Annotated in this window: 55 protein-coding genes (1 of these 55 running past the window's edge); 30 read left to right on the top strand and 25 right to left on the bottom strand. The window is 73.5% G+C overall.

Going from position 1 to position 54,458, the window contains the following annotated elements; translation table 11 throughout:
- Together ACFYVJ_RS15200 and ACFYVJ_RS15195 are read right to left on the bottom strand one after the other, a co-directional pair.
- Window positions 1–430, bottom strand: partial view of a hypothetical protein gene (locus ACFYVJ_RS15200; RefSeq protein ID WP_388891034.1) — the 5' portion only. 35 nt of this gene lie to the left of the window's left edge; the window shows 430 of its 465 coding nt (coding positions 1–430); the start codon lies at window positions 428–430; its stop codon lies off the left edge, out of view.
- Between the two features lie 112 nt (window positions 431–542).
- Window positions 543–1,286 carry a Crp/Fnr family transcriptional regulator gene (locus tag ACFYVJ_RS15195; protein WP_388891031.1) on the bottom strand — a complete coding sequence of 248 codons (744 nt, stop codon included), beginning with the start codon at window positions 1,284–1,286 and terminating at the stop codon, window positions 543–545.
- Window positions 1,287–2,615: 1,329 nt separating this feature from the next.
- On the opposite strand from ACFYVJ_RS15195, the gene ACFYVJ_RS15190 reads away from it, so the two are divergent.
- The 3 genes from ACFYVJ_RS15190 to ACFYVJ_RS15180 are packed head-to-tail and all read left to right on the top strand — an operon-like array spanning window position 2,616 to window position 4,275.
- A complete protein-coding gene (locus ACFYVJ_RS15190) occupies window positions 2,616–2,951 on the top strand; it encodes an ArsR/SmtB family transcription factor (RefSeq protein WP_388891028.1) in 336 nt (111 codons plus the stop codon).
- Between the two features lie 2 nt (window positions 2,952–2,953).
- Window positions 2,954–3,673, top strand: a complete 720-nt coding sequence (locus ACFYVJ_RS15185; RefSeq protein WP_388891024.1) for a cation transporter — start codon at window positions 2,954–2,956, stop codon at window positions 3,671–3,673.
- Window positions 3,670–4,275: a methyltransferase family protein gene (locus ACFYVJ_RS15180; RefSeq protein ID WP_388891021.1), complete on the top strand. Its 606-nt coding sequence runs from the start codon at window positions 3,670–3,672 to the stop codon at window positions 4,273–4,275. Before ACFYVJ_RS15185 ends, ACFYVJ_RS15180 begins: the two co-directional genes overlap by 4 nt.
- A 12-nt stretch (window positions 4,276–4,287) precedes the next feature.
- Here the strand turns inward: ACFYVJ_RS15180 and ACFYVJ_RS15175 are convergent, their stop codons facing one another.
- From ACFYVJ_RS15175 to ACFYVJ_RS15160, 4 genes are all read right to left on the bottom strand, one after another.
- Window positions 4,288–5,316 carry an NlpC/P60 family protein gene (locus ACFYVJ_RS15175; RefSeq protein WP_388891018.1) on the bottom strand — a complete coding sequence of 343 codons (1,029 nt, stop codon included), beginning with the start codon at window positions 5,314–5,316 and terminating at the stop codon, window positions 4,288–4,290.
- A gap of 106 nt (window positions 5,317–5,422) precedes the next feature.
- On the bottom strand, window positions 5,423–6,358 hold the full coding sequence (locus ACFYVJ_RS15170; RefSeq protein WP_388891015.1) for a M56 family metallopeptidase: 936 nt from the start codon (window positions 6,356–6,358) through the stop codon (window positions 5,423–5,425).
- Window positions 6,355–6,741, bottom strand: a complete 387-nt coding sequence (locus tag ACFYVJ_RS15165) for a BlaI/MecI/CopY family transcriptional regulator (protein ID WP_388891012.1) — start codon at window positions 6,739–6,741, stop codon at window positions 6,355–6,357. Before ACFYVJ_RS15165 ends, ACFYVJ_RS15170 begins: the two co-directional genes overlap by 4 nt.
- A gap of 88 nt (window positions 6,742–6,829) precedes the next feature.
- Window positions 6,830–7,510, bottom strand: a complete 681-nt coding sequence (locus tag ACFYVJ_RS15160) for a ricin-type beta-trefoil lectin domain protein (protein ID WP_388891009.1) — start codon at window positions 7,508–7,510, stop codon at window positions 6,830–6,832.
- Between the two features lie 229 nt (window positions 7,511–7,739).
- Between ACFYVJ_RS15160 and ACFYVJ_RS15155 the strand changes: the two genes are divergently transcribed.
- The 3 genes from ACFYVJ_RS15155 to ACFYVJ_RS15145 all read left to right on the top strand — a co-directional run bounded on the left by ACFYVJ_RS15155 (window position 7,740) and on the right by ACFYVJ_RS15145 (window position 10,345).
- Entirely contained in the window at window positions 7,740–8,315 is a 576-nt protein-coding gene (locus tag ACFYVJ_RS15155) for a hypothetical protein (RefSeq protein WP_388891006.1), read from the top strand.
- Window positions 8,316–8,396: 81 nt separating this feature from the next.
- Window positions 8,397–9,089 carry a DsbA family protein gene (locus ACFYVJ_RS15150; RefSeq protein WP_388891004.1) on the top strand — a complete coding sequence of 231 codons (693 nt, stop codon included), beginning with the start codon at window positions 8,397–8,399 and terminating at the stop codon, window positions 9,087–9,089.
- Window positions 9,090–9,145: 56 nt separating this feature from the next.
- The gene (locus ACFYVJ_RS15145; RefSeq protein WP_388891002.1) at window positions 9,146–10,345 is read left to right on the top strand and encodes a hypothetical protein; all 1,200 of its coding nucleotides are present in this window, start codon (window positions 9,146–9,148) and stop codon (window positions 10,343–10,345) included.
- A 39-nt stretch (window positions 10,346–10,384) separates the two neighbouring features.
- Here the strand turns inward: ACFYVJ_RS15145 and ACFYVJ_RS15140 are convergent, their stop codons facing one another.
- From ACFYVJ_RS15140 to ACFYVJ_RS15130, 3 genes are all read right to left on the bottom strand, one after another.
- Window positions 10,385–11,047: a DUF305 domain-containing protein gene (locus ACFYVJ_RS15140; protein WP_388891362.1), complete on the bottom strand. Its 663-nt coding sequence runs from the start codon at window positions 11,045–11,047 to the stop codon at window positions 10,385–10,387.
- On the bottom strand, window positions 11,023–11,652 hold the full coding sequence (locus ACFYVJ_RS15135; protein WP_388890999.1) for a DUF3105 domain-containing protein: 630 nt from the start codon (window positions 11,650–11,652) through the stop codon (window positions 11,023–11,025). The genes ACFYVJ_RS15140 and ACFYVJ_RS15135 overlap by 25 nt, the downstream gene beginning before the upstream one ends.
- Window positions 11,653–11,803: 151 nt before the next feature.
- Window positions 11,804–12,418 carry a hypothetical protein gene (locus tag ACFYVJ_RS15130; RefSeq protein ID WP_388890996.1) on the bottom strand — a complete coding sequence of 205 codons (615 nt, stop codon included), beginning with the start codon at window positions 12,416–12,418 and terminating at the stop codon, window positions 11,804–11,806.
- A 177-nt stretch (window positions 12,419–12,595) separates the two neighbouring features.
- Between ACFYVJ_RS15130 and ACFYVJ_RS15125 the strand changes: the two genes are divergently transcribed.
- The 3 genes from ACFYVJ_RS15125 to ACFYVJ_RS15115 all read left to right on the top strand — a co-directional run bounded on the left by ACFYVJ_RS15125 (window position 12,596) and on the right by ACFYVJ_RS15115 (window position 15,348).
- Window positions 12,596–13,552 carry an arsenic resistance protein gene (locus ACFYVJ_RS15125; protein ID WP_388891359.1) on the top strand — a complete coding sequence of 319 codons (957 nt, stop codon included), beginning with the start codon at window positions 12,596–12,598 and terminating at the stop codon, window positions 13,550–13,552.
- A 131-nt stretch (window positions 13,553–13,683) separates the two neighbouring features.
- Window positions 13,684–14,121, top strand: coding sequence for an NfeD family protein (locus ACFYVJ_RS15120; protein WP_388890994.1), 438 nt, complete (start codon window positions 13,684–13,686; stop codon window positions 14,119–14,121).
- A gap of 81 nt (window positions 14,122–14,202) precedes the next feature.
- Window positions 14,203–15,348 carry an SPFH domain-containing protein gene (locus tag ACFYVJ_RS15115; protein WP_388890992.1) on the top strand — a complete coding sequence of 382 codons (1,146 nt, stop codon included), beginning with the start codon at window positions 14,203–14,205 and terminating at the stop codon, window positions 15,346–15,348.
- A 93-nt stretch (window positions 15,349–15,441) separates the two neighbouring features.
- Here ACFYVJ_RS15115 and ACFYVJ_RS15110 read toward each other — a convergent pair whose 3' ends face one another.
- Genes ACFYVJ_RS15110 through ACFYVJ_RS15095 form a run of 4 tightly spaced genes read right to left on the bottom strand, consistent with a single transcriptional unit; the run spans window position 15,442 to window position 18,742 of the window.
- Window positions 15,442–16,572, bottom strand: a complete 1,131-nt coding sequence (locus tag ACFYVJ_RS15110) for an ABC transporter ATP-binding protein (protein ID WP_388890989.1) — start codon at window positions 16,570–16,572, stop codon at window positions 15,442–15,444.
- A complete protein-coding gene (locus ACFYVJ_RS15105) occupies window positions 16,569–17,492 on the bottom strand; it encodes an ABC transporter permease (RefSeq protein WP_388890986.1) in 924 nt (307 codons plus the stop codon). Before ACFYVJ_RS15105 ends, ACFYVJ_RS15110 begins: the two co-directional genes overlap by 4 nt.
- Window positions 17,489–18,334: a molybdate ABC transporter substrate-binding protein gene (gene modA / locus ACFYVJ_RS15100; protein ID WP_388890984.1), complete on the bottom strand. Its 846-nt coding sequence runs from the start codon at window positions 18,332–18,334 to the stop codon at window positions 17,489–17,491. Before modA ends, ACFYVJ_RS15105 begins: the two co-directional genes overlap by 4 nt.
- A 21-nt stretch (window positions 18,335–18,355) precedes the next feature.
- Entirely contained in the window at window positions 18,356–18,742 is a 387-nt protein-coding gene (locus ACFYVJ_RS15095) for a molybdopterin-binding protein (RefSeq protein ID WP_388890982.1), read from the bottom strand.
- Window positions 18,743–18,882: 140 nt separating this feature from the next.
- On the opposite strand from ACFYVJ_RS15095, the gene ACFYVJ_RS15090 reads away from it, so the two are divergent.
- Window positions 18,883–19,365, top strand: coding sequence for a molybdopterin-dependent oxidoreductase (locus ACFYVJ_RS15090; protein WP_388890979.1), 483 nt, complete (start codon window positions 18,883–18,885; stop codon window positions 19,363–19,365).
- Window positions 19,366–19,386: 21 nt separating this feature from the next.
- On the opposite strand, the gene ACFYVJ_RS15085 is transcribed toward ACFYVJ_RS15090, so the two are convergent.
- The 3 genes from ACFYVJ_RS15085 to ACFYVJ_RS15075 all read right to left on the bottom strand — a co-directional run bounded on the left by ACFYVJ_RS15085 (window position 19,387) and on the right by ACFYVJ_RS15075 (window position 22,717).
- Window positions 19,387–21,030, bottom strand: a complete 1,644-nt coding sequence (locus ACFYVJ_RS15085) for a substrate-binding domain-containing protein (protein ID WP_388890976.1) — start codon at window positions 21,028–21,030, stop codon at window positions 19,387–19,389.
- A 141-nt stretch (window positions 21,031–21,171) separates the two neighbouring features.
- Window positions 21,172–21,891, bottom strand: coding sequence for an SDR family oxidoreductase (locus tag ACFYVJ_RS15080; RefSeq protein ID WP_388890973.1), 720 nt, complete (start codon window positions 21,889–21,891; stop codon window positions 21,172–21,174).
- Between the two features lie 10 nt (window positions 21,892–21,901).
- Window positions 21,902–22,717, bottom strand: coding sequence for a helix-turn-helix transcriptional regulator (locus tag ACFYVJ_RS15075; RefSeq protein ID WP_388890970.1), 816 nt, complete (start codon window positions 22,715–22,717; stop codon window positions 21,902–21,904).
- 264 nt (window positions 22,718–22,981) lie between these two features.
- Here ACFYVJ_RS15075 and ACFYVJ_RS15070 point away from each other — a divergent pair, with 264 nt between their 5' ends.
- The 12 genes from ACFYVJ_RS15070 to ACFYVJ_RS15015 all read left to right on the top strand — a co-directional run bounded on the left by ACFYVJ_RS15070 (window position 22,982) and on the right by ACFYVJ_RS15015 (window position 37,369).
- A complete protein-coding gene (locus ACFYVJ_RS15070; protein WP_388890967.1) occupies window positions 22,982–24,925 on the top strand; it encodes a serine/threonine-protein kinase in 1,944 nt (647 codons plus the stop codon).
- 188 nt (window positions 24,926–25,113) lie between these two features.
- Window positions 25,114–25,356, top strand: a complete 243-nt coding sequence (locus ACFYVJ_RS15065; protein WP_388890964.1) for a type II toxin-antitoxin system Phd/YefM family antitoxin — start codon at window positions 25,114–25,116, stop codon at window positions 25,354–25,356.
- Window positions 25,344–25,757 carry a PIN domain-containing protein gene (locus tag ACFYVJ_RS15060; protein ID WP_388890962.1) on the top strand — a complete coding sequence of 138 codons (414 nt, stop codon included), beginning with the start codon at window positions 25,344–25,346 and terminating at the stop codon, window positions 25,755–25,757. The genes ACFYVJ_RS15065 and ACFYVJ_RS15060 overlap by 13 nt, the downstream gene beginning before the upstream one ends.
- A 219-nt stretch (window positions 25,758–25,976) precedes the next feature.
- Window positions 25,977–28,508: a discoidin domain-containing protein gene (locus tag ACFYVJ_RS15055; protein ID WP_388890959.1), complete on the top strand. Its 2,532-nt coding sequence runs from the start codon at window positions 25,977–25,979 to the stop codon at window positions 28,506–28,508.
- Window positions 28,509–28,596: 88 nt separating this feature from the next.
- Entirely contained in the window at window positions 28,597–29,196 is a 600-nt protein-coding gene (locus ACFYVJ_RS15050; RefSeq protein WP_388890956.1) for a hypothetical protein, read from the top strand.
- Window positions 29,197–29,253: 57 nt separating this feature from the next.
- Window positions 29,254–29,697, top strand: coding sequence for a GNAT family N-acetyltransferase (locus ACFYVJ_RS15045; RefSeq protein ID WP_388890953.1), 444 nt, complete (start codon window positions 29,254–29,256; stop codon window positions 29,695–29,697).
- A 255-nt stretch (window positions 29,698–29,952) separates the two neighbouring features.
- The gene (locus ACFYVJ_RS15040; protein WP_388890950.1) at window positions 29,953–31,059 is read left to right on the top strand and encodes a hypothetical protein; all 1,107 of its coding nucleotides are present in this window, start codon (window positions 29,953–29,955) and stop codon (window positions 31,057–31,059) included.
- 201 nt (window positions 31,060–31,260) lie between these two features.
- Window positions 31,261–32,850 (top strand): ABC transporter substrate-binding protein, encoded by a 1,590-nt coding sequence (locus ACFYVJ_RS15035; protein ID WP_388890948.1) that lies wholly within the window; start codon window positions 31,261–31,263, stop codon window positions 32,848–32,850.
- Window positions 32,847–33,791: an ABC transporter permease gene (locus tag ACFYVJ_RS15030; RefSeq protein WP_388890946.1), complete on the top strand. Its 945-nt coding sequence runs from the start codon at window positions 32,847–32,849 to the stop codon at window positions 33,789–33,791. The genes ACFYVJ_RS15035 and ACFYVJ_RS15030 overlap by 4 nt, the downstream gene beginning before the upstream one ends.
- A gap of 1 nt (window position 33,792) precedes the next feature.
- Window positions 33,793–34,686, top strand: coding sequence for an ABC transporter permease (locus ACFYVJ_RS15025; protein ID WP_388890943.1), 894 nt, complete (start codon window positions 33,793–33,795; stop codon window positions 34,684–34,686).
- A 62-nt stretch (window positions 34,687–34,748) separates the two neighbouring features.
- A complete protein-coding gene (locus tag ACFYVJ_RS15020) occupies window positions 34,749–35,582 on the top strand; it encodes a creatininase family protein (RefSeq protein ID WP_388890940.1) in 834 nt (277 codons plus the stop codon).
- Window positions 35,579–37,369: an ABC transporter ATP-binding protein gene (locus tag ACFYVJ_RS15015; protein WP_388890937.1), complete on the top strand. Its 1,791-nt coding sequence runs from the start codon at window positions 35,579–35,581 to the stop codon at window positions 37,367–37,369. The genes ACFYVJ_RS15020 and ACFYVJ_RS15015 overlap by 4 nt, the downstream gene beginning before the upstream one ends.
- A gap of 23 nt (window positions 37,370–37,392) precedes the next feature.
- Here the strand turns inward: ACFYVJ_RS15015 and ACFYVJ_RS15010 are convergent, their stop codons facing one another.
- Window positions 37,393–38,070, bottom strand: coding sequence for a GntR family transcriptional regulator (locus tag ACFYVJ_RS15010; protein ID WP_388890934.1), 678 nt, complete (start codon window positions 38,068–38,070; stop codon window positions 37,393–37,395).
- Window positions 38,071–38,129: 59 nt separating this feature from the next.
- Between ACFYVJ_RS15010 and ACFYVJ_RS15005 the strand changes: the two genes are divergently transcribed.
- From ACFYVJ_RS15005 to ACFYVJ_RS14995, 3 genes are all read left to right on the top strand, one after another.
- Complete coding sequence (locus tag ACFYVJ_RS15005; protein WP_388890931.1) at window positions 38,130–38,888, top strand: HpcH/HpaI aldolase/citrate lyase family protein; 759 nt, start codon at window positions 38,130–38,132, stop codon at window positions 38,886–38,888.
- 49 nt (window positions 38,889–38,937) lie between these two features.
- Window positions 38,938–39,729, top strand: a complete 792-nt coding sequence (locus ACFYVJ_RS15000) for a carbon-nitrogen hydrolase family protein (RefSeq protein ID WP_388890928.1) — start codon at window positions 38,938–38,940, stop codon at window positions 39,727–39,729.
- Between the two features lie 326 nt (window positions 39,730–40,055).
- A complete protein-coding gene (locus ACFYVJ_RS14995) occupies window positions 40,056–41,246 on the top strand; it encodes an acyl-CoA dehydrogenase family protein (RefSeq protein WP_388890925.1) in 1,191 nt (396 codons plus the stop codon).
- 64 nt (window positions 41,247–41,310) lie between these two features.
- Here the strand turns inward: ACFYVJ_RS14995 and ACFYVJ_RS14990 are convergent, their stop codons facing one another.
- The 6 genes from ACFYVJ_RS14990 to ACFYVJ_RS14965 all read right to left on the bottom strand — a co-directional run bounded on the left by ACFYVJ_RS14990 (window position 41,311) and on the right by ACFYVJ_RS14965 (window position 47,405).
- Window positions 41,311–41,928 carry a GAF domain-containing protein gene (locus ACFYVJ_RS14990; protein WP_347578093.1) on the bottom strand — a complete coding sequence of 206 codons (618 nt, stop codon included), beginning with the start codon at window positions 41,926–41,928 and terminating at the stop codon, window positions 41,311–41,313.
- Window positions 41,925–42,602 (bottom strand): ATP/GTP-binding protein, encoded by a 678-nt coding sequence (locus tag ACFYVJ_RS14985; RefSeq protein WP_388890921.1) that lies wholly within the window; start codon window positions 42,600–42,602, stop codon window positions 41,925–41,927. Before ACFYVJ_RS14985 ends, ACFYVJ_RS14990 begins: the two co-directional genes overlap by 4 nt.
- Entirely contained in the window at window positions 42,580–42,948 is a 369-nt protein-coding gene (locus ACFYVJ_RS14980; protein WP_388890919.1) for a DUF742 domain-containing protein, read from the bottom strand. Before ACFYVJ_RS14980 ends, ACFYVJ_RS14985 begins: the two co-directional genes overlap by 23 nt.
- A 1-nt stretch (window position 42,949) precedes the next feature.
- Window positions 42,950–43,354: a roadblock/LC7 domain-containing protein gene (locus ACFYVJ_RS14975; protein WP_388890916.1), complete on the bottom strand. Its 405-nt coding sequence runs from the start codon at window positions 43,352–43,354 to the stop codon at window positions 42,950–42,952.
- Window positions 43,351–45,417 carry a sensor histidine kinase gene (locus ACFYVJ_RS14970; protein ID WP_388890913.1) on the bottom strand — a complete coding sequence of 689 codons (2,067 nt, stop codon included), beginning with the start codon at window positions 45,415–45,417 and terminating at the stop codon, window positions 43,351–43,353. The genes ACFYVJ_RS14975 and ACFYVJ_RS14970 overlap by 4 nt, the downstream gene beginning before the upstream one ends.
- Before the next feature lie 239 nt (window positions 45,418–45,656).
- The gene (locus ACFYVJ_RS14965; protein WP_388890910.1) at window positions 45,657–47,405 is read right to left on the bottom strand and encodes a hypothetical protein; all 1,749 of its coding nucleotides are present in this window, start codon (window positions 47,403–47,405) and stop codon (window positions 45,657–45,659) included.
- Window positions 47,406–47,645: 240 nt separating this feature from the next.
- On the opposite strand from ACFYVJ_RS14965, the gene ACFYVJ_RS14960 reads away from it, so the two are divergent.
- Window positions 47,646–49,832 carry a helix-turn-helix domain-containing protein gene (locus tag ACFYVJ_RS14960; protein WP_388890907.1) on the top strand — a complete coding sequence of 729 codons (2,187 nt, stop codon included), beginning with the start codon at window positions 47,646–47,648 and terminating at the stop codon, window positions 49,830–49,832.
- A 37-nt stretch (window positions 49,833–49,869) separates the two neighbouring features.
- Here the strand turns inward: ACFYVJ_RS14960 and ACFYVJ_RS14955 are convergent, their stop codons facing one another.
- Window positions 49,870–51,132, bottom strand: coding sequence for an NAD(P)/FAD-dependent oxidoreductase (locus ACFYVJ_RS14955; RefSeq protein WP_388890904.1), 1,263 nt, complete (start codon window positions 51,130–51,132; stop codon window positions 49,870–49,872).
- A gap of 213 nt (window positions 51,133–51,345) precedes the next feature.
- Between ACFYVJ_RS14955 and ACFYVJ_RS14950 the strand changes: the two genes are divergently transcribed.
- From ACFYVJ_RS14950 to ACFYVJ_RS14940, 3 genes are all read left to right on the top strand, one after another.
- Window positions 51,346–51,735 carry a RidA family protein gene (locus tag ACFYVJ_RS14950; RefSeq protein WP_047016926.1) on the top strand — a complete coding sequence of 130 codons (390 nt, stop codon included), beginning with the start codon at window positions 51,346–51,348 and terminating at the stop codon, window positions 51,733–51,735.
- Window positions 51,736–51,823: 88 nt separating this feature from the next.
- Complete coding sequence (locus tag ACFYVJ_RS14945; protein ID WP_388890901.1) at window positions 51,824–52,399, top strand: RNA polymerase sigma factor; 576 nt, start codon at window positions 51,824–51,826, stop codon at window positions 52,397–52,399.
- Window position 52,400: 1 nt separating this feature from the next.
- Window positions 52,401–53,138: a hypothetical protein gene (locus ACFYVJ_RS14940; RefSeq protein ID WP_388890898.1), complete on the top strand. Its 738-nt coding sequence runs from the start codon at window positions 52,401–52,403 to the stop codon at window positions 53,136–53,138.
- A 10-nt stretch (window positions 53,139–53,148) separates the two neighbouring features.
- Here the strand turns inward: ACFYVJ_RS14940 and ACFYVJ_RS14935 are convergent, their stop codons facing one another.
- Complete coding sequence (locus tag ACFYVJ_RS14935) at window positions 53,149–53,598, bottom strand: nuclear transport factor 2 family protein (protein WP_388890895.1); 450 nt, start codon at window positions 53,596–53,598, stop codon at window positions 53,149–53,151.
- A 96-nt stretch (window positions 53,599–53,694) separates the two neighbouring features.
- Here ACFYVJ_RS14935 and ACFYVJ_RS14930 point away from each other — a divergent pair, with 96 nt between their 5' ends.
- Complete coding sequence (locus ACFYVJ_RS14930; RefSeq protein ID WP_388890893.1) at window positions 53,695–54,168, top strand: SAM-dependent methyltransferase; 474 nt, start codon at window positions 53,695–53,697, stop codon at window positions 54,166–54,168.
- Window positions 54,169–54,458: the final 290 nt, after the last annotated feature.

Below are 54,458 nucleotides of genomic sequence, written 5' to 3'. Positions count from 1 at the left end.
CGCTGCTCACGGACACCGCGAGCCGGGTGCGGGCCTGCTCCTGCTCCATGGCGGCCACCATCAGGTACGTCCTGGACCCGGACACGGGCGACTTGAGCGCGGTGCCGAGATAGGCGTCGCAGCGGTCCACGATGTCCTGCAGCTCGGTGCGCAGCACGCCGGGCCGGCCGGCGTAGTCTTCGATCACGTGACGCAGTGTGCGCAGGGAGTCCAGATCGGCGGCCGTGCTGGGCTTCTGGGCGAACTTGCACAGCAGTTCGTGGATGTCCTTGAGGTATCGGTCGACATCGTCCAGTTCCTTGGCGGCGTCGTCCGTGATGCGGTTCCTCCTGTTCCAGGCGAAGACCCGGCGGTTGTGGCGCACGGTGACGACGGCGGCGGCGAAGAGGCCGCTGCTGCTGCAGATCGCCACGGTGGTGGGGAGGTTCATCGAGCTTCCGTTCGTCGATGCGCGCGGCCCGGCTCCGGTGGCACCGGAACCGCACGAGTGGGGGTGGAGAGCAGTCACCCGCGGGGCGGTCGGCGGGTCGGTACAGGTGGAGCTACGTCGTGACGGCGAGACGCTCCAGGACGTTCAGGTCGGCCACCACCAGCTCCCGGTACCCGCTGTCGACCGCCTGCTCGGCGGTCCGCAGGTGGCGCAGCGCGTTCTCGACGGTGGACCTGCTGAGTGCGAGGGCATCGGAGATGTCGCTCTGCCGCAGCCCCTTGATCGTGATCCGGTCGGGATCGAGGGGATCCCTGGTCCCGGCGGTGTGGGCCAGGTGCACCAGCAGCGTGGTCACACGGGCGAGAGGGCACCTCCGGGTCATGGAATAGACCTTCTCGTCCGCGCGGTTGCGGTCCTCCAGGCTGCGCAGGAGCGCGAGCTGCATCACCGGGTGCTGCTTGAGCAGGACGTTCACCCGCTGCGCGGAGCAGGGCATCACCCACGTGGTGCCGAGGCAGATCGTCGTCACCTGCGACCAGGGCTCGATGAGCTTGGCCTCGCCCAGGAACTGGCCGACACCGCGGAACCGGGAGATCAGGTCCCGGCTTCGGCCCATCGGGTGGCGCTTCTGGACGACGCAGCCGTCCAGCACGATGAAGCAGTCGCGGTCGTCCTGGCCGAGCGGCAGCTTCTCGCCGGCCTGGAAGTCACAGACGTCCGGGCCCCACGCCTGCACCAGCAACGGCCAGATGGCGCGCGGGAGGTGGAACAGGAAGCTGCCCGTGGGCATGGGCTGCCGGCCTGCGAGCACCTCGGCGGGGTGGAAGCCGTCGCCATGCGACGGAAGCGAACCCATCTCTACCCCTGGCCCCCCGGTCGGGCGGGCGCGCCGACGCGATCGCCGGCCGCGGCGGGGTGAGGCGGGGGGTGGGGCGGCAGCGCAGCACGACAGCGCGCCCGCGGAACACGGGTGGCCTGCGCTGCGACGCCGTCGGGGACGGCGCGGTCCAAGGTCCGAGCCTCCTTCTGTACGGAACGGGAAATCGGTGGGTCCAGCACCTCTCCCCGCACCTGTCCGGATGGTGAGTCCGGCTGCGGCACGGCGACAAGCGAGGCACTTACTTTACCCCCACGGCATGGCAGATCCCAGCTATGCCCGATCGTTTCCGCAGCCTCCCCCAGGAATCCCCACCGGTGGGGATTGAAATTCCACTCAGAGGGGCCTGCACCGGGTGCCACCAGGCACGGAACTCGACGGCCTTTCCCGCGAAACGAGGTTTCCTCAATTGCCTGGAGTGGACTCACGGGATTTCCGGCAGGTAAACGCGGCGGGAGAATACGCAGGGGGTTCGCGCAACGCACCGGAGGCTCCAGGGAACCACCCTGGAGCCTCCGGGAAGAGGTCTGGACCCACCAAGGCTCAGACCGACTCCCTATTTAACACCACCGCATGCAAGTACAGCACCACCGGCGCCTGCACAGAGGCAACATTCCCCGCAGCCGGGGCTTTTGACATCCGGATCGGGGCGCCGCCAAGCGCACTGAGAGTGACCGATGCCGTACGGCACCACCCGTCCGCTTTAGTGCAGTATGCCGGGATTCACCTCTGTGAAAGGCTGCGAGGGCGAACCGCTCGACGCCGGAGCGTACAAGTGCGCACACTCAGCAGACTCGGTGCACTTGTGCAAAGGAGGGCCCGCTCCCACCCTGCGGGCGCACGGCCTGCGGACACGGACATCGCTTCCCGCACCCCCGACTGCGTTACGACCGGTGAAAGCCCGCCGGCCGGGATACGGCCCGAAAAGGGGAGCCGGAATTATCCATCCGGGACAGGCACGCAATGCCCAAGGAGTTTTGTCGACTCACGGTGAGCCAATGGCCCACACCCGTCCGCCCAGGGCGCATCTGATGGTTCGTCAGCACGCGCACCCGGAGCCCGCGGACACTCCATGCCGCACCAAGAGCGACACCCAACTCCCGTGCCCCATACGGCCCGAAGCCGCCGCGCGAGGGGTCGCGGGGCCCGGCCGGCGGACGCCGGCCGGGCCGGGAGGCGCGCGACGCGGGTCCGGTCACGCCGGGCGTCGCGCCGGGCGCGGCCGGCGACGAGGGAGGCGGGACGGGGCGAGGCGGGGCAGTCGATTCACTCTTTCCTGAATTCAGGGATCTGTGTATCGTTTCCGGGGTGCTGACCACCACCGCTGACATCGACGTGCTGGCCCGCTTCGGGCGGGCGCTTGCCGACCCCATCCGGTGCCGGGTCCTGCTCGCCCTGCGCGAAGGGCCCGGTTATCCCGCCGAGCTGGCCGAGGCGCTCGGCGTCTCCAGGCCCCGGCTCTCCAACCACCTCGCCTGCCTGCGCGACTGCGGGCTCGTCGTCGCCGTGCCCGACGGGCGGCGGGTGCGGTACGAACTCGCCGACGCCCGGCTCGGCCACGCCCTGGACGACCTGCGCGCCGCCGTCGTCGCCGTGGCGACGGACCCGACCTGCCCGGACGCCGACGCCGAAGGGTGCTGCTGACCATGGCCGCGGGCCTCAGCATCGGTCCCGGCCCGAGCCGGGCGGCCCTGCTCACCCGCCGGATACGGCTGCTGGTCGCGGCGACGATCGCGTACAACGTCGTCGAGGCCGCCGCCGCGCTCACCGCCGGGGCCCTCGCCTCCTCCACCGCGCTGATCGGCTTCGGGCTGGACTCCGTCGTCGAGGTCTCCTCCGCCGCCGCCCTCGCCTGGCAGTTCTCCGCCGCCGACCCCGCCGCCCGGCAGGCCCGGGAGGGGCCGACGCTGCGGATCATCGCGGTGTCGTTCTTCGCCCTCGCCGCGTACGTCGCCGTCGACGCCGTACGGGCGCTGGCCGGCGGCGCCGAGGCGGAGCCGTCCGTGCCCGGCATCGTGCTGGCCGCGCTGTCGCTGGCGATCATGCCGTTCCTGTCCGCCGCCCAGCGCCGCGCCGGCCGCGAACTCGGCTCCGCCAGCGCCGTGGCCGACTCCAAGCAGACCCTGCTGTGCACGTACCTGTCGGCCGTCCTGCTGCTCGGGCTCGTCCTCAACGCGACCGTCGGCTGGGCCTTCGCCGACCCGGTCGCGGCCCTGGTCATCGCCGTCATCGCCGTACGCGAGGGCCGTAACGCCTGGCGGGGCGAAGCCTGCTGCGCCGTCCCGGGGGCCGTCGGCGCCGCCGGCAGCCCCGACACCACCGCCGCATGCGACTGCTGCGGCGCCGATCGAGGAGGACCTTCATGAGCGGGTGGGCTTGGGCGGCGCTCGGACTGTATGTGGCCTGGGGTGTCGCCGCGTTCGGGGTGCGGGGGGCCGTGCAGCGGCGGCGGACCGGGGATGCCGGGTTCCGGGGAATCTCCGGGCGGCCCGGTGAGGCCGCCTGGTGGGCCGGGGTGCTCTTCGTCCTCGCGCTGCTCGGCGGCGCCGCCGCGCCGGTCGCGACGCTCGCCGGGCTGCCGACCGCAGAGCATCCCGCGCTGCAGTGGGGCGGGCTCGCCGTCACGCTCGCCGCGATGGGCGCCACCTTCGTCGCGCAGACGCACATGGGCGCCTCCTGGCGCGTGGGCGTCGCCGCCGGTGAGCGCACCGAGTTGGTCACCGCGGGACTCTTCGCCCACGTACGCAACCCCGTCTTCACCGCCATGACCGCCGCCGCCACCGGCCTCGCGCTCGTCCTCCCGCAGGCGGTCTCCCTCGCGGCCCTCGCCGCGCTGGTCGTCGCGATCCAGTTGCAGGTACGGGTCGTGGAGGAGCCGTACCTGACGACGGTCCACGGCGACGCCTACGCCGCGTACACCGCCCGCGCCGGCCGCTTCCTCCCCGGCATCGGCCGGCTGGCGGCCTGACGCGGCGGTCGGTCAGGGGCGGCTGGCGGCGTAGAAGGGCATGCTGTCGACCGGGACGATCTCGACGTTCTTGCCGGTGCGGGGCGCGTGGATCGCCTTGCCGTCGCCGACGTACATGCCGTTGTGCTGCGTGTCGTTGTACCAGTAGATGATGTCGCCGGGCTGCATGTCCGCCCGGCTGACCTTCCGGCCCGCGTCGTACTGCTGCTTGACCGTACGGGGCAGCGAGACCCCCGCCGCGCTCCACGCCGAGCCCGTCAGGCCGGAGCAGTCGAAGGAGTCGGGGCCGGTGGAGCCCCACTCGTAGGGCTTGCCGAGCTGGGCGTACGCGAAGTCCAGGGCCGCCTTCGCGCGGCCGCTCGCTGGGCCGTCGTAGCTGTCCGCCGCGTCGCTCGTGCCGGCCTCGGCCGCGTCGCGCTCCTCGGCGGCGTCGAGGCGGGCGCGTTCCTCGGCGGTCAGGGAGTTGAGGAGTTGGCGCGCCTCCGTCAGCTTCGCCTGGACCTCGTTCTTCTTCTCCGCCGCCGCCGTACGGAACTCCTCCGCCTCGCGCAGCTTCGCCGACGTCTCCTTGCGCTGCTGCGCCAGCTCCCGCTGCTTGTCCTGGAGCACGCTGAGGGCCGACGCCTGCCGGTGGCCGACGCGGTCGACCAGCTCGGCTTCCCGAAGGTATTCGTCCGGGTCGGCGGAGAGGGCGAGTTGCACGCCGGGGTCGATGCCGCCGTTGCGGTACTGCTCGGCGGCGAGCGGGCCTATCCGGTCCCGTAGCTCGTTGATCTCCTGCTGCTGGCGGGCCGCCTCGTCCTGCGCCTTGTCGGCCTCCTCCTGGAGCCCGCGCTGGCGCTCGCGGGCGGCGTTGTACTCCTCGGTGGGCCCCGTGGCCTCCTCGTACAGCTCGTCCACCTCCGCGCGCACTTCCTCGACGGTGGGCTTCGGCTCGGCCTGGCCGCTCTGCGTCGAGAGCAGGGTGAAGGCCCCGGCGGCGAAGGAGAGGGTCGTGATCCGGGCGCGGCCGGGGGACTTCGGGCGGCGGTGCGCTCCCATGGCGGAGTTGCTCCTCATCCTCGGCGGCGACAGGAAACGAAAGGCAACTTAGTAGATTAGTAGAAGCGCGGGCAAGCGACCCCGGGCAAGCCGGGGGTACGGGCCGTCAGACCAGCGCGGGCGGGCAGGCCACCAGCAGGGGCACCAGCGGCGCCGTCAGCGCGACCGCCGCCACCGCGCCCCGCAGCACCGGGTGCGCGCGCCGCCGCGGGCCCAGCACCCGGCGCAGCCGCACCGGCACCGTGCCGCCGCCGACGGCGAACGCCCCGCTCGGCGCGCGGCACGCCGCCATCTCGTACATCGCCGTGGCCAGCACCCCGCCCGGGTGCCGGCGCAGCGCGCGGTCGTCCGCGGCCATCTCCAGCAGCAGCGCCGTCTGCCGCCGTACGTGCCGCGCCAGCGGCAGCCCGCGGAACACGGCGGCGAAGCCGTCCGCCGCCGCCCGCGGCAGGTGGTGCCGGCCGGCGACGTGCGCCCGCTCGTGCTCCAGGACGGCGTCGACCTGCGCGGCCGACAGCAGCCGCAGCGCGCCCTCGCTGACGACGACGCGCGCGCGGCGGCCCGGCAGGCAGTACGCGACGGGCGTGCCGTGCGCCACCACGGTGGCGCCCAGCGCGGCAGACCGGCGGCCGACCATGTCGAGCACGGCGCGGTGCCGGGCCCGTACCCGCCGCGCCCGCAGCGCGTGCACGCCGACGCTCACCGCCACCGCCCCGGCGACGGCGGCCGGCAGCGCACCCGCCAGCCGGCTCGCCATGCCCGGGTCGGGCCGCCCGGTGCCGAGGCCGAGGTCGACGCCCCGGTCCAGGCCCAGGCCGCAGGAGTGCAGGAAGCCGACGAAGCTGGCGTGCAGATGCTCGGTGGGCGTCGCCAGGTGGTACGCGGCCAGCGCCACGGAGAGCGTGAACGCCACCGCCAGCGCGTGCCACACCGCGACCGCGAGCCGCGGCGCCCGGTGCGGCCACGCGCCGCGCAGCACGAGGCGCGGCGCGACGACGCCCAGCACGGCCGCGTACCCCAGGACGGGCAGGGCCTCGCTCACCCCGGGCCCCGGCTCTCGCCGCGGCGGCCGGCGTCGCTGTCGCGCAGCGCCTTGCGCAGGGCGGCGACCTCGTCGTCGGTCATGCCCTCGACGAAGTGGGCGAGGGCGGCGGACCGGTCCTCGCTGGCGCCGAGGGCGTCCTCCATCAGCGCGGCGGAGTACGCCTCCCGGCTGCGGACGGGGGTGTAGAGCCAGGCCCGGCCCTGTTTCGTACGGACCAGCCAGCCCTTCTGGTACAGGATGTTGGCGACGGTCATGACCGTCGTGTAGGCCAGCTCGCGGTCGTTGTTGATGTCGTCGACGACCTCGCGGACGGTGGCGGGACGCTCCCACTTCCACAGCCGGTCCATGATCTCCGCTTCGAGATCCCCCAGCCGCCGCATGATCGTTTCCCCTTCGCCGGCGATGCGCGCAGCCACATCGTAGCCAGGGGCGGACCGGCGCCGGAGGGCCGGTGGCGGGCGGGAAGGTTCACCTGCGCCAGAGCTGGCCGGTGAAGTTTCCGCACGGATTGAGCACCAGGCCGACGTTGACGGCGGGGGGCCCGGCCGTGTCCATGCACAGTCCCGTGGTCTGGTTCGCCAACTGGCCGGTGCCGGGATCGTGGTGCCATACCTGGCCGGTGTAGTTCCCGCACGGGTTCACCACCAGGCCGACGCCCGTGGCGGGGGCTCCGGCCGTGTCGAGGCACAGTCCGCTGGGCGGGTTGGCGAAGTGACGGTCGTTCTCGTCGTAGGTCCAGCTCTGGCCGGTGTAGTTCGCGCAGGCACGCATTTGCAATGCGACACCGGGTCCCGGGGGACCGTTGGTGTCGAGACACAGCCCGCTGGAGATATTGGTGAGCGGGCCGTTGCCGCCGGTCGAGGGGGTGTCCTCCTCCGGAGCGGGATCGGGGTCGCCCCCGCCGGTCTCATCGGCGGGCGCGTCCTCGTCCACGGGCGCGTCCTCGTCCACGGCGGCGTCTCCCTCCGCGGGGGCGCCCTCGCCGCCCGCGCCCACGGAGCCCCTGTGGCCGTTCGGGGCGGTGCCCCCGGTCGGAGCCGGATCGGCTCCCTCCCGTAACTGATCGATATTGGTGATCCCGAAGAACGCCAGCACGGTGATTCCGGAGGCCGCGACACCGAGCCACACCGACAACTTGTTCTCTGCCATGACTGTCCCCCCGCGCACCCCACTGCGGACAAGCCGACGATAATGCACACGAGTTCACGTGTCCGGCGAGTTCCCAGGCGCCCGCGCGGCACGGCGAATCACGGGTCCGGACAGCGCGGAGCGGCTTTTCCGTCGAGTCCTCGTTCGAGCCGGAGAAAGAGATGACCGGACCGGCCGGAGGTGGACCGGGGCCCGGGGCGGTGGCGGTGCTGGTTAGGCTGCGACGACCATGACCGCTCGTCCGTACGCCGCCCCCGCGCCCGCGCTCGCCGCCGGGTGCGTGCTGCTGCCGCAGCTCGGGGCGGTGCTGCCCGCGGGGGCGCTGCGGGCGCAGGGGTGCCTGTGGCTCTTCGCCGTCTCGGCGGTCGCCGGGTGGCTGGTCGCGGGGCGGCAGCGGCGTACGGAGACGGGCGGGCTCGCCGTCCTCGTCGCCGCGCAGCTCGCGCTCGACGTGCTGTGCGTGGTCACCGCCCCCGCCGTCGCCGGCCCGTCGCACCCGCCGTGGGGGCTGGTCGCCGCGCAGGCCGTCGCGCTGCTGATCTCCGCCCGGCTGCTCGGCGCCGCGGACGCGCTGCCGGCGCGCGTCCTGACGGTGGTCGCCGAGGTGCGCGGGTACGTCCTCGCGCACCGGCTCGTACGGGCCGCGCACCCCGCGTACGCACCGCCCCGCCCGCCGCTCCCCGCTGCCCAGGCGCCGCCCCGCCGGCACCGCGGCCCGGCACGGCTGCGGCTGCGCGCACCCCCGGCGTACCGCCTGCTCCCCGCCCGGCCACCGGTCCCGGGCCGCCTCACCCTCGCTTCCTGACGGACGCGGACGGGAACGCGGCGCCGGCCGGCGCCGCCGGTACGTACGCCACCGCCCGCCCGCACCCCGTCGTGAGGAACCATGCCCGAGAACCGCACCGCCACCACCCAGAGCGGGAACAAGAAGAAGCACCTCTACGCCACCGTCGTCATCGCCGCCGTCTTCGTCGCGGTCTTCGCCCTCGCCGCGGCCTTCCTGCCCGGCGACGACTCCCCCACCGACGCCGCACCCGCCGCCGACGCCCGCGTCGTACGCGCCGACAGCCACCGCCTGACCTCGCCGGCCGACAGCGAGCTGACCCTCGTGGAGTTCCTCGACTTCGAGTGCGAGGCGTGCGGCGCGTACTACCCGGCCGTCGAGAAGCTCCGCGAGCGCTACGGCGACCGCGTCACCTTCGTCGCCCGCTACTTCCCCATGCCCGGCCACCGAAACGGCGAACTCGCCGCCCGCGCCGCCGAGGCCGCCGCCCGCCAGGACAAGTTCGACGAGATGTACCGCAAGCTCTTCGACACCCAGGCGGAGTGGGGCGAGGCGCAGGAGTCGAAGGAGGACGTCTTCCGCGGCTTCGCCCGCGAACTCGGCCTGGACCAGGCCCGCTTCGACCGCGACCTGGCGGACCCGCGCACGGCCGACCGGGTACGGGCCGACCAGCGCGACGGCCTCGCGCTCGACGTCCAGGGCACGCCGACGTTCTTCCTCGGCGGCGAGAAGATCTCCAACCCGCAGTCGTACGAGGACTTCGCCGCCGCCATCGACGAAGCGCTCGCGCGCTGAACCCGAGACGGCAGAATCGGCCGCGTACCGAGCACCGCACCCCGGAGGGACGTCAATTGCCGTCGGACATCAGCACCTTCACCACCCCCTCCGAGAAGCGCCCACCCGCTCCCGTACCCGTCGACTGGGCGGCCGTCGAGGACTGGCTCGGGCTGCGGCTGCCGGCCGACTACAAACAACTCGCCGACCGGCACGGGCCGCTGGACTTCGGCGAATACGTCTGGATCCACGTGCCGTGCGGCCAGCAGGACCGCTTCGACTACGGCGCGTGGCTGCGCGAGACCCACCGGGAGGCACGGATCGCCGCGCGGGACCTGCCCGAGGCGGAGCGGCCCGCGCTCCACCCTGAGCCCGGCGGCCTGCTGGCGTGGGGCTGCACGCGCGGCACCGACGTGCTGTTCTGGGACACCTCGGTCTCCGCCGACCCCGACGAGTGGACCGTGGTGGTACGGCACTCGGGGGCGATACCGGGCAGCGGCCTGCAACCCTGGCACCGGTACGACCTGACGCTCACCGGCTATCTCCGCCTCACCGTGCGCGACTCCTGGGAACTCCCCACCCCGCCGGGCCCGCTGCTCGGGCCGCTGCCGGGCACCGCCGCGCGGACCGCGTTCCTGCCCGAGGCCGGTCCGTGGACCCCGCCCGAGCCGGTACCGCCCCGGCTCACCGCGGCCGAGCGCCGCGTCGCGCTGGAGACCGGCACCGGGACGGCCGCGCTGCGGCTGCTGTCGCCGCCGCCGGCGCGGCCGTACCTCGGCGACGGGTCCTGGGAGGAACTGTGGGCCGAGCTGGGCACCCGGCTGCCCGGGGAGTACGTCCGGCTCATGGACGAGTACGGCGCCGGGATCTGGGGCGGGTGGCTGCACTTCTCCACCCCGCTGCGGACGGGCGAACGCCGGTTCCGTACCCACGCAGAAAGCACCGCGAACGCGTACCGGGAACTCAGGGCCGCCCACCCGGAGTGGTACCCGCTCGCGGCCTGGCCCGAGCCCGGCGGCTTCCTCTCCTTCGCCGGCACCGTCGACGGCGACCGCCTCGGCTGGCTCACCGAGGGCGCGGACCCCGACGCCTGGCCGCTGATCGTCTGGCCCCGGCACGCGGACCAGGGCCCGCCGCTGGCGGGCGGCCTGGTCGGGACGCTGCTCGACTGGCAGCGCGGGAAGCTGCGCACGCCCGGGTTCGCCGTCCTGGACCAGGACGACGACCCGGTGGAGTTCGCGGGCTTCGAGCCGTGGGACGACAGCGCGTACTGGTGAGCCGCCACTGACGTGGGGCGCGGCCACGGCTTCGTGCGGCTACGGCTTCATGATGCCGCCGCGCTCCTCCAGCATGTCCCGCATCAGCTTGATCTCCGACTGCTGCCCGCGCAGCGTGGTCTCCGCGAGCCGCCGCACCACCTGGGTCTCCACCGCGCCCGCCGCCATCTGCGACATCTGCACGCCGCCCTGGTGGTGCGCGGTCATCAGCCGGAGGTACAGCACCTCGGCGTCCTCACCGTCCGCGGCCCGCAGTTGGCGGAGCTGCGTGTTCGTCGCCATGCCGGGCATCAGCGCGCCGTCGCGCGCCTCGAAGGGCATCTCGTGGCCCATCCAGGCCATCGGCGGCTCGCCCGACGACTTCGGCAGCTCCCACGCGTCCAGCCAGCCGAGGAGCATGCCGCGCTGGTTGGCCTGGGTGTTGATGACGTCGTACGCGAGCCGGCGCACGTCCTCGTCGCCGGTGCGGTCGCGCACGATGAGGGACATCTCCACGGCCTGCTGGTGGTGCACGATCATGTCGCGGGCGAACCCCGCGTCCGCGGAGCCGGCGTCCGGGACGGCGGGGGTGTCGTCGCCGTCCGCGCCGGTGGCGAGGACGACGAGGAACGCACCGCAGACGAGGACCGCGGCGGCCAGCATCGCGAGCGGCCACCGCAGGGCGGGCCGGAGGAGCGTCACGCCTCCTTCCCACCGGTGCAGGCGGCACCCTGCTCGGGGGTCTGCGGACCCTGGACGTACTTGTCGAAGAACTTGCCCACCTTCGGGTCGTCCGCCTTCTCGACCGTGAGCTGCTTGCCCCAGGCGGACAGGGTGATGACCCCCGTCTGGTCGGGGTGGGGGCTCATCAGCGAGTAGGGGGTGTTGGTGACGCGCTCGGTGAGCGTCTTGACGTCCCCTTCCTTCGCCTTGTCGCCGTACGTGACCCACACGGCGCCGTGCTCCAGGGAGTGCACGGCGTTCTCCTCGCGTATCGGCTGGTCGTAGACGTCGCCGTTGCAGTTCTGCCAGGCGGGGTCGTGGTCGCCGCCGGCGGCGGGCGTCATCTTGTAGTCGACGTCCTCGGTGACGTGGTTCTGTTCGAGGTCGTCCCAGCTCTGCTCGCCCTTGAGGGGCGCGGCGGCGGCCTTCTCGTCCTCGCGGGCGCTGTCGACGATGAAGTAGCCGCCGACGGCGGTGGCGACCACGACGACGGCGGAGGCGAGATAGGTGAGCTGCTTGCTGCGCCGCTCTCGGGCGGCTTCCTTGCGGCGCAGCTCTTCGACGCGGGCACGGCGGGCGGCGGCTTTGGACTTGGCGGAACCCATGGTGTGCGGACCCTTCTCCCCGGGTCGCGCGCCTACGCGGACGCGCGGCGGGGTGTGTGCGTAGGGGTGTGGTGGACGGAGTACGGGGTGGGCACACGCACCGGGCGCCGCGGGCGGCGGTCCGGTTCTGGGGCGTGCGCGGGGATCCGTCCTAGGTCCGCTGGACCTGGAGTTGGTGGAGATCGGGGGTGCGGAGGGCTCCGGGCGGGGCCGGGGTGACGCCGCATCCGGCGAGGGCGGCGGCACTGGACGCACCCGGCGGCCCGTCCCCGGGCGCCGGCCAGGCCCCGGCCCCGGGGAGCGGCGGCGCGGCGGCCCGCTCAGAGGCGGCGGGACAGTCACCGGCGGAGCCACCGGGGGTATGAGCGGCGGTGCAGTCCTGGGGGAGGGGGGCGGCGGCGGCCGGCCGGTCGAACAGGACGGCTTCGCCGGGCGGATCGGCGGGGAGGCCGTCGGCGGCCGAGCCGGCGGCCGGAGAGTCGTCAGCCAGTACGACGTCGACCGGCGCCGCGTCGACCGGGCGGTCGTCCGCCGGTGCGGCGGCGGTCCTGACGGCGTCAGGCGCCACGTCGGGACGTAGCGCGTCCAGGACGTCGCCCTGCGGAACGGCGGCGCGCAGGACGAGTCCGTGTCTCGCGGTGGTGCCGGAGCGGCCGGCGTCGGCGCAGGACGCCGTCCCGGCGAGGAGGCCCAGGAGGACGAGGACGTAGCCGAGCAGGCGGAGGCGGCGCGTCGCGGCGTCCGGAACCCTGCGTGGCCTGGTCATCGCCGCGAATCGTAGCCCGCGCGCCCACGCCGCAACAGCGCCCCGCACCAGGAACGAACCCCCCACGGCCCCCGCCCCGGCCGCCGCCGCCCGGCCGATTACCGTCTAGGGAGCACCGCAGATCACCCAACCCCCTGAGGAGCAGCCGTGGCGCAGCCTGGCGGGATCGTCGTCGCCATGGAGCGGCATCAGGTCGCCGTCTACCTCGGGGCCCTCGTCGTCGGCGGGATCGTGGGTTGGGCCGCCCCCGACGCCGGTCCGGGTCTCGAGCACGCCATCAACCCCGTGCTCGCCGCCCTCCTCTACGTGACGTTCCTCCAGGTGCCCGCCGCCCAACTCCTCCGCTCCCTGCGCGCCGGCCGGTTCCTCGCCGCCGCGCTCGTCGTCAACTTCGCCGTCGTACCGCTCGTCGTCGCCGCGATGTTCGCCTTCCTCCCCGACGAGCAGGCCATCCGCATGGGCGTGCTGCTCGTCCTCCTCACCCCCTGTATCGACTACGTCATCGTCTTCAGCGGCCTCGCCGGCGGCAGCAGCCGCCGGCTCCTCGCCGCCACGCCCCTCCTCCTGATCGCGCAGATGGTGCTGCTGCCCGGTTACCTGTACCTCTTCATGGGCTCCGACCTCGCCGACATCGTCGAGGCGGGCCCCTTCATCGAGGCGTTCGTCGTCCTCATCGCCATCCCGCTCACCCTCGCCTGGCTCACCCAGGCGTGGGCCGCCCGCCGCCCCGCCGGGCAGAAGACCGCCGACGCGGCGGGCACCGCGATGGTGCCGCTGATGGCCGCGACCCTCGCGACCGTCGTCGCCTCCCAGGTGCCCAAGGTCGACGACAGCGTCGGCGACGTGGCCCGCGTGGTGCCGTTCTACGTGCTCTTCCTCGCCGTGATGGCCTTCGCCGGACTCGGCGTCGCCCGGCTGTTCCGCCTCGGCGTCCCCGCCGGCCGCGCGATCGTCTTCACCGGGGCGACCCGCAACTCCCTCGTCGTCCTCCCCCTCGCCCTCGCGCTGCCCGACCGGCTGGCCGCCGCCGCGGTGGTGGTCGTCACCCAGACCCTGGTCGAGGTGGTCGGCATGGTGATCTACGTACGCCTCATCCCCCGGCTGCTGCCGGATCCCGTACGCGCACGGACCTGACCCCGCGCCCGCTCCGGCGGGGCCCGCGGGCGAACAGCCTGCCGAATCCCGGAACCACCTGAACTCGCCTGTTCTGCCCGGCATTTCGGGGATGTAGGTTGGAGGCGAGTCCCCCGAGGGAGGCTGACGCGATGCCGTGGATCGTCTGGCTGCTCGCCGCCGCGGCGCTCGGTGCCGCCGAATTCTTCACGATGACGCTCGTCTTCGGGCTGCTCGCGGGCGCCGCGATGGTCGCCGCCGTGGTGGCCGGGGTGGGCGTCGGTGCGCTGGGGCAGTTCGTGGCCCTCGGGGCGGCGGCGGCAGCGGGGCTCGTGGTCGTACGTCCCGTCGCGCTGAAGCACATGGCACAGACCCCGCTGACCCGGGACGGCAGCGACGCGCTGCTCGGCGAGCGGGCCGAGGTCGTGCAGGAGGTCACCGCGACCCGGGGACTGATCAAGCTCGCCGGCGAGGAGTGGTCGGCCCGCGCGCTGGACGAGACGGCGGTGATTCCGGTGGGGGCGCTGGTGGAGGTCATGGAGATCGAAGGCGCGACGGCCGTCGTCTATCCCCGCGAGCTTCTTCCCTGACCCCCGCGCACCTGACCGCCCCGAACTCCCGAGCCCCCTGAGCCCCGAGGGGCCGCCGAACGCACAGCCAACGGAGGAAGTGTGGACCCGGTTGTCATCCCGATGCTCCTGGCGGCGCTGGTCGTCGTCTTCCTGGTGTCGAGCAGCGTGCGGGTCGTCCCGCAGGCCCGCCGCTACAACATCGAGCGCTTCGGCCGCTACCGCCGTACGCTCCAGCCAGGACTGAACTTCGTCCTGCCGGTGGCGGACCGCATCAACACCAAGCTCGACGTACGCGAGCAGGTCTACTCGTCCGATCCCCGGCCGGTGATCACCGAGGACAACCTCGTCGTCAACATCGACACGGTGCTCTACTACCAGATCACCGATCCGCGGAAGGCCGCGTACGAGGTCTCCGACTACCTCCAGGCGATCGACCAGCTCACCGTCACCACCCTGCGCAACGTCATCGGCGGCATGGACCTGGAGGAGACCCTCACCTCCCGCGAGGAGATCAACGCCCGGCTCCGCTCCGTCCTCGACGACGCCACCGGCAAGTGGGGCATCCGCGTCAACCGCGTCGAGATCAAGGCCATCGACCCGCCGCACAGCATCAAGGAGGCGATGGAGAAGCAGATGCGCGCGGAGCGCGACAAGCGCGCGGCGATCCTGCACGCCGAGGGCGAGCGGCAGGCGAAGATCCTGACCGCCGAGGGCACGAAGCAGAAGGACATCCTGGAGGCGCAGGGCGCGCAGCAGGCCATGATCCTGCGGGCGGACGGCGAGGCGCAGGCGGTGGAGCGGGTGTTCCAGGCCGTCCACCGCAACAACGCCGACCCGAAGATCCTCGCGTACAAGTACCTGGAGACGCTGCCGCACCTGGCGAAGAGCGACAACAACACGTTCTGGGTGATCCCCGGCGAGCTGACCGAGGCGGTACGCACCGTCACCACCGCCTTCGGCGACAAGTCGGCGCCGGGCGTACCCCACGCCGTACCGGCGAACGAGGCGGCGACGGCAGCGGCGACCGCGGCGACCGCGGCGGCGGACGGGCAGCCGCCGGCGCTGGACAAGTCCGGCGCGCCGGAGCTGGCCGCCGCACCCAAGCCCGCGCTCGACGCGGTGGCCGCGGCGGTGGAGGCCGCGAAGGGGGCGGACGCGGCGGTGAGCGAGGCCAAGGCGGAGGCGGAGGCGGCGAGTTCGCCGCAGCCGCAGAAGGCGGACAAGGCGAAGCCGGCCGACGAGTAGCCGGCCGGCGGCGGCCCGGACCGCCCCGGCCGGCGGGCACGCACCGCCGCTGGCGCCGCCGCCCGTGGCCGCCGCCCGCGTACCCGGCCGGGCTCAGGCCGGGTACGCGCGGGTCTGCGTCGCCTTCACCGCCGCCCAGACCTCGGCGCCCGGGTGCAGGTCGAGTTCGGCGGCCGCGGTGGTGGTCAGGTCGGCGGCCAGGGGGAGTTCGCCGGTGAGTTCGGCGCGGATCTGGTCGGCGTGGGTTTCGAGTCCCGCGACCGCGCAGCGCCAGAGGTTGCGGGCGCTGGAGCCGGTCGGCCGGTCCCGGTGCAGGGTCACGGCGCTGGGCGGGAACGCGACGAAGACCGGCCCGGTGAGGTCGTCGGCGGTGGTGATCGCGGGTCCGTCGTCGAGGTCGACGGCGTGGCCGCGGGCCCGCCCCCGGTAGAGGTTGAGGCCCACGAGGTGGGCGATGTAGTCCGTACGCGGATGGCGGGCGATGTCCGTGGGGGCGCCCTGCTGCACGATACGGCCGTCCTCGATGACCACGAGGTGGTCCGCCAGCACCATCGCGTCCAGCGGATCGTGGGTGACGAGCACCGCGACGGCCTCGAAGTCGGCGAGGTGGCGGCGGAGCTGGGCGCGGACCTCCAGGCGGGTACGGGCGTCGAGCGCGGCCAGTGGTTCGTCCAGGAGCAGCAGCCGGGGGCGGGTGGCCAGGGCGCGGGCGAGGGCGACGCGCTGGGCCTGGCCGCCGGAGAGCCGGCGGGGCTTGGCGGCGGCGTGTGCGGTGAGGTCCATCCGCGCCAGCCAGGCGGCGGCCTCGGCGCGGGCCCCGGCCTTGGTGGCGCCGTGGCAGCGCGGCCCGAAGGCGACGTTGTCCAGGGCGCTGAGGTGCGGGAAGAGCAGGTAGTCCTGGAAGACGACCCCGACCGGGCGGTCTTCGGGCGGCGTACGGTCCAACTCGGCGGCGTCGAGGCGCAGATGCCCGTCGGTGAGCGGGACGAGGCCCGCGAGGGCGCGCAGGGCCGTGGTCTTGCCGGCGCCGTTGGGCCCGAGCAGGGCGAGGACGTCGCCGGGGCGCGCGGTGAGCGCCACGTCGAGCCGGAACGCGCCGCGCTCGACGACGAGCCGCGCGTCGAGCCCGCTCTCGCCGGGCGCCTTCCCGCGCGCCGCGCGCGCCTCGCGCGCCTCTCCGCGCGTCTTCCCGCGCGGCTCTTCCCGTCCCGAGTCGTCGCTCATGCCGAGGTCATCCACCGGTCCCGTAGCCCCGCGAGCACCGCCACCGACACCGCGAGCAGCACCAGGCTCAGCGCGATCGCCGCCTCCGGGTCGCTCTGCAGCGCGAGATAGACGGACAGCGGCATCGTCTGCGTACGCCCCGGGAAGTTCCCCGCGAACGTGATCGTGGCGCCGAACTCGCCCAGCGCCCGCGCCCACGCCAGCACCGCCCCGGCCGCGATGCCCGGCGCGACGAGCGGCAGGGTGACGCGGCGGAAGGCGGTGAAGCGGGAGGCGCCGAGCGTGGTGGCGGCCTCCTCGTAGCGGGGGTCCGCGGCCCGTAGCGTGCCCTCGACGGCGATGACCAGGAACGGCATCGCCACGAACGCCTCCGCGACCACCACCCCCGCGGTCGTGAACGGCAGCGTGACCCCGAACCAGTCGTCCAGCCACCGCCCCACGACCCCGTTGCGCCCCAGCGCCATCAGCAGCGCCACGCCCCCGACCACCGGCGGCAGCACCAACGGCAGCGTCACCAGCGCCCGGACGAGTCCGCGCCCCGGGAACTCCACTCGCGCGAGCAGCCACGCCAGCGGCACCCCGATGACCAGGCTCAGCGCCGTCGCCGCCGTCGCGCAGACCAGCGAGAGCCGCAGCGCCTGCCAGACCTCGGTGCTGGTCAGCAGCTCCGGCATGCTGCTCCACGGGGCGCGGAGCAACAGCGCGAGGAGCGGCAGGACCAGGAACGCGAGCCCGAGCAGCGCCGGTACGAGCAGGGGCAGCGGCGCCCCGCCGCGTCCCGGCGGGCGGGACCGGGCGCCGGCCCGGGCGCCGGACCCGGACCGGCGCCGGGGCCGCTCGCGGCGCCGGCGGAGCGGGGCGGGGCCACCGGCCAGGGTCTCCGCCGCCTCGCCCTCGCCCGCGGCGGGGGGCGACGTCACGGCTTGAGGAACCCGGCCCCGGTCAGCACCTTCTGCCCCTCGGCCGACTGCACCAGTTCGACGAACGCCTCGGCCGCGGCGGCGTTCGGCGCCTCCTTGAGCAGCGTGATCGGGTAATCGTTGATCGCGTCGGCGGACTCGGGGAAGTCCACGCCCTCCACCGTGTCGCCCGCCGCCCGCACGTCGGTCTTGTAGACGACGGCGGCGTCGGCCTCCTTCAGCACCACCTTGTTGAGGGCGGACTTGACGTCCTCCTCGTACGACACGGGGGTGAGCGTCAGCGCGCCGGCGTCCAGGGCCTTCTGCGCGGCGGACCCGCAGGGCACGGTCTCGTCGCAGAGCACGACCTTCAGGCCCGAGTCGGTGAGGTCCTTCAGCGAGGCGATCCCGTCCGGGTTGCCGGGCAGGGTGGCGATCTCCAGTTGGTTGCGGACGAAGGTCTCCGGGGTGCCGGCCGCGGCCCCTGCGTCCGTGACGATCTCCATCGTCGTGGGGCTGGCGGAGGCGAACACGTCGGCGGGGGCGCCGCCGGTGATGCTCGCGGCCAGGGCGTCGCTGCCGCCGAAGCTGAACGTCACCTTCGCACCCGGGTGGTCCTCCTCGAACTGCGCGCCGAGCTCCTCGAAGCTCTCGGTGAGGGAGGCGGCGGCGAAGACGGTGACCTCGCCGGACACCTCACCGGACTCGCCGCCCTTTCCCGAACCCGGGTCGGAGTCCGAGGCCGAATCCGAGTCGGAGTCGGAGTCGGAGCAGGCGGTCAGCGCCAGCAGGGCGGCGGCGCCCGCGCCGGCTATGCGGAGGGTGGGGCGGTAGCCGCCGGTCCGGCGTGCGGAACGGGTCATCACAGGTCCACTCCCTGACGTCTACGGTCTCTCGACGACCACGTTGGTCGACTTGATCACTGCCACCGCCGGAACGCCCGGCGCCAGCTCCAGTTCCTCGGCCGACTCCCGGCTGACCATGGACACCACCCGGAAAGGGCCCGCCTGGATCTCCACCTGCGCCGAGACGTCCCCCATGAGCACGTCGGTGACGATCCCGGCGAAGCGGTTGCGCGCGGACGACCCGGTGGACTCCCGCCCCGTCGAGCGCATCTCCCTGGCGTACGCCGCGAGCGCCGCCCCGGGGATGATCCTGCGCCCCGCGTCGTCGCGCTCGGCGGTCAGCTTTCCGGCGTCGACCAGCCGCCTGACGGTGTCGGCGCTGACACCGAGCAGGGCGGCGGCATCTCCCATCCGGTACGTGTGCATGCGCCGATGATAATGCCGCACCTGCGAGGAAAAAGTCACTGGGTCCTTTGCACAAGCCTGGCAGTACGAGAAATGGCTTGGCATGTGCGTTTCTACGGGACCGCCGCCCGGGTACGGTGACCCGCGGGAGGTGGTGGCCCGTGACCCGTACCCGCGCAGCCACCGGTACGCCCGCCCGCCCCGCGGCGGAGCTGGTCCTCACCGGGGACCTCGCCCGCCCGGCCCGGCTGACGGTGGCCGACCTCCGCGGCTGGCCCCAGCACCGCGCCCACGTCACCTTCGACTGCGCCACCAGCGGCCCCCGCCGCCACCGCTTCACCGGCCCGCTGCTGCACGACGTCCTGCGCGACGCGGGGCCCGCCTTCGACCCCGTCCGCCGGAAAGACCGGCTCCGCTTCCTCATCGCCGTCCACGGCGCCGACGGCCACCGCACCCTGCTGGCCTGGCCCGAGATCGACCCGGACTTCGCGCACGCCCCGGTCCTCCTCGCCGCCACCCTCGACGGCGCCCGGCTCGACCACGCGGGCCCGCAGCTCGTGCTCCCCCAGGACCGCTGCGGGGCGCGCTACGTCAGCGGCATCGACGCGATCCGGGTGGACGGCGCGTACCGCCCACCGCTCTGACCGCGCCCTCCTGCAGCCGTCTCACACCGGGCGGCACTCCCCGGTGTTCTGCGCCTCGGAGCACAGTCCGTGGCCCTGGTCGCGGAGGATGTCGCGGCCGGTCTGCTGGGTGAGGAAGTTGAGGAAGGCCGCGGCGATCGAGCCGGCCGGGGGCTCGCCGTAGGTGTACGCGAACTCCGTCTGCCAATACGGGTAGTCGGCGTCCTCGACGCCCGCCGCGGTCGGCTCCCTGCCGTCGATCTTCAGCTTGACCAGCTCGCCGGCCGCCCGGTGGCCGTCCACGCCTGCCGCCTCGCTGTAGCCGACCGCACCGGCCTTGTCCGCGGTGGCGGCCAGCATCGTGTCCGTGCTGCTGACCTCGCAGCGCCCGTACCGCCGCGCTTCGAGGGCGGCGCAGTCGGTCTCCGTGAACTGCGGCGGCTCCTTGCCGTCCAGCACCTTCTCGACGAGGGTGCCGCGGGTGCCGGAGCCGGGTTCGCGGTTGACGAGGTGGACGGGCACGTCGTCGCCGCCGAGTTCGGTCCAGTTCCTGACCCGGCCGGCGAAGACGTCCCGTATCTGATCGAGCGTCAGGTTCTCCACGCCCGCGTCCTTGTTGACGACCAGGGTGAAGACGGAGAAGGCCACCGGCCGCGGTATCAGCCGGGGATGGCCCGCGGAGGCGAGGCCGTCGGTGAAGGCGAGGTGGTCGCCGAGCCCCTCGCCGACCGGGATCTCCGCGTCCGCACCGGCAGCGTCCAGGTCGGTCACGCCGTCCGTACTGCCCCGGAAGGTGTCGTCCTCCAGCGGAATCGACACGTCCGCCCCCTCGCACCGGGCCAGGTAGTCCTCCGCGGCGGCCCGTACGGCGGGCGCGAAGGCGGTGGAACCGTGCAGGTGGAGGGTGCCGTCGACGCAGCCCAGCGGGGGGCGGCGGTCGTCGCGGAGGAAGAGCGTGAAGGACGCCTGCACGACGACCGCCGCGATCAGGATCCAGATGGCCCACCACGCGGGCCGCGAGGCGAAGACGTGGCTCTCGGTCCTGGTCGCCCGCAGCCGCAGGAACCGCACCAGCGGGTCGTACCAGCGGTCGAGCCCGTGGGTCCCCTGCACGATGGGCGGCGGAAAGCGGTCGGTCCCGTTGTCGTCGGGCCACCGCTCCAGCACGACGAGCACCTTGTACTCGGACCCGCGCGGCAGCGTCACCTTGGGCAGTTGGATGGTGCCCGTACGGTCCGTCTCGTTGTTGTGCCGCCGGAACCCCGGCTTGGCGACGACCTCGCGCACGGTGTCGCCCTCGGTCCGTACCTCGAAGAAGAAGTCGCGCAGCACCTCGTCGCTCGGGTCGGTGAGCACCACGGCCGTGACCCGCCGGTCCCGGAAGGTGACCTTGATGCCGTGGTGGTCGGCGGGATCGGCGAGATAGTCCTCGGACACGATCTTCGTCGACCCGGCGTTCTCGATCCGCAGCAGGACGAACGAGGGGTCCTTGAGCTGGTGCCCGTCGTGCTGCATGTCCCCCAGCACCCCGGCGTACGGCTTGTTGGCCGCATCGGCGGCCAGGGTGTCCATCTGCACCCGGTACCCGAGCCGCTTCCGCCCGATGACGGCGAACTCCCACAGGAACGCCACGACGGGAAACGCGAGACTGAGAATCGCGATCCACTGCTCGACCCGTTCGCCCACCGCCAGGCCCCCTGGATTCCTTGCACGGAGAAGGAGTTGGAAGGAGACCAGGGTGCGGAGTGACCACGGCGGACCGCCGGAGATGCCGAAACCGTCCGGCCAATGTTCATCCAGGATCCATTTACGCCATGTCGTGTTCGCTCAGATCAGCAGGCCGCCCGTGGCGCGGAGGTTCTGGCCGGTGATCCAGGCGGCGTCCGGGCCCGTCAGGAACGAGACCACCGCGGCGATGTCCTCCGGGTGGCCCAGGCGCTGGAGGGCGGTCATGGCCGCGGTCTGGGCGAGGACTTCCGGGGGGTTGGTGGCGTGGAGGAGGGCCGTTTCCGTGGCGCCGGGGGAGACGGTGTTGACCGTGATGCCGCGGGGGCCGAGTTCCCGGGCGGCGACCTGGGTGAACTGCTCCAGCACCGCCTTGCTCGCGCAGTACAGCGCGTGACCCGGGGCCGGGACCACCGTGTTGAGGGTGGAGATGTTGACGATCCGGCCGCCGTCCGGCATCAGGGCCGCCGCCTCGCGCATCGCCAGGGCGCCGAAGCGCGCGTTCGCCGTCAGCACCCGGTCGAACTCGGCCGCCGTCAGCTCCGCCAGCGGCAGCCGCGGGTTGACCGCGGCGTTGTTGACCAGGATGTCGAGGCCCTCGCGGACCGGGGCGAAGGCGGCGGCGAGGGCGTCCGGTTGCTCCTGGTCGGCGCGGACCGCCGCCGTGCCCGGGACTTCGCGTACGACCTCCGCCGCCGCCGTCTCGTTCTCCTTGTACGTGAAGACCACCCGCGCGCCGTCCCGCGCCAGCCGGGTCACGATCGCCCGGCCGATGCCCCGCGAACCGCCCGTCACCAGCGCCGTCTTACCGTTCAGCAGCATGCGCGGGACGCTATCCGGCGGCCGGCTCCCGGTATTGAAGGTTTGCGCACAGCGCGGTGGGGGTCAGGCCCGTCGACTCCCTTACGTCCCGGGTGAAGTGCGGCTGGTCGGCGTAGCCGCAGGTGGCGGCGATGGCCGCGAGGTCGTGCGCCGGGGCGGCCAGCCGGCCGACCGCGTGCTGGAGGCGGGCGATACGGGCCACGCGGCCCGGCGGTATGCCGATCTCGCGCCGGAAGGCCAGCTCCAGGGAGCGGCGGCTGACGCCCAGCCGGGCCGCCAGCGCCGGGATGGGGATCCGGCGGCCCGGGCGCTGGAGCCGGTGCCAGGCCGCGGTGACGGGGGTGGTGGCCGGCCTGCCGGTCCCCTCCTCCAGCCAGGTCTCCATCGCCGCCACCAGTACGTCCAGCCTGCCGGGCCCCGCCTCCGCCAGCCGCTCCGCCAGTTCCTCCTCCCGCCGCCGCCCCAGCACGTCCGCCAGCTCCACCGTCTCGCCCACGAACTCCCGCGCCGGCACCCCCAGCAGCGCCGCCGTCCCCGCCGGGGTGAGGCCGACCGTGACACCCTCGCGCCACCGCTGCGTGGCGTGGATGCCGTACGCGGACCGGGCACCGGTGACGAGGCGGTCGGCGCCCGTGACGTCGATGACGAGGACCGTGGCGTTGACCGGCAACAGCCGGTGGCGCACGGGCACACCGCCGCCCGCACGAAACGCCGAACAGCCGACGACGTACGGCGCGAGGTGAGGCGGGGGCATCCGGGCCACGGACTCACACGGGGCAGGCTGCGCCTGCACCGGGATGGAGTGCACGTTCACGGTCACCACCACGATGATTCCTCAAGCCGCTCCACCCCGGCAGCGGCCCACACGTGCTGATCACCCCGCGTGACCGGTCGTGCGGGCGGGGACCCCCGGCGGCCAGGTCGGAAGCTGTCATCCAGTCAGTCGTCCGCTCACTTCCGGCCAGACTGCGGCTACCGATGAGGACGACAGTTGAAAGCGCTGGTGACTCTGCGCACATTACTCCTTACACAGTAGGTTCGATCAGGCGCGGGGCGCTGGTCGTGTCTGCAGGGTCGAGCCAGGGGGTAGATGTTGCGTTCCGGAGAGGAATTCGCCGACCGCTTCGTCCTCAAGGAGGTAATCGGCGCGGGGCGCGGCGGCGATGTGTGGCTGGCACACGACACAGTGGTGGGTCAGGACGTCGCGCTGAAGCCGGAGCGGACGGACGGCGAGGGCGAGACAGCGGTGCGTCGGCTGTTGGGCGAGCCGCGGGCCATGGCCAAGTTCCGCGACCATCCTCACGTCGTGACCCTGTACGACGTCGTCACCGTGGCGTCGGAGGGCGGGGGCGACGCGGACACGTACTGGTTCGTCATGGAGTACGTACCCGGCGGCGGCCTGGACCGGCTGCCACCGGTCTCCCCCGAACAGGTGGCCCGCATCGGGGCCCAACTCGCCGACGCGCTGGTCGCACTGCACGAGGAAGGCATCGTTCACTGCGACGTCAAGCCCGCGAACATCGGCCTCACGCGGCGCGGTGACGCGAAGTTGCTGGACTTCGGAGCGGCCTACCGGGTCGGCGGCAGCGAGACCATCACGTTCAACGGCCCCTTCAGCTACACACCCGACTACGCAGCTCCTGAACTGGCCCGAGGCAGTGGCCCCCGGCCGGTATCGGACGTGTTCTGCCTGGCGGCCACCCTCTACACCCTCGTCACCGGTACGCCGCCGCGTGGCAGCGAGCCGGAGGAGGAGGGCAACGGCCACCAGGAGGACGCGGAATCCTGGGAGAACACCCGGAGCCTGCGGCACTTACAGGCCGAGCAGGGCTTCGTCGAGTTGGACGCCGACGCCGTGGGGCCGCTGTACCCCGCGCTGGCCGCCATGCTCCGGCGCAACCCCCGGCAGCGCCCCGATGCCACGGAGGCCAAGCGACTGCTGGAGGAGGTCGCCGCGCCCGGCCCCGGAGCCTCGAAGGACACGGCCACAGCACTCGGGAACGCTGCCGCCTCCGTTACGCTCACAAAGCGCCGGCGCCGGCCGCTGCTCGCAGCCGCGCTCGGTGTCGGTGCTGCTGTGATGGCTCTGGCACTCGTCGTCATCCTCGGCGGCGACGGCGAGGACGGAAAGCCCGCGTCCGAGGACGGCCAGAGCGGACGACTGGGGGCGCAGGCCCTGATCGGCAGGCCGCACACGGCGGACGTGTGTGCCCTCGCCGACACCTCCGTTCTCGACCAGTTCGCCGGCGAGGACGTCCGCAAGGATGTGGACTACGGGAACTTCGACCGCTGCGACATGCTGGTAGACGTCGACGACGAGACCCGGATCGACGTAAAGATCCGCCTCCTTCAGAGCTCGCCGCCCCAGGGGGCCGAACCCTTCCGCACGATCGGGAGGATCGACATCGTCGAAGACGAGCCGGAGAGCGACGAGTGCAGCCGGCTGCTGACCACCGGCGGCAGCACCGGGGAAACGGTGGTCCAGGTCCGCGTCAACATGGGCGAAGGCTCAGTGAACGGCGGCAACGCCACCCTGTGTACGGTCGCCGAAAGAGCCGCTGTGGGCGCGGCCGAGGTCCTCGACGCCGGTCCGATTCCCCGCCGTACATCGGCCTACCCGCAAACGTCGCTGGTCTGGGGGAATGCCTGCGAACTCCTCGACGCCACCGCGCTGTCCGCCGTTCCCGGCCTCAGGGCCGACGTGCCGGACGCCGCGATCGCGAACTGGGGCTGCGAGTGGTCCAGCACCATCGACGAGCTCGACGCAGGGGTGAGCTTCTTCCGGGACCAGCCCAGCTCCGCTCAGGACGGCACGGTCCTCACACTCAGTGGATATCGCACGGTCGTCAAACCGAACGACGAAGGCGACACCTGTAGCGCGCTTGTCGAGCACCACAGGTACAAGGGCCAGGATGCCGTGACCGCCGCCGAGATGGTGCGCCTCGACGTCCACGGCGAGCGTCCCACCGAAGATCTCTGCGGGATGGCGGAGGACCTCGCGGCATCCGCCGCCGCCCGGCTCCGCGCGCGATGACGGCAGCCGGCACACGTGCGGCACCCCTGGTCGGCCCGTCACTCCGTCGTCCGTCGGATGACCCTTCGCGGCCTGGCGGCCCTTGGCGGCCTGGTGATCGCCGCCGGCGACGGTGACGTGCACCAGGAGCTCGCCGCCCCAGCCTCTCACCACCAGCATGTTTCTGATGTTCTGAATCCTTGAGGATGATGAGCGCAAGCGAGGCTTCCCGGAGCTTCGCTTCGGTGCTGGACCAGGCGGAGCATGGGGAAACCATCGTGATCACCCGCAACGGCAGACGTCTGGCGGTCCTCGGGCCGGCACCCAGCGGGAACGGCGCTGCGCTTGCCGACGTGCTGGAAGCACACACCGCGACTCTCGACGAGGACTTCGCGTCCGATGTGCTGGAGACCCGTGAGCTGCTGACTCTGGAGGACCCGTGGGAAGGGTAATCCTCGACACCGGTGTCCTTGCTGCGGTCGATCGGGGCCGGCTTGAGCTGGCCAAGCTGTTGCGCGCCCGGGATGACGACATCACCATCGCCGCCGTCACGGCGGCTGAACTGCTGCAGGGCGTGGAACTCGCGGCGGACGAGTTGACCACACGCCATCGTCAGGAATTCGTCGACGCGGTGCTCGCCATAGTCCCGGTGGATGACTACACGCTGGATGTGGCGCGTGTGCATGCCCGGTTGCTGGCCTACACCCGGAAGCTAGGCAAGCCGCGCGGTGCGCACGACTTGAGCATCGCGTCGACGGCGATTGCCACGAACCGGACGGTGATGACCACCGACGCCAAAGCGAAGTTCGATGAACTACCCGGCGTCGCCGTAGAGATGATCCCAGCCCCATAGCTCCGAGCTGCACCGAGAGGCTCAGGACCCGCACGGCCCGCACCTGACCCAGACCCGCGAGGGTTTCGCCGGTCTCGTGGAGTTCGCCAAGCGCCGCGCCTGACCTCCGAGTAACCGGCCCTCGCCTCACGGCGGGGGCCGCCCCGCCGCGATCTACTCCCCCGCGGTCACAGGGGTTACAGTCGGGGCCCGGACCGTGGCGACGGGAGGCATCCCGCAATGGCGACCCCGACTCCCTTTCCCCGCAGGCGGTTTCTGCTCGCGAGCGGGGCCACCGCCGCCGGACTCGCCCTCGCCGCGCCGGGGGCCGGCGCCGCCTCCGGGCCCGGGGCTGAAGCGCTGCTCTACCACCGGCTCCTGCTGCGCCACACCCGCTGGGTCGAGACGCAGTGGGACGCCGCCGCCGGCCGCTACCCGCTCGCCGACTTCGGCTTCGCCAGCGTCCTGGGCAACGCCGTGCTGCTCACCCACGGCACGTACGACGCGGACCTCGCCGGCGTCGGCCGCGAGACCCTCGCCGACCACACCGTACGGACCATCCGGCACTTCGCCGCCACCAACTTCTGGGCCACCGGGGCGACCTGGGGCGGCGGCGGTTACGAGTGGGGCGGGCGGGTGTTCTGGGACGGGACGTTCGAGTCGTACTTCGTCGCCGCCGCCCGGCTGCTCTGGGACGAACTCGACGCCGCCACCCGCGGGCACGTCGACGCCATCGCCGTCCGCGGCGCGCAGTACGTCGCGGGCCTCGGCGCCGGCGAGGACCCGCGCAGCGGCGGCTGGTCGTCCAACGGGCTCACCGGCGGGCACCGCGGCGACTCGAAGATCGAGGAGATGGGCGCGAAGTCGATGCCGCTGGCCACGGGCCTCGCGTACCACCCGGACCACCCGGACGCCGCCGCCTGGCGGGAGTGGCTGACCCGCTGGCTGTCGAACATGACGGGGCTGCCCTCCGCGGACCGCGGGAACGCGACGCTCATCGACGGCCGTCCGGTGTCCGAATGGAACACCGCGCAGAACATGTACGAGGGCCACGTCGTGGAGAACCACGGCACCTACGCGCCCATGTACCAGCAGTCCACCGGCGCGTACCCCGGGCGCAACGCGCTCCACTTCCTCATCGCCGGCGCCCCGTTGCCCGAGGTGCTCGCCAAGCAGCCCAACGCGGCCGGGCTCTGGCGCACGATGACCCACCTCGGCACCGCCGCCGGGCTCTCCTCGCACCCCATGGTGGCCGACCGCTACCACCTGTACGGCCGCGACGTACTCCCCCTGACCTGGCGCCGGATGGGCCAGGCCGACCCGTACACCGCCCGCGCGGAGCGGATGCTCGCCGCGCATCTGGAGCCGTATCTCGCGTACCCGCCGGAGAACCGGCTGACGAAGTTCAGCGGCGAGCCGAAGTACGAGCCGGAGGCGCGCGCGGAGGTGGCGATCGCCTACCTGCTGCACGTCTGGCGCGACCGGCTGCACGGCGACGTCCGGCCGGTGAGCGAGGCCCGCTACTGGGCGAACGTGGCCGGAGCGACGGACTACGGCGCCGAAGTCGGGCTGGTCGCCCACCAGTCGGCACGGGCGCTGGCGATGGCGGTGAGCAAGGCGGGGCACGTGAAGTTCGCGTTCCTGCCCGAGCACGACGACTGGCTCTTCGACGTCACGGGCGCCGCGCCCGCGTTCCTGCCGGGCACCGCGCTCGCGGTCACCGGCCGCCGCGTCGCCCGCTACACGCGGGCCGCCGACGGCTTCGACGGCTCGGCCACGGTGCTGCGCTTCGCGCAGGGCACCGCCGGCTACGCGACGCTGCCCACCGGCGCGGTCGTCTACGCCACGACCGGCCTCGCCCCCGACGAGGGGCGGCTGCGGCTGCACGCGCTGGCCATGCCGGGCGTACGGGGCCTCGACGGCGACCGTACGTTCCACGGCCCCGGCGGCGTCGTCACCCTGGCGCCCGACGGCGGCGACGGCGGGGTGGACGAGGTGCGCTTCCCCGCGGTCACGGCGCGGCACGTACGGATCGTCGGCGGCCGGCCCGCGACGCAGTACGGCTACTCCCTCTGGCGCGCCGAGGTCTACGCCCCCGGCTCCGGCCCAGGCGAGGGCACCGACCTGGCCCGCGGCCGTACCGCCACCGCCTCGTCCGCCGACACCGCGTACCCGCCGCGGCACGCCACGGACGGCGATCCGGCCACCCGCTGGGCGGTGGCCCGCGCGGAGCGGCCGCGGGCGGACAGTTGGCTGGCGGTGGACCTGGGCGCGGAGCAGCGGGTGGACCGGGTGCTGCTGGGGTGGGAGGCGGCGTACGGCGCCGAGTACCGGGTGCAGGTGTCCGCGGACGGCACGGGCTGGCGCGACGTGGCGGCGGTGCCGGCGGCGCACGGCTTCGCGGGGAACTGGGTGAACGTCGACGACCGGGCCGGTTTCGTCGTACGCGGCGGGAGCAGCCCGATCCGCGTGACGGCCGGCTCGGTCACGCTCTCCGCGGGCCCGGCCGCCCCGCTCGTCGCCGAGGGCTACCCGGCGCAGCGCGCGGGCCGCACCCGCGCCCTGGCGGCGGCCCCCGCGCCGACCGCCGACGTACCCGGCGTGGCGGCCGCGCTGGCCGACGGCCACCTCGCCGTCTTCAACCTCACCGACGCCGCCGTCGAGACGGCCGTCCACGTACCCGCGCAATCGGACAAGGACCCGGCCCGCACCGTCCGCGTCGCTCTCCCCGCCGCCGCGGCCACGATCCTGCCGCCCGCCCCCGGGGCGTGACGCCCGCTACAGCGCGACTTGCGGCGGTAGGCGAGAATCGTCCGGGGCTGACGCCAGGGGGGCGAGCGCGGTGACGAGGAGTGCCGGGATGCGCAGAGGTGCGGTCGCCGTGGCAGCGGTCGTGCTGGGCGCGGTGGTAGCGGCGGGGTGCGGCGAGGAGAGCGGCGCGGGGGGTCCGGATACGCCGTCGAGCGGCGGCTCCCCTTCCACCGCCGAGGAGTACGCCGAGGCGACGCGGAAGGACCACGACCGGGCGTGGCCCGGCATCGCGCGGGAGTGCCGCGACGTGCGGCCGGAGCCCAGCGCAGAGGCGGGCGACGGGGGCGAGGGCCCCGTGCCCGAGAACCCCAAGTACGGGGAGAACAACGCCTACAAGCAGACCACCGACGTCACCCCCGGCGAGCTGTGCCGGGGCGAGGGCCACGCCGCACGCATCGCCGCCGCGCTCAAGGACGCCGCCCCCGCCGACCTCGGGGACGAGGACCTGACCCGGCGCATCTTCGAGGACCTCGGCTATACCGGGGACACCGTCTCCGCGCGGGCGAACGACGGGGGCCTCGTCTGGTGGGACGTGCTCGTGGCCGGGGCCGGTCCGTGCATCAGCGGCACCACCGACCCGGCCACCGGGATCGACGTACACGGTGTCTACATGGAAGGCGGCTGCACCGAGCCCGCCGGCGGGCACTGACCAACTGCGCGGGACCGCGGTTTGACGCGCGGGCCGTCCGCGATGTTGGCTGCCCGGGTGTCCGATCTCCGCTTCACGCCGCCGGCCGACGACGAGGCGCTCCGGGACTGGCGCCGCGTCCACAACGCGACGATCCCGACGCATCACCTCTCCCTGGACGACGTACGGGACCGGGCGTGGCGGCACCACCTGGAGCTGGCCTACGCCGACGACGTGCTCGTCGGCTGCAGCACCGTGCGCCCGCCCGAGGACGACACCCGCACCGCCACCGTCATCGCCCGCGTCCTGGCGGCCCACCGCGGCCGGGGCATCGGCGAGGAGCTGTACGCGCGCGGGCTCTTCAAGGCGTGGGAGCTGGGCGCGGAGCAGATCGCGACCGTGGTCCTGTCGTCGAACGACGCCGGGCTGCGGTTCGCGCACAAACACGGCTTCGTCGAGACCGAGCGCTACGTGCTGCCGGGCGAGACGATCCCCTGGGTCGACCTGAAACTGGTCCCCTAGACCCGCCGAACCCGCCCCGGGCACGCCGGGTCGCGCGCGGACCCCGCCGCGGAGCCCGGCACCGGCATGCCCCGGCACGGGTATGACCCGGCACCGGCATGACCAGGAGCCCGGCGCAGACCGCCCACCGCGCCCCCTCCCGCCGCACGGCAGGGGCGTGTCCGCACCACTGAACGTACGCACGCCCGCCCCGCAGGGGTCCCGGCGCGCGTTCGCGCCGTCCCGTTGTCAGTGGCGGCGGGCAGACTCGACGCCATGGAGACGGTGTACAGCGGCGAACTGCCTGTCAGTTACATGCAGTTCTACGTGGAGAGCCGGCCGGAGGAGTTCGGGGAACAGCCCTGGGACGCGCGCGCCGGCCAGCGCAACGGGCTGTGCGGTGCCTCCGTGCCGGGGTACCTGTTCCTCACCACCGGGCTGCACACCGGCCGGGTCGGGCTGACCGTCGAGGTGCACGACGGGGCACCGCCCCTGGCGGAGATGTGGGAGGACGTCGTCGAGGTCTCCTTCCGGCCCGCCTCGCCGAGGACGGCGGTGCTGCCGTGGGGTGACGGGGAGCTGTGCGCCGCGGAGCTGGCGGAGACCGACCACCGGGTGCGGTACTGCGCGCGGGGAATGGACGTCCATCCGGCGGCGGAGTCGGCCGTGCTCCGCGGCGGGCCGCCCGCGGACCACTACCTGCTGCAGTTCTGGCCGGCCCCGCCGGCCCCGGACCTGGTGGTCCGCGAGACCTCCCGCTGCGCCGCGTACTGGCACAAGCACGCCCGCGGCCTGCCCCAGCCGCCCACGCCCGGGGAGCTGGCGGAAGCCGCGCGCCGCGACCGGGAGGCGAAGGAGCGCGAGCGCGCGGAGGCCCACGAGCGCGCGGAGCGTGCGCGGTGGGGCGGACGGATCCCGAGCGCGCGGGTGCTCGCCGCCGGGGGCAACGTGAGGATGCTGGTCAGGCTGGACCGCGACCTGATCGACGAGGTCGACGCCGCGGGGCCGCGGGCGCAGCGGGACCTCGCCCGCTGGGCCGCGCGCCGGGCCCTGACCGCGGCCGGGCTCGACCGCGTCGGCTGGATAGCCGCCGGCCTGGGCGCCCTGGACCGGGGCGAGCCCCTGCCCGCGCCGCTCGACGACATCAGCCGCGCCTTCGAGTGGCTCTTCGCCGACCCCGGGGTCCCCCAGACCCTCGTGGACTCCACGGACGGCGCCTGCGACAACGTCCTGCGGCAGGCCATGGCGCTGCCGGCGCTCTTCGGCGCCGCGGAGCCCGACCCAGTGCGGGCCGCCCTGGACGCGCTCTCGCATGCCGCCGCCACCTGGGGCAGCGCGTATCCGGAGCTGTTCGCCGAGGCCCGGGCCCAGTTGCCGGGCTGACGGCACGTACGGGCTCCCGCAGGGGCGCCCGCCCACCTCGGCCACCGCTGCGCCGCACCTCCCTGACCACCGCTTCTCATCCGGAATCAAGGTCTGCACACCCGTTGACCCTTATGTGGACCCCGTGTATACCTGCCACATGCACGGTGGATCCACCGCCGGTACGGCTCGTCCCCTGGCCCCGATGTGTGGAGATAATCAATGGCACCAATCAGCAGGCGGCACCTCCTCGCCGCCGGCGGCGGCGCGCTCGGCACCGCGGCGCTGGCCGCATGCGGCAGCCCGGTCAACCTGCCGTCGTCCATGGAGGAGGTCACGCCCCGGCCCGGCGGCCCGAGCCGCGGCGGGGTGCTGCACTTCGGGCTCTCCACGGACCCGGCCAACCTCGATCCGCACGTCACCACGGGCGCCGCGTCGGACCTGCTGCGGCAGCTCACGTACAACGCGCTGCTGCAGTACGACGGCGACGGCGAGATCATCGGCGACCTGGCCGCCGAGTTCGGCTGGGCCGACGACACCACGTACGAGGTCAAGCTGCGCCCCGGGGTCCGCTTCCACGACGGCTCGCGGCTGACCACGAAGGACGTCGCCTTCTCGTTCCGCCGCATGATGGACGAGAAGACCGCGGCGACCACGGGCCCGCTCCTCGACCTGGTCGAGGAGGTCGAGGCCAAGGACGCGACCACGGTCGTCTTCCGCCTCAAGCAGGCGGACTCCACGATCCCGTTCGTCCTCGCCAACCCCACCGCGAACATCGTCTCCCAGCGCTGGATCGAGTCGGGCGTCGACCCCAAGACGCAGGTCATGGGCACGGGACCGTTCCGGTTCGTGGAGCGCATCCCCGGGGTGAGCACGACGTACGAGCGGTTCGACGAGTACTTCGAGCCCGAACTGCCGTACCTCAACGCGATGGTCTTCCAGCCGATGAGCGACGACTACGCCCGCGTCACGGCCCTGCGCACCGCCACCGTCGACATGATCGACTACGTCCCCGCCACCCACGTCGACGTCATCAGCGAGAACCCCCGGCTGCGCCTCGCCTCGGACCGCAGCTTCGGCTTCGGCTTCGTCGGCTTCGTCACCAGCAAGCCGCCGTTCGACGACGTCCGCGTCCGCAGGGCCGTCGCGATGGCGATCAACCGGGACTCCGTACTGGAGACCGCGCTCCTCGGCCACGGCCAGCCCATCGACGGCGCCCTGATGCCGCCGGCCTTCGCCCGCTACTCCGCCTCCCTCGACGACACCATGGCCTACGACCCCGAGCAGGCCCGCTTCCTCCTCAAGAAGGCCGGCCAGGAGAAGCTGACGCTGCCGGTCGTCACCACCAGCACGTACTCGGTCATCGCCCGCCCCGCCCAGGCCATGCTGCCCGGCATCCGGGAGGCCGGGGTGGACGTGCGGCTGACCCAGCAGGAGTGGCTGACCTTCCGGGCCAGCGTCGAGGCGAAGTCGTACCCGGTGCACTCCTGGGGCACCGCGCCGAAGTTCGGCGACCCCGCCTCCATTGCCGACTTCCTCGGCAGCACCGGCACGTTCACCAAGAACACCGACTTCAAGGACGAGCGCCTCGACCAGCTTCTCGCCGAGGGGCGCCGCACCCGCGACCGCGCGCTGCGCGACGAGATCTACCGGGACGTCGAAAAGCGGGCCCTGGAGCTGGTGCCGATGACCTGGACCGTACGCCGCCAGCAGGGCGAGGCGCACTACGACTACGTCAAGGGCTACCGGCACCCGCCCAAGGGCTCGTGGACCGGAGTGACGCTGCGCCGCATATGGATGGACAAGAAATGAGACGGTTCCTCCTCACCAGATTCGCGCAGGCGGCGCTGCAGCTCTTCGCCGTCGGCAGCATCGTGTTCCTCCTCGTCCGCCTCATCCCCGGCGACCCGGCGCGCGCCGCGCTCGGCGAGGGCGCCACCGACGAGCAGGTGGCGCAGACCCGCGACGCGATGCACCTCAACGACTCCTTCGTCAGCCAGTACTTCGGCTTCTGGGGCCGGCTCTTCCAGGGCGACCTCGGCACCTCGCTGATGAGCAGCCGCCCCGTGATGCAGGACCTGCCGAACCGGCTGGGCAACTCGCTGGAGCTGGTGCTCGTCTCGCTGATCATCGCGGTCACGCTCGGCGTACTGCTCGGCCGGGTCGCGGCCACCCGCGCGGACAAGCCCGCCGACCACGCGCTGGTAGCCGGCTCGATCTTCGGCATCTCGCTGCCGGTGTTCGTCGTCGGCACGCTGCTGCTGATGGTCTTCGCGTTCCTCGTGCCGATCCTGCCGCCGCAGCGCTTCACCACGCCGTGGCAGGATCCGGTGGCCCATCTGCAGATCCTGATCCTCCCGGTGGTGACGCTCACCGCCGCCTCGTGCGCGGTCATCACGCGGATGACGCGCGCGGCGATGCTGGAGACGCTCTCCGCGGACTACGTACGCACCGCCCGCTCCAAGGGCCTGGCCGAACAGCGGGTCATCAAGGACCACGCGCTGCGCACCGCGCTGCTGCCGGTGGCGTCCGCGACGACGGTGGAGCTGACCACGCTGATCGGCAGCACCGTGCTGGTGGAGACGATCTTCGGCTGGCCCGGGGTGAGTTCGCTGCTGATGAGCGCGGTCGGGCAGCGCGACTACCCCGTCATCCAGGCCGTCGTGCTCGCCGTCGCGGCCGTCGTCATCCTCGTCAACCTCGTCGGCGACCTGGTCGTACGAGCCCTCGACCCGCGGGCGGAGGAAGCCTGACATGCCGACCGTCGAACTCACCACCGCCGCGCCACCACCCACCGCCGCCACCCCGCCCCGCCGCGGCGGCCGGCACCTGCTGCGCAGCCTCGCCGCCAACCGGCGGACGTCGATCGCCGGCGGCTTCCTGCTGCTGGTCTGCGCCGCCGCGCTGCTCGCCCCGCTGATCGCGCCGCACGACTACCGCGACATCGCCGGCACCCCGCTCACCCAGGGCGGCGTGCTCGGCATCGACGACTACGGGCGCGACGTGCTCTCCCGGCTGCTCATCGGGCTGCGTACGTCGCTGGCCGTCGCGCTCTCCGCGGTCCTCATCGCCGGCGCCATCGGCACCACGCTCGGCCTGGTCGCGGGCTACGGCGGCCGCTGGGCGTCCAGCGTCATCATGCGCGGCATCGACATCCTGCTCAGCTTCCCGCCCATCGTCCTGGCCATCGCCGTGGTCGCCGCGATGGGGCCCGAACTGGTCAACGTCGTCATGGTCATCGGCGTGCTGTACATCCCGCGGTTCACCAGGATCGTCTACAGCCAGGTGCTCGCGATCCGCAGCGTGGAGTACGTCGAGGCCGCCGAGATCATGGGCACCGGGCGCAGCACCATCCTGCTGCGCACGATCCTGCCGAACGTCGCCGCACCGGTGATCGTGCAGCTCAGCCTGTCGGTGAGCTTCGCCATCCAGATGGAGGCGGGGCTGAGCTTCCTCGGCCTCGGGGCCCAGCCGCCACTGCCGTCGCTCGGCACGATGGTCGGCGCGGGCCGCGACTTCCTGGAGGTCCAGCCCACGCTGCTGATCTACCCGTCGGTGCTGATCATCCTCATCGTGCTGGCCCTGAACGTCTTCGGCGACGGCCTGCGCGACCTCCTCGACCCCCGCCGCAGCGGCACCGACTCGTGAACTCCCGTACGCACACCGCACCGCGGCAGCACCCCAGCACAGCAGCGAAAGGAACCAGCCCCATGGCCGTCTCCCTGCCCGACACCCACCGTCTCGGCGAACTGTCCTGGACGCAGGTCAAGCATCTGGCGGAGCAGGACCCGGTCGTCCTGCTGCCCATCGGTGCCATCGAGCAGCACGGGCCGCACCTGCCGGTCCACGAGGACTCCATCGTCGCCGAGTGGGTCGCCGACAAGCTGGCCCGCGAGCACGGCCACTGGGTCGCGCCCGCCCTCAACTACGGCCACTCCGGCGTCTTCCGCGGCTTCGCCGGGAACCTCTCCCTCAGCCAGGAGACGCTGCGCAACGTCACGTACGAGATCCTGGAAGCCCTGGTAGCCTCCGGCTTCCGGCGCATCGTCATCGTCGACAACAACGGCGGCAACGTCGGCCCGGTGACCGGCGCCGCCATCGACGCCCGGCGCGACTTCGGCATCCTCGTCGGCCACCTCTACCCCTGGCAGCTCGGCTACGCCCTGATGCGCGACGTGTACGACGACCCGGCCACCGCCTACGGGCACGGCGCCGAGCCGGAGCACTCGGCGATGCTGGCGATGTTCCCTGAGCAGGTGCAGAGCGAGCTGGCCGAGCCGGGCGGGCTCTCCTCCCCGGCCGGCTGGACCCCGACCAGCTACACCGAGGCCGCCATCCCCGGCCAGCCCGTACCCGGCACGGTCCTCTGGGACTTCTCCGAGATCAGCGCCACCGGCTGCACCGGCGACGTGAGCCTGGGCAGCGCCGAGACGGGCGAGGTCTGGATCGAGCGGGTGCTCGGGTTCTGCGCCGCGTATCTGGCGGAGTACGACCGCAACACCCGTACGGCGGCGGCCGCCGGCACCGCGGCGGAGCCGAAGTGACCGGCGCCGGCCTGGAGAAGGAGGCGACGGCGCCCGAGCCGGTGCTGAGCGTCGAGCGGCTGTCGGTGGACTTCCGCGTCGCCGGCGAGTGGACACCCGCCGTACGGGACGTCAGCTTCACCGTCGGCCGCGGCGAAGTCGTCGCGCTGGTCGGCGAGTCGGGCTCGGGCAAGTCGGTCAGCTCGATGTCCGTGCTGGGCCTGGTCGCCGGCAGCGCCCGGCACCGCGGCAGCATCCGCTTCCATGACACCGAGCTGCTCGGCCTCGGCCACGAGGCGCTGCGCGGCATCCGCGGCAAGCGGATCGCGATGATCTTCCAGGAGCCGATGACGGCGCTCAACCCCGTCTACACCATCGGCAAGCAGATCGCCGAGGCCATCCGCTGCCACGAGAAGGTGTCCGCGGCCGGTGCCCGCGCCCGCGCGATCGAGCTGCTGACGAAGGTCGGCATCCCGGAGCCCGAGCGCCGCGTCGACAGCTATCCGCACCAGCTCTCCGGCGGCCAGCGGCAGCGCGCGATGATCGCCATGGCGATCTCCGGCTCCCCGGAGGTCATCATCGCCGACGAGCCGACCACCGCGCTCGACGTCACCGTGCAGGCCGAGATCCTGGAGCTGCTGCGCGGCCTGCGCCGGGACCTCGGCTCCGCGGTGCTCATCATCACCCACGACATGGGCGTGGTCGCCGACATCGCCGACCGCGTGGTGGTGATGAAGGAGGGCGAGGTCGTCGAAGAGGCGCCCGTGGAACGGCTGTTCGGCGCCCCCGCGCACGAGTACACCCGCCGGCTGCTGGCCGCCGTGCCCAAGCCGCCTCCCCCGCCGGCTGCGCCCTCTCCCCCACCGGCTACGCCCCCATTGGCGGGGGCGCCCCCGCTCCCGGGCGAGGCCGGGGCCGCCGCGGCGACCGGGCCGGAGGCGGCGGCGGGGGTAACCCCGCCCACGGGGGGATGGCAGGCGGGGGAGGACACGACGCTGCGGATACGGGACCTGGAGGTCGAGTACCCAGGGCGGCTGGGCCGCAAGGGGTTCAAGGCCGTACACGGCGTGAGCCTGACCATCGGCAAGGGCGAAGTCCTGGGCCTGGTCGGTGAGTCGGGGTCCGGGAAGTCCACCATCGGCCGGGCCGTCGTCGGGCTGTCCCGCGCCACCGGCGGGTCCGTCGAGGTCTGCGGCACCGACGTCACCGGCCTGTCGGGCCGCCGGCTGCGGGCCTTCCGGCCGACGTACTCGATGGTCTTCCAGGACCCCGGCGCCTCGCTCAACCCGCGCTGGTCGATCGGCGACTCGATCGCCGCGCCGCTGCTGGTCAACCGCCGCGCCGACCGCGCCGCCGCGCACTCCCGGGTGGCCGAGCTGCTGGAGCAGGTCGAGCTGCCCGCGCACTGGGCGAGCCGGTTCCCGCACGAGCTGTCCGGCGGCCAGCGCCAGCGCGTCGGCATCGCCCGCGCGCTGGCGCTGGAGCCGGAGCTGCTGATCGCCGACGAGCCGACGTCGGCGCTGGACGTCTCCGTCCAGGCCACCGTGCTGCGGCTGTTCCGCGAGCTCCAGGACCGGCTGGGCTTCGCCTGCCTGTTCATCAGCCACGACCTCGGCGTGGTCGAACTCCTCGCGCACGAGGTCGCGGTGCTGCAGAACGGCCGGCTCGTGGAGCACGGCCCGGCGCGCGAGGTGCTGGCCAACCCGCGTACGGAGTACACCAAGCGGCTCGTCGCCGCCGCGCCCGTGCCGGACCCGGTGGCGCAGGCGAAGCGGCGCCGGCTGTGGCGCGAGATGGCGGCGGCGTGACCGCCGTGCGCTGCCGCCGCCGGTCAGTCGAGGTGGGCGACCACCGTCTGGTCGGGGTTCAGGTGGGTGCGGATCGTCCGGGCCGCGGCCTCGAACTCGTACCCGCCGAGGGAGTCCAGCAGCGCGTGGTGCTCGCGCATGATGAGCGGCAGCCGCTCGGGGCGGATGGTTATCGCCGAGACCCCGATGCGCTGGTGCCGCGGCTGAAGGCTGCGGAACAGGTCGGTCAGCACCGTGTTGCCCGTGGCCCGGACGAAGCCGAAGTGGAACTGGAAGTCGAGCTTGCCGTGCTCGGCGATCGCCTCGCGGTCGCCGGCGCGGCAGCGCGCCAGCAGCTCCGCGTCCCCCATCTGCGCCAGCAGTTCGGCCTGCCGGGCGGGGATTTCGAGACGCTTGTCGCACAGGGTGCGAAAGCCGTGGATCTCCAGCACCTGGCGCATCTCGTACGTCTCGATCATCTCGGCCACGGTGACGCGCCTGACCTGCGCGCCGCGCCGCGGCAGCAGGTCGAGGAACCCCTCGGCGGCCAGCCGGTGCAGCGCCTCGCGCACCGGCGTCCGCGACACCCCCGCGGCCACGGAAAGGACCTTCTCCTCCAGGAACGAACCCTCGGGGTACCGCCCCAGCAGGATCGCCTCCTTGACCCACTCGTACGCCCGTGCCCGCGCCGTCACCGCACGGCCGTCCTCGTCGACTGACACGCTCCCCGCCCTCTCTGTTCCATGTGTATACGCAGTGTATACCTAATCGAAGGAGGCTCATGCCCCCGCGCACGACCGACCGCCGGCGCGAATACGCCGCCTGGCTGTCCGACCCGAGTTTCGCCACCGCCGAGATCGTGGCGGCCACCGGGTACGGCGCCGTGGTGCTCGACATCGAGCACGGCGCCTTCGACCTCGCCGACCTGGAGCGGTTCATCCCGTTCCTGCGCCGGCTCGACCTCGACGTGCTCGCCAAGGTGCTCGGCCCCGAACGGGGCCCGATCCAGCAGGCGCTGGACTTCGGCGCCACCGCCGTCGTCGTGCCGCACGTGGAGAGCGCGGCGCACGCCGCCGAGGTCTGCTCGTACGGCAAGTTCCCGCCGCTGGGGGACCGCAGCTTCGCGGGCGGCAGGACCGCGGGCTACGGCGGGTTCGACGACGACTGGATCGCCCGGCAGGACCGCGAGACACAGGTCTACCCGATGATCGAGGACGCCGGGGCCATCGAGGAGATCGGGAAGATCCTCGACCTGCCGGTGGTCGACGGGGTGTTCGTCGGCCCCAGCGACCTGTCGATGCGCCGCGCGCGCGGCGCGTACACCAGGAGCGAGGCGGACTTCGCGGACCTCGCGGCCATCGCGGACGCCGCCCGGGCGGCCGGCAAGCCGTGGGTGCTGCCGGCCTGGTCGGCGGCGGAGAAGGCGTTCGCGCTCGCGCACGGCGCCGACCGGCTCGTGCTGACCATGCAGCACGGCGCGCTGCTGGCCGGCTTCGGCGCCGCGGTCGCCGAGACCGACGCACTGGCCGGGCGTACCTGACCGCACGCCGCCGGACCGTCCCGCTCCACCACACGAAAGGCACCACCTCATGCTCGCCACCGTCGCCCAGTTCGCCGCCACCACCGACAAGGCCGCCAACCTCGACGCCGCCGCAGGACTCGTCGCCACCGCCGCCGCGCGCGGCTCGGACCTCGTCGTCCTCCCCGAGAACTCGATGTACGCCAACCCCGACCCGCAGGCCGAGACGGCGAGTCAGGCGGAGGCGATCGACGGCCCGTTCGCCACCGCGATCGGCGCGCTGGCCAAGGAGCACGGCGTCGCGATCGTCGCCGGCATGACGGAGGCCGCGACCGGCGCCGGCAAGCCCAGCAACACCGTCCTGGCCGTGGACCGCGGCGGCGAGCAGTTCGGCGTCTACCGCAAGGTGCACCTCTACGACGCCTTCGGCTACCGGGAGTCGGACCGCATCCAGCCGCAGCCCGCCAAGGCGCTGACCTTCACCCTCGACGGCCTCACCGTCGGCGTCATGACCTGCTACGACCTCCGCTTCCCCGAGATGGCCCGGTTCCTGGTCGACGCCGGCGCCGAGGCCATCGTCGTCCCCGCCGCCTGGGTCACCGGTCCCGTCAAGGAGGACCACTGGACCACGCTGCTGCGGGCCCGGGCGATCGAGAACACCGTCTACGTCCTCGGCTGCGGCCAGACGGGACCCGTCTCGTGCGGGCAGAGCGCCATCATCGACCCGATGGGCCAGATCGCCGCCTCCGCCGGCGAGGCCCCCGGGGTGGCGTCCGCGGTCCTGGACGCGGCGCGGGTCGCGGAGGTCCGGGTGAAGAACCCGAGCCTGGCCAACCGCCGCTTCTCCGTCTCCTTCACCTGACGCCCGACCTCCAACCGCGCCCCTTTTCCGCCCCTTTGGGAACGGCCCCCCGGCCGGTCGGTCGCTGTGGGCCGGCCGGGGGCCGTTCCGGGGGCGTTCGCGGGCGGCGGGCTGTCGAGCAAATGGGACCGTAGCGCCCATACGAGGCGGGTGCGGAGCGCGACCACGTGCATACGGGGAGGTGAACGACCCGGAAGCGAGCGTTTGTGGGTACTGCGGCGATGGCGATAAATCTTCACCGTGGGTGGAGGCCCTACCCGGCCTCTGTCACCACAGGCCCACGCCGACCTGCTCACCCCACCTGCACGCGAGAAGGCGAGACTCAGATGGACGGTTACTTCCTCACGGAGCGTCATATACGTCTCAGGGAGGAGGTCCGCGCCTACGCGGAGCGCGAGGTCCGCCCCCGTATCGGGGGGATGGAGGAGTCGCGGAGCGTGCAGTTCGAGCTGTCCCGCGACATCGCCAGGCAGGGCTGGCTCGGCGTCACCGTCGAGGCCGAGTACGGCGGGATGGACCTGGGGCACCTCGCCAAAACGATCGTGATCGAAGAACTTTCGCGCGTGAGCGCCGCCATGGGCGCGATGGTGCAGGCGTCGCAGCTCGGTGTCGCCAAGATCGTGCACTTCGGCAGCGCCGTCCAGAAGAAGACCTGGCTGCCGCTGATATCCGCCGGCGTCTGCATGCCGACCATAGCCGTCACGGAACCGACCTCGGGCAGCCATGTGCTGGGGATGTCGGCGAGCGCGGAGCGCGTCGGGGACGAGTACATCGTCAACGGCCGCAAGGTGTTCGTCGGCAACAGCCACGTCGGTGATCTCCACGGCGTCGTCGTGCGCACAGGACCGGGCTCCAAGGGCCTCTCGGCGCTGCTGGTGGAGGCCGACCGCCCCGGCTGCACGCTGGGCCCGCACCGGCCCTCCATGGGCCTGCACGGCTTCAGCTTCGGCGAGGTGATCTTCGACAACTGCCGGGTGCCGGTGTCGAACCTGCTGGGGCAGGAGGGCGACGGGCTCTCGGTCGCGTACTCCTCCAGCATCCTGTACGGCAGGCCCAACCTCACCGCCGTCGCCCTGGGCATCCACCAGGCGCTCGTGTCGGAGACCACCGCCTTCGCCGCGCGGCAGATCCGCTACGGCAAGCCGCTGGCCGAACTGGGCACCGTCAAGCAGCGGCTGGGCGAGATGCAGTCGCGGCTGATGACGGCCAGGCTGGCCGCGTACCACGCGACGCATCTGCTGGACCGCGGGCTGCCGTGCGACGCGGAGCTGCAGAACGCCAAGCTGGTCAACGTCGAGTCCGCGCTCGACTCGGCCCGTACGGCGATGGAGGTGCACGGCGCCTGCGGGCTCTACCCGGAGATGTCCGTGGAGCGGTATCTGCGCGACGCGTACCACGTGTTACCGCCGGCGGGCACCTCCGACGTGCAGCGGCTGCGGCTGGCGGAGGTGGCGCTCGGCGCGGACCACGAGCCGTGGTCGACGCGCCTCGCGCCGAACTCCGTCCAGCCGGTCTGAGGAGCGGAGCGACAGGGGGCGCGGGCCCCCGGGAAAGGCCCCTGCGGCTTCGCCGCGGGGGCCTTCAGCTCGCCGCCCGGCCCCGGCTGCGCTCTTCGAGGATCTCCATCAGCGAACGGGCCTGGGTCTTGATGAACTCCAGGCCCTCCTGGGCCTGCCGGCCCCACGGGCGCGGCTCGGTGTCCACCACGCACACGGTGCCGAGCGTCACGTCGGTCACCGGGTCGATGAGCGGCGCGCCCATGTAGGTACGGATGCCGATCTGGTCCACCACCGGGTTGCCCGCGAAGCGGGGGTACGCGCACACGTCGGGCAGCACCAGCGCGGTGCGCCGGCCGACGACGTGCGGGCAGTAGCCGTGGTCGCGGTCCATGACCCGGCTCACCTCCGGCTTGCCCGGCTGCTCGGCGAGGCTGGGGTCGGCCCAGTCGGCGGGCGGCGCGTACAGGCCGGTGAAGTACTGGTGGTCGGTGATGAGGTTGACCATCGCGTACGGGGTCCCGCCCAGTTGCGCCAGCGACGCGGCGCCCTCGGCGAGCCGGGCGGCGAAGGCGTCGAACTCCGGGTCGGGGCTGTCGCCCAGGCCGAGTTCGTGCAGCCGCTGCTTGCGCCGCTCCAGCTCCTGGTCCTGCTCCCCGTCGGTCATCAGGTGGCGGGCGGTGTGGTAGTCGAAGGTCGTCATGCGGGGCTCCTCGGTGGGGAGGTGGGCACGGGCTGTGCGGACTCGGACGCGGACACCGGCCCGGTCGCGGTCTCCGGTTCCGCCGGGACCCCGGCCCTGGCCGCCACGGACCGCGCGTGCGCGTGCTCGACCAGCCTGATCAGCAGGCTGCGCGCCGAGCTGGTGGCGCGGGCGTCGCAGCACATCACCGGGGTGTCGCTGCGCAGATGGAGCGCGGCCTTCACCTCTTCCGGGGTGTAGTGGTAGGCGTCGTCGAACTCGTTGACGCCCACCACGAAGGGCAGGCCGCGCCGCTCGAAGTACTCGACGGCCGCGAAGCAGTCCGCGAGCCGCCGGGTGTCGGCCAGGACGACGGCGCCGATGGCGCCGCTCGCGAGGTGGTCCCACATGAACCAGAACCGCTTCTGGCCCGGCGTGCCGAACAGCAGCAGCATCATGTGGTGCGCGGTGAGGGTGATGCGGCCAAAGTCCATGGCGACGGTGGTCGCGTCCTTCTCCGGCACCCCGTCCAGGCTGTCGTGGTCGACGCTCGCGGCGGTCAGGGTCTCCTCGGTCGTCAGCGGCGGGATCTCGCTCACCGCACCGACCATCGTGGTCTTCCCGACCCCGAACCCGCCGGCTATCACGATCTTCAGCGGGACGAAGGAGTCGTCAGAGATTGCGTAGTCCGACAAGGACCTTCTCCAGTAGGTATGGGTCGGTGGGGTCTGGCGGGCCCGCGGGCGCCGTCAGGATGAGCGCGCAGGTGTCGAGGAGGTCGCACAGCAGGATCTTGGTCACCGCCACCGGCAGCCCGAGCCGGCCGGCCACCTCCGCCACCGAGCGCGGACCGGCACGGCACTCCCGCAGCGTCTCGTCGTGCTCCGGCGTCAGCGCCACCCGCGGCAGCGTCCTGGCGGCCATGACCAGCGTCTCCAGGGCCAGCCTGCGGGTCGGCGTGGTCCGCCCGCCGGTCACCGCGTACGGGCGTAACCGCGGGGCTCCGTCCTCCACCCAGGGGGCGTCGTCGTACGACGTCATGTCACCGGAGGGAGCCCGGAGCCGCGGCCGCGGCGGTCCGTGCGGGCGAGGTGAGGTGGGTCGGGACGCGCTTGACCAACTGGCCCATCTCGTAGCCGATCACGCCCAGGTCGGCATCCGGCTCGGCGAGCACCGCCAGCACGGCGCCGGGGCCCGCGGCCATCACGCACAGCACGACGTCCTCGTGCTCCACGAGCACTTGGCGCACGCCTCTCACGGTGTCGGTGCCGATGCCGGCACCGAGCGAGAAGAGCCCGGTGGCCACCGCGGCCAGCCGGTCGGCGGCGGCGGTGTCGAGGTCGTGCGCGTGCATCCGCACGCCGTCGGTCGAGGCGACGACGGCGCTGCGGGCGCTGGCGACCTGCTGGACGAAGTTGGCCAGAAGCCAGTCGAGGCTTTCGCTCACGAAGACGGGCCTTCCGTGGATCGGTGCTGGTGCGTGGGGGCGGGTCCGGCCGGTTCGTCGGCGTAGTCGCCGTAGTCGGCGGCGCGCTGGCCGCCGTCCTCCGCGGCCCGGGAGCCGGCGGTGAAGCTGGCCATCAGACCGGTGTTCAGGGGGGAGGCGGGCGCCGGCGCAGCGGCGCCGGGTGCGGCGCCGGGGACGCCGGGTTCGCGGCGCAGCTCGGGCACCAGGTGGCTGCCGGAGCGCTCGGGCAGCGGGGGGCGCTGCCCGGGAGCCGGGGCCGGCGACGCGGGGGGCGGGGCGGCGTGGCGAGGGGTGTAGCCGGCCGCGGGGTCCGTGGTGTGCGGGGTGGCGTCGGGGTGGCCGGCGGCGGGCGCCGGGTGCGCGGGGGTGCGCTCGTGGGCAGCGGTGTTCTCGTACGGGGTGGTGCTCTCGTACTCCGTGCCGTCGTAGGCGGGGGTGTTGTCGTAGGCACCGAGGATGTCGTGGCTGCCGGTGATCTCCTGGCCCCCCGTGATCCGGTGCGTGCCGGTGGTCTCGGGGACACCGGGGATCCGGTGCGCGCCCGTGGCCTCGTACCCGGCGGTGCTCTGGGACGTGCCGTTGATCTCGGCGGCGCCCGGCTGCCGTTGCCGCGCCACGCCGTTGGCGGAACCGGCGGGCAGCGACGCGGGGGCGGTGCTCCCGACGGCGGCCGGGCGGCGCTCGGGGGCGCCGTCGGCGAGGGCCGCGGGCTGCGGCGCGGCGATCGCGGCGGGCTGCGGCTGCGGTGCGGCGGCCGCGGCGGGCTGCGGCTCGCGGGTGGCCGCGGCGCGCTTGTCCTTCTCCTCCGGGTCCATCAGCAGCGCGTTGGGCAGCAGCACGGTGGCGCGGCAGCCGCCGTAGACGTTGCGCTGGAGCTGGACGGGGATCCGGTGCCGGCGGGCGAGGTGCGCGACGACGAGGAGGCCGATGCGGCCGTCCTTGATCTGCTCGTCCACGACCTGCGGCGTGGCCCGGCTCAGCAGGGTGTTCATCCGTTCCTGCGTGTCGGACTGCAGCCCGAGGCCGCGGTCGTCGATCTCCACGACCAGACCGGCCGCGGCCGGCTCGACGCGCAGCTCGACCTTGGTCTCCGGCGGGGAGAAGCCGGCGGCGTTCTCGACGAGTTCGGCGATCAGGTGGATGACGTCGGGGGCGACGGCACCCTCCAGCACGCCGGTCATCGGCGGCACCAGCTTGACGCGCCCGTAGTCCTCGACCTCGGAGACCGCCGAGCGCAGCACGGCGTTCACCGGCATCGGCCGGCTGATGCGGCGCGGCACGGCGCCGCCGAGGATCGCCAGGCTCTCCACCTGGCGGCGGAGCCTGGTGACGAGGTGGTCGAGCTGGAAGAGGCCGTGCAGCAGGTCCGGGTCCTCGACCTGCTTCTCCAGCCCGTCCAGTTCGTCCAGGGAGCGGATGACGAGGTTCTGCAGCCGGCGGGCGAGGTTGACGAAGACCTCGATGCGGCCGCGGGACGAGACGTCCACGACGGCCTTGAGCGCGGCGTGCACGGTGGCGTGCACCAGGCGCTCCACCGTCTCGGGGGTGACGTCGGCCGCGGCGCGGGCGGCGGGGGTCGCAGTGGGGGTACCCCCGCCAACACGGGCGTAGCCGGCGGGGGAGGACAGCGACAGCGCGTCGGGCTCGGGGCGTTCGCCGCGCTGCGCCTGGTCGACCAGGCGCAGCAGCTCGCCCTGCGCGGCCTCCAGGAGCGCGGTCAGCTCCAGGTTGCGTTCCGTGCGGGCGTCTTCCTCGGCGTCGAGCGCGTCGGCGAGCGCGCCGATGCGGAGTATCGCCAGGACCGTGATGCCCACCACGGCCAGCACTCCGGCACCGATGATCATGCGGGTCTCGGCGCTCGTCGACCCGCCTATGAGCGCGCCGTACGTCGTGGCGCCACCCACCAGCAGCGCGGCGGCCACCGGCAGCAGCGTGACCCGCCAGAGCCGGGCGCGCAGGGCGCGGCCCGCGCGGCGCCGCCGGGAGGGGAACCGGCCCTGGCGGGGACCGTCGTTCCCGGCGGGAGCGGGGTGGTCGGACATGGGCTTCCTCGCTGGATGGGCCGTACGAGGACAGCATCTGGCTGCGCTGTCGTACGGCGTCGTGCGGCGTTTCTTCCGGCCGTCTGCCGGGCAGTGCGCGCGCGGCGCACACACATCGGATGGTCACCGTGGCCTCAACGGCACCGTGAGCCACATCTACATTGCTCAGCAACCGGTGTCGTTGCCACCGCTCCCCGGGGTCGTTTGGGGGTCGCTTCCCGGGGGTTCGAACGTGTGCGTTATCTTCGCCCGCCGCTGTGCCGGTCAAGCCGGAACTGCGTTCGGTTTCCGCCGGTCACGGCCCCGGCGAAGACGCCGGTTTCGCCGTCGGCGGCCTCCCGCGCGGCCGGGTCGCCGGCCCCCAGCTCGCCGACGTAGCGCAGCACGTCGTCCAGCTCCGCCAGGCCGATCAGCCGGCTGCGCGGCCGGAGCATCCCGGCGCTGCCGTAGCGCCCCAGCTCCGCGCACCGGTCGGTCAGCCAAGCCCAGTCGAGGTCCAGGTGGTCCGCCAGCCGGCGCAGCCGCTCCGCCGGCGTGGCGCCGTCGGTGACGCTGTGCGTCTGCGCGTGCCGTACGGCGTCGGCGTACGCGCGCAGCCGCGCCCAGTGGCTGGTGGTGTCGACCTGCCAGATCCCGTCCGTGCGGAGCCAGTTGGCGATGATCGCCCGCTCGCCCGGCACCAGCGCGAACCCGTCCACCTGCGCGTACTCCGGCTCCGTGACCACCCACGTGGTCAGCCCGTGCCGCTCGAGCAGCGCCAGCGTCAGGAACAGCAGCGTGCGCTCGTAGCGCTCGCTGGTCTTGACCGCGTTGTGCGGCAGGCAGAAGGCGTACCCGTACGGGCGGCCGGCGTCCGCGAGCACGTCGCGCAGCGCGCGCAGGTACGTGTGCTTGTGCCGGAAGAACAGCCAGGCGGCGGCCTCCTCGCCGTACTGCTCGCGCGCCCAGAACACCGGCGGCTCACCGGAGTCGGCGCGCAGCTCGCGCAGGATGTGCTGATCGCAGACGTACGAGCCGAGCCACGCGGTGCCGACGTCGGACAGCTCCGGCATCGCCGAGCGGGCCACGGCGGACCGCTCGCGGGTCAGGAAGTCGTCCAGGCCGCTGCGCTCCGCCTCCAGCACGGCGTCGTCGGCGAGAAGGCCGTCGTCGAGGTTGAGCACGGCCCAGAGGACCGCGTACGTCAGGTCGTCGAGCCGGTACGCGCGCGGGATCGGCAGCACGTCCACGGGGTCGGCGGCGACGGGCTGCCGGGCGCGCACGGCGTCGAGCACGAACAGCCCCTCGCCGCGCCGCGCACCGAGCGCGGCGAGCAGGAGCGCGCGGCGCGCGGGGCGGATGAAGTCCCGCAGGTGCGGGTGGTCGTCGGGCCCGATGACGACGCTGTCGGAGCCGGCCTCGGCCTCGTACAACTGCACGGCCACGGACGTCCCGTCGAAGACGCGGTGGCCGTCGAGCTGCCAGACCCCGCCGCCGCCGGGAGCCGGCGCGGTGGGCGAGAGGAAGGACGTGGACCACGTGACGTCGAGCGCGCGGGCGGTGGCGAGGGAGGCGTCGTCGGGCAGGCGGGGCGTGGTGAACGTGCGGGTGGGCGCCGGGCCGAGGAGCGCGTCGACGTCGATGCCGAGCATGTGCTCCAGGACGGTGCCGGCGTTGCCGCGCGGGATCTGCTCCCCGGCGAGCCACCGCTTGAAGGTGGTGCTGGAGATGGTGAGCCGGGCGAGCCGCGGGTCGCCGTACTCGGCGGCGGCCTTGCGCGCGGCGTGCGTGTAGTGGACTTCGAACGTGGAGAATCTCGCCCAGCCGCGCTTGGCCAGCTCGACGCGCAGCAGCGTCGGCGGCGGCGGTACGGGGCCGGGTTCCGGCTCCGCTGGGGCGACTTGGGTGTCTTCTCTGTCCTCTCGCCCATCGCCCGAGGAGGGGCCCGGGGAGTCGTCGTCCGCGGGCTGCGGGGTGTGGCCGTCGGCGGGTGGTCCCGTCGTGGTCATGTAAGCGCTACCTCGATCTGCCGGCTCAGACCGGAACTTTGCGCTCCGTAGCCTGCCGTCTGGCATGTGCCGTTCGTAAGTTCCGGGGGTGTGCAGAGCGTTCACGGTCACTACGCGCATTAAATCGGGTGATCTTCCAGGTCGTTCGAGGGTCGTCCGAGGCAGAGCGCCCTGCGGGCGGTTCCGGACGGGCAATAATGCGCGTCCATGACGCGAGGCAGGCCCACGACTCGGTTGACATTGACGGATCGGGAACTCCACTTCCTCGAACACCTGGTCGCACACAGCGCCACCCCGGCGGCGAGACGGCTGCACTGCCGGATCGTGCTGGCGTGCGCGGCGGGCGAGTCGAACGGCGAAGTGGCGGCCCGCTTCGGCATCACCCCGGCGACGGTGTGCCGCTGGCGCAACCGCTTCGCGCGGGAGCGCCTGGGGGCGGTGCGGGGGACTGCGGAGCGGAGGCCGGGGTCGTCGGCCGTTCCGGGGGTACGCGAACGGGGGAGCGGGGCCCGGGAGCCGGAGGTACGGAACCCGGGCGTGCCGGCCGGCGGGGAGCGGGGCGTACGGGACCGCAAGGCAACCCGGCGGGAGGCGACCGGTGCCGCGGGGGGCGGGCACGCGGGTGCCGGTCCCGGGGGGACCGGGCACGCGGTCGGGCGGGCGCTGTTCCGGCGGTTCGGCGCTCCGGCGGGGGCCGGGGACGCATCCGGGCACGAGGCGGCAACCCGGCACGAACCCACCACCGCACCCCGGCCCACCGCAGCACCCCCGGCCACCGCCACCGCCACCGCCACCGCCACCGCCACCGCACCCCAGCCCACCCCAACACCCCCGGCCACCCCCGGAACCCGGCCCGCCTCAGCACCCCCGACCACGACCACCGGAACCCGGCCCGCCCTCACCTCCCGGTCCACCACCGGAACCCCGTCCCGGGCCAGGGCTTCGGCCGACCGGGGGCCCGGTATAGGCGCCGGCACCGGCGCGAGCCCCGGTGCCGCCGGAGACGAGCGGCCGCGGGTCAACGTCCGGCTGGCCGCGCTCATGCGGGAGTCGGGGCTCACCCCCACCTCCCTCGCCGGCCAGGTACGGGAGCTGGGCCGGCGCCGCGGCCTCGAACTGCGCTGCACGCACACGTACGTCAAACGCTGGCTGCGCGGCAGCTTCGGCTCCTCCGTGCCGCCCGAGCTGATCGCCGCCGTGTTCTCCCGCAGGCTCGGCCGCGACATCACCCCCCGCGACATCGCCGCCCCCTCCCCCGCCGGCTACGCCCTCACCGGCCGCGGCGGCCCGTCCCCCACCGGCTACGTCCTCCCGGGCGGGGGGATCCCCATCGGCCGCCGCCTCCCCCCCGACGACCTCGGCCTGCGCGGTCCGACGACGCCCCTCGGCGCCGTCCGCACCGCCGCCCAGCTCTGGGACGCCGACCCGCGCTACGCCCTCCCGCCCGTCTCCGCCACCGACCTGCGGGACTCCGTCCGCCGCTGGCGCCGCGCCACGCCGCCCGCGCCGCCGCAGCGCGCCGTGGGCTCGTACCGTGTCGGACAGCCGGACATCACGAAGATCCATGCGCTGACCGAGCACCTGGCGATGCTCGACAACCGCTACGGCGGCGGCGCCGCCCGGTCGATCGCGATGACCCACCTCCGTACCGACGTGCTGCCGATGCTCGAAGGCAGCTACACGGGCGCGGTCGGCCGCAACCTGTTCCGCGCCGCCTCCCTCGTCACCCACCACACCGCGCACCTGCTGTACGACACCGGCAGGCACGGCGCCGCCCGGCGCTATCTGCGGCTCGCGCTCGACATGGCGTACCACGGCCACGACCGCGCGTTCGCCGCCAAGATCCTCGGCACCCTCGCCCACCAGGCCGTCCACCTCGGCGACTACCGCGAGGCCGTCGAACTCTCCGAGGCCGGCCTGGCCGAGCCCGGCCTGACGCCCGCCGGCCGCGCCGTGCTGCACGCCATGGCCGCCCGCGCGCACGCCCGCTTGCGCGACTCGCGCGCGACCGCCATCTCCCTCTCGCACGCCGAGAGTTCGCTGTCCGCGGGCACCCCCGCCCAGGAGCCCGTCTGGCTGCGCTACTTCAGCGGCGCGGAGCTGCACGACGAGATCGCGCACTGCCTCGTCGACCTGCGGCAGGCGCGCGCCGCCCGGCCGCACGCGGAACACGGGATCGCGGCGCGCACGGACCGGTACGCGCGCAGCATCGCGTTCACGCGCGTCGTGCTGGCCACCGCGTGGCTCCAGCAGCGGGAGGTCGAGCGCGCCTGCCAGGTGGCGACGGGCGCGCTGCGGGCCACGGAGGACATCCAGTCGGAGCGGGTACGGGGCTATCTCGCCGGGTTCCGGGAGCGGCTGCGGCCGTTCCGGAACGTACCGGCGGCGCGGGACTTCTCGTACAAGGCGGCGCGGATGCTGCGCTGACCTGGCGTGACGGAAGGGCCCGGGGCGCCTGGGCGCGCTAGGGAGCGCTGGGGCGTACGAACCGGGAGGGCCGGTACGGCGCGAGCTCCGGCGCGTCCCGGCCGGTCAGCAACTCTCGTGCCACCAGCTCCCCCAGCCGCAGGGACAGGGTCATGCCGCTGTGCGTCACGACCGTGTACAGCCCCTCGGCCTCGGCGTGCGGGCCGACGATGGAGTTGTCGTCCGGCGGCAGCGGGCGGGTGCAGACCCGGGCGTCGGCGAGCCGGGCGGTGCCGGCGAGGGCGGGCAGCATGTCGCGGGCGCGGGCGTGGAGTTCGCGGGCGAGTGCGGTGACGTGCGCGGCGGGCGTGTGCTGGTCCACCTCGTCGTTGAGGTCCAGCGCCTCCAGGTAGACGCGCCCGCCGGCGAGCGGGCGGGCGTGCAGCCGCGGGCTGAGCACCATGCGGGTCAGCGGCGGTCCCGCGGCGGCGTCCGGCCGGAGGTGGGCCAGCAGCGTCGGCGCCTCGGACCCCGGTGCGTCGCCGGGCACCAGCGGCACGTACGCGCCGGCCAGCGCCGCGACCGCCGGGGTCCGCCACCCGGCGCAGCACACCGCGACGTCCGCCGGCACCGTCTCGCCCCCGGCGCAGCGCACGCCGCGCACCCGGCCGCCGGCGGTGTCGATGGCCACGACCCGGGCGGCCTCGCCGGTACGGACGTGGACGCCGCGGGCGCGGGCGGTGGCGAGGAGGTGGGCGACGAAGGGCCGCGGGTCGACGGCGGCCTCGTCGGGGAAGTACGCGACCTGGGCGGCGTCTTCGATGCGTAACGCGGGCTCCAGCTCCCGGGCGCGGGGCACGGGGATCCACTCCGCGGCGTACCCCCAGTCGCGCAGCCGGGCGACGGTCCGGCGGAGCTGGTCGAGCGGGGCGCCGTCGGAGGCCCAGCGGAGGGCACCGCCGGGCCGGTACCAGCCGGGGCCGCGGGCGCTGCCGGGGCCGCGGGCGGCGGGGCCTCGGAGGGCGGGGCCCCGGGGGGCGGCGCCGCCTCCCCTGTCCGCGTAGGCGGCGGGCCCTGTGGCCCGTACGAGGGCGGCGTGGGCGCGCATGCCCGAGACCGCCAACTCGTGGTAGTGACGCGGGGTCTTGGAATGGGCGTTGATCCAGGCCATCGAGCCGGCCGTGGTCCCGGCCCCCGGTTCGCCGCCGTCGAGCAGCGACACCCGCACGGCGCCGTCCGCCCGCTCTCCCCCGCTCCGCTGTCCCCCGCTGCCGAGTTGCGCCGCCAGCGCCGTACCGATCACGCCTGCACCGATCACCACAATGCGCACGATGGATTCGCCCCCGTTTCGCTCGTGCACGCAGTCGCTACCAGGCTGCCATCGCGCGGCCCGCGGCGAGGGAATGGAAGATGACGTGTCCGGATATCACCCGTGGCGGGAAGGAAAGCAAGATTCGTGCGGAAGGTAGGTTCGAGATGCCGGAATCTGATCGACTAGCTGAGCACTGAAGTGATCGACGAGCGGAGCACGCGCATGCAGCACATCGTCCGACCCGACGGATCCCCGCCGGTCAACGGCTACAGCCACGCGGTGACGTTCACGGGCACCATGGTCGCCGTCTCCGGCCAGGTGCCGCTGGACGAGGCCGGCCGGCTGGTGGGCGAGAACGACGCGGAGGCGCAGGTGCGCCAGGTCTTCGCGAACCTCACGACGGCGCTGCGGGCGGCGGGTTCCGGCCTGGAGCACGTGGTGAAGCTGACGGTCTACCTCACGGACCTCGACGACCTGCCGGCGTTCCGCCGCGTACGGGACGAGATCCAGAACCCGGCGCTGCCGCCGGCGAGTTCGCTGGTGCAGGTGGCGGGGCTGGTGAGCCCGGAGTTCCGGGTGGAGGTGGACGCGCTGGCGGTGGTGCCGGGGTGAGAGGGGTCCGGGGCACGGGCGAACGTTCCGTGCCCGTACTCCGTCATAGCCCTGACGCGGTTGCAGGCAGGGCGAGGGAGGGGACGCGATGGCAGTCCGCCGCAGACCGGCGCACGGCGGGCCGGGCGCGCACGGCGTGCACGGCGGGCCCGGCGCGGACCGCGCGCACGGCGCGGACACGGCGCTGTCCGCGGCCGACGCGCGCCGGGTACGGGCCGTGCTCGCACTCGGCGGCGTGCCGTTCGGCGAACTCGACGACGGCGTGCAGCAGGTCCAGCTCAAGCTGCTGGAACAGCACCTCGACCCGGACCGCGCCCCGGTCCGCAACCCGGCCGCCTGGGCGGCGGCGGTCGCCTCCCGCGTAGCCGCGGACTGGCACCGCGGCCGCACCCGCGACGCGGGCCTGCGCGACCGCCTCGCCGCCCGCTGGACCCGCCCGGCGGAACACCCCGAGGACGCCCGGCTGCTGGCCCTGGCGGTGGCGGAGGGCCTGGAGGAACTGCCGCCGGGACAGCGCCAGGTGGTGGTGCTGCGCTACTACGCGGACCTGCCGGTGAAGGACATCGCGGAGGCCCTGGGCATCCCGCAGGGCACGGTGAAGAGCCGCCTGCACGGCGCGGCGGCGGTGCTGCGCACGCGGCTGCGGGAGAGGGAGGTGGGGTGAGGTGCCGGGTCTGACGGAGGCGGAGGAGGCGCGGCTGCGGCGGGCGCTGGGGCTGATCGCGGCGGAGGCGGAAGAGGACTCCGCGGCCGGGGCTTCGGGCGGGGACTGGGGCTGGGCCGAGCCGTCGCCGGCGGCCCGCCGGGTGCGGGGGGTCCGGCGGGCGCTGGCGGTGGTGGTGAGCGCGGCGGCGGTGGTGGCGTTCTGCCTGCTCGCGTACACGACGATCAGCGGCGCGGGGACGGACCGTATCGCGAAGGACGACCCGGCGGCGGGCGGGAAACGGGGGACGGCGGGGGACGCCGGGGACGCCGGGGCGGACTCCGGGGCGGACGGCAAAGGGCTGTCGCGCCTGGAGAACGCCGCGTGCACGAAGCGCCTGCTGGAGGGCACGGTGGCGGCCGTGAAGCAGGTCCCGCACCCGCCGGACGCGTTCCCGTGGGTGGAGGTCACGCTGACCGACGTCCGCTGGCACGTACCGCCGTCGACGGAGGAGCGGGTGACGGTGCGGCTGCCGGATCCGGTGGAGTGGAACGACGAGCAGCCCTTCGCGCGCGGCGAGCCACTGCTGGTGGAGGACCTGGGCCGGGAGTCGATCTCCTACTTCCGCGACGGGCCGCGGGAGGGGTCGGGGGAGGGGTCGGGCCTGGAGCCGGTGCGGGGGGAGCGGCTGCGGGCGCTGAACGAGGCGCAGGAGGAGGGCGTGCGGTGCCCGTCGTACTTCGTGAACCGGGACTGGTGACGGGTCGGTGTCAGCTCGGCGGTGCGGAGGGGGCGCAGGCGTCGGCAATGGCGCGGGTGTCCCAGTAGAACGGCCGTACCTCGGAGATCTGCCCGCGCTTGACGGTGAGGGTCTGGAGGATGGGAAAGGCGAGTTCGCGGCCGGTCGCCCGAGCGCGCGCACGGACCTGGGTGAGCACGACCGCGGTCTCGCCGGTGGCCAGGAACTCCTGCTCCACCATGTCGAAGGCCGCCCAGGCCCGTCCCATGGCGAGGAAGAACCGCGTCATACCGTCGTGGCCGCGCCAGGTGCCGCCGTAGGGCAGCGCGTCCGCCTGATGCAGCACGACGTCCGGCGCGAAGAAGGGGGCGAGGATGTCGAACGAAGCCTCGCCGGGACCGCCGGCGGCGAGATAGTCGGCCTCCGCGGCGTACATGCCGGTGAGGACGGTGAGCGAGTCGGTGGGAGATGAGGTCGTCATGCCGCCAGCATGATCGGGGCGGGGGCGGATTGCTGGCGGGAATCGGACGTCACGTTCGGCGCGGTGGTGTGGTGGGGGCGGGGATAGCCTCTGGCCATGCCGAGCTTCGAGATCACGCCGATTGGTACGGTCCGGAACGACCGGACGGACATCCAGAACACGGACAACTGGGGTGCTGTCCACAGCACGATCACGGTGGACGAACGCTTCGGCGAGTCCTGCCTCCAGGGCCTTGAGGACTTCTCCCACGTGGAGGTCTTCTTCGTCTTCGACCGCTTCCCGGAACCGGCCCCCGAAGCCTTCCACGAACCACGCCCGTACCGGGGCCGCGAGGACCTCCCGCCGATGGGCATCTTCGCGGGCAGGGGCCCGAGGAGACCGAACCGGCTGGGGGCGACGGCGTGCGAGATCGAGGGAGTGGAGGGGCGGGAGCTGCGGGTGGTGGGACTCGACGCGGTGTCGGGGACGCCGGTGGTGGATCTGAAGCCGGTGATGAGGGAGTTCGTGCCGACGGGGGTGCGTCAGCCGGGGTGGGTGAGCGGGATGATGTCGGAGTACTTCAAGGGGTAGGGGGCGGGGGGCGGGGCGGGGGGTCGGCTTTCGGGGTCGGTGGGTGTGGGGGGGCCGGTGTGCGGGGTGGCCGGTGCGAACCGGGGGCCGGTGTACGGGGTGGCCGGTGTGCGACCGGGGGCCGGTGCGCGGGGTGGCCGGTGCGAACCGGGGGCCGGTGCGCGGGGTGGCCGGTGCGAACCGGGGGCCGGTGTACGGGGTGGCCGGTGCGAACGGGGGGCTGGTGCGTGGGGCGGGCTGGTGGGTGGGGCGGGTCGGGTCCGGGGGATTGGCGCCGGGAGGGTGGTTGT

Origin of the sequence: Streptomyces sp. NPDC004134 (genome assembly GCF_042874195.1) — a bacterium.
GTDB lineage: Bacteria > Actinomycetota > Actinomycetes > Streptomycetales > Streptomycetaceae > Streptomyces.
This window is presented reverse-complemented; position numbering and strand designations above follow the sequence as displayed.

Coding starts and splice junctions, on each gene's coding strand:
- ACFYVJ_RS15195 (WP_388891031.1), bottom strand. CDS start 1,286: ATGGGTTCGCTTCCGTCGCATGGCGACGGCTTCCACCCCGCCGAGGTG.
- ACFYVJ_RS15185 (WP_388891024.1), top strand. CDS start 2,954: ATGGCCGCGGGCCTCAGCATCGGTCCCGGCCCGAGCCGGGCGGCCCTG.
- ACFYVJ_RS15180 (WP_388891021.1), top strand. CDS start 3,670: ATGAGCGGGTGGGCTTGGGCGGCGCTCGGACTGTATGTGGCCTGGGGT.
- ACFYVJ_RS15175 (WP_388891018.1), bottom strand. CDS start 5,316: ATGGGAGCGCACCGCCGCCCGAAGTCCCCCGGCCGCGCCCGGATCACG.
- ACFYVJ_RS15165 (WP_388891012.1), bottom strand. CDS start 6,741: ATGCGGCGGCTGGGGGATCTCGAAGCGGAGATCATGGACCGGCTGTGG.
- ACFYVJ_RS15160 (WP_388891009.1), bottom strand. CDS start 7,510: ATGGCAGAGAACAAGTTGTCGGTGTGGCTCGGTGTCGCGGCCTCCGGA.
- ACFYVJ_RS15155 (WP_388891006.1), top strand. CDS start 7,740: ATGACCGCTCGTCCGTACGCCGCCCCCGCGCCCGCGCTCGCCGCCGGG.
- ACFYVJ_RS15150 (WP_388891004.1), top strand. CDS start 8,397: ATGCCCGAGAACCGCACCGCCACCACCCAGAGCGGGAACAAGAAGAAG.
- ACFYVJ_RS15135 (WP_388890999.1), bottom strand. CDS start 11,652: ATGGGTTCCGCCAAGTCCAAAGCCGCCGCCCGCCGTGCCCGCGTCGAA.
- ACFYVJ_RS15130 (WP_388890996.1), bottom strand. CDS start 12,418: ATGACCAGGCCACGCAGGGTTCCGGACGCCGCGACGCGCCGCCTCCGC.
- ACFYVJ_RS15125 (WP_388891359.1), top strand. CDS start 12,596: ATGGAGCGGCATCAGGTCGCCGTCTACCTCGGGGCCCTCGTCGTCGGC.
- ACFYVJ_RS15120 (WP_388890994.1), top strand. CDS start 13,684: ATGCCGTGGATCGTCTGGCTGCTCGCCGCCGCGGCGCTCGGTGCCGCC.
- ACFYVJ_RS15110 (WP_388890989.1), bottom strand. CDS start 16,572: ATGAGCGACGACTCGGGACGGGAAGAGCCGCGCGGGAAGACGCGCGGA.
- modA (WP_388890984.1), bottom strand. CDS start 18,334: ATGACCCGTTCCGCACGCCGGACCGGCGGCTACCGCCCCACCCTCCGC.
- ACFYVJ_RS15095 (WP_388890982.1), bottom strand. CDS start 18,742: ATGCACACGTACCGGATGGGAGATGCCGCCGCCCTGCTCGGTGTCAGC.
- ACFYVJ_RS15080 (WP_388890973.1), bottom strand. CDS start 21,891: ATGCTGCTGAACGGTAAGACGGCGCTGGTGACGGGCGGTTCGCGGGGC.
- ACFYVJ_RS15070 (WP_388890967.1), top strand. CDS start 22,982: ATGTTGCGTTCCGGAGAGGAATTCGCCGACCGCTTCGTCCTCAAGGAG.
- ACFYVJ_RS15065 (WP_388890964.1), top strand. CDS start 25,114: ATGAGCGCAAGCGAGGCTTCCCGGAGCTTCGCTTCGGTGCTGGACCAG.
- ACFYVJ_RS15055 (WP_388890959.1), top strand. CDS start 25,977: ATGGCGACCCCGACTCCCTTTCCCCGCAGGCGGTTTCTGCTCGCGAGC.
- ACFYVJ_RS15050 (WP_388890956.1), top strand. CDS start 28,597: ATGCGCAGAGGTGCGGTCGCCGTGGCAGCGGTCGTGCTGGGCGCGGTG.
- ACFYVJ_RS15040 (WP_388890950.1), top strand. CDS start 29,953: ATGGAGACGGTGTACAGCGGCGAACTGCCTGTCAGTTACATGCAGTTC.
- ACFYVJ_RS15035 (WP_388890948.1), top strand. CDS start 31,261: ATGGCACCAATCAGCAGGCGGCACCTCCTCGCCGCCGGCGGCGGCGCG.
- ACFYVJ_RS15030 (WP_388890946.1), top strand. CDS start 32,847: ATGAGACGGTTCCTCCTCACCAGATTCGCGCAGGCGGCGCTGCAGCTC.
- ACFYVJ_RS15025 (WP_388890943.1), top strand. CDS start 33,793: ATGCCGACCGTCGAACTCACCACCGCCGCGCCACCACCCACCGCCGCC.
- ACFYVJ_RS15020 (WP_388890940.1), top strand. CDS start 34,749: ATGGCCGTCTCCCTGCCCGACACCCACCGTCTCGGCGAACTGTCCTGG.
- ACFYVJ_RS15005 (WP_388890931.1), top strand. CDS start 38,130: ATGCCCCCGCGCACGACCGACCGCCGGCGCGAATACGCCGCCTGGCTG.
- ACFYVJ_RS15000 (WP_388890928.1), top strand. CDS start 38,938: ATGCTCGCCACCGTCGCCCAGTTCGCCGCCACCACCGACAAGGCCGCC.
- ACFYVJ_RS14995 (WP_388890925.1), top strand. CDS start 40,056: ATGGACGGTTACTTCCTCACGGAGCGTCATATACGTCTCAGGGAGGAG.
- ACFYVJ_RS14990 (WP_347578093.1), bottom strand. CDS start 41,928: ATGACGACCTTCGACTACCACACCGCCCGCCACCTGATGACCGACGGG.
- ACFYVJ_RS14980 (WP_388890919.1), bottom strand. CDS start 42,948: ATGACGTCGTACGACGACGCCCCCTGGGTGGAGGACGGAGCCCCGCGG.
- ACFYVJ_RS14970 (WP_388890913.1), bottom strand. CDS start 45,417: ATGTCCGACCACCCCGCTCCCGCCGGGAACGACGGTCCCCGCCAGGGC.
- ACFYVJ_RS14965 (WP_388890910.1), bottom strand. CDS start 47,405: ATGACCACGACGGGACCACCCGCCGACGGCCACACCCCGCAGCCCGCG.
- ACFYVJ_RS14950 (WP_047016926.1), top strand. CDS start 51,346: ATGCAGCACATCGTCCGACCCGACGGATCCCCGCCGGTCAACGGCTAC.
- ACFYVJ_RS14945 (WP_388890901.1), top strand. CDS start 51,824: ATGGCAGTCCGCCGCAGACCGGCGCACGGCGGGCCGGGCGCGCACGGC.
- ACFYVJ_RS14935 (WP_388890895.1), bottom strand. CDS start 53,598: ATGACGACCTCATCTCCCACCGACTCGCTCACCGTCCTCACCGGCATG.
- ACFYVJ_RS14930 (WP_388890893.1), top strand. CDS start 53,695: ATGCCGAGCTTCGAGATCACGCCGATTGGTACGGTCCGGAACGACCGG.